Raw genomic sequence first — 57,039 nt, forward strand, 5'->3', positions numbered from 1 at the left:
GACTCCTCGCCCGGTCGCTCGCCCTGCTGTCCGCAGCCGGCGAGCAGCAGGCTGCCGGCCGCTGCGGCGAGGACGCCCCGACGGGTGAGCACGGAGGAGTCGAATGCCGCTGTCGCCATTGGAGCCGCCTTCCCAACCCCGGCGAACATCCGCCGCCGGCTGGTCCGCCGGGTATGCTCCCGGCCGGCCGCGTCCGGCGTCAAATTATCCGGGTGTGGGCAGGAACACGCGGGTGGGGTGGGACGGGACTCCGATCAGGACCGGTAGCCCGCGGACCGGTACTCGTACTCCCGGTCGTCGTCGCGGTCGCCGGTGTCCCGGCTGAAGTCCCAGCCGCCGGCCGCCTCCCGGCCGGGGCGACCGCCGACGGCGAAGCCGCCGATCTCCTGGCCGCGACGCCAGCCCCGGAAGTAGCCGGTGGTGTTCTCGGCGAGGCTGGCCGCGTTGCGGACGATCCGGAGTGGACGCTCCTCGCGCAGCGGCGAGCCCGGCACCAGGTTGGCCTGCGGGACACGCTTGGGCAGGCCGGCCTTGGTCTCCGAGCCCACCGACGGGCGGGCCGCCTGCTCGGCCGCCTGCCAACCGGTGTCCGCGGTGGTCGACCAGTCCAGGTCAGCCTCGTCGCCGTGCCCGACGAACCAGGCGGACTTCGCCTGCGCGAAGATCAGCAGGTCGCCGTCTCCCTCGTCGGAGACCGGCGGCGGCCGGTGCTCCTTCGGCGCGGGACGCCGCTCGAGCGGTGGGGGCACCTCGGCGCGGGGCGCCGGGCGGTTCTGCCGGTTGGCGTCCGGCCGGTCGACCAGCCGCAGCGGCGGCGCGTCCAACCCGGGGTCGGTCGGCGGGTTCAGCTGGTCACGCAGCGCCCGGTCGGCCAGCGGCGGCGGCTCCACGAGCCGCAGCATCGGCGGCTCCTGCGGCAGGTCGTCGGCGAGCCACGGCGGGGTGACCCGGCCCGGGTCGCTCGGTGCGTCCACGCCCCGCCCGTAGGGGTAGGCCGGCGCCTCCGTGGCCCGGTCGTCCTGATCCTCGCCGGTGTTGACCAGCGGCCAGTTGGCCCGGGAGCCCGGGGGAGCGGTCTCCTGGCCGGGGCGGGGTGTCGGCACGGGGATGGTCAGGTCGGTGGCGCTGAAGCCGCCGGTCGGCGGCTCCTGGTGGGTGGTCTTGGGCCGGGGCGGGATGACGGTGCGCTGCCGCTCGGCCCGGGCCTTGTTGATGGCCGCGGTGGTCAGCGTCGGGCGGAACGGCTCCCCGGCATCGGCCGGCGGCACGGTGCCGCGCTGCGCCGGGGCGATCGGGGTGATCCCGGGCGGCGGCGGGGGCGGGGCGGAGATCGGCCGGTTGGTCGGTCCGTCCACGCGCGACGGCAGTGGGGCGCCGGTCGGCTCGGGGCGGGCGGGCGGCGGGGAGGCCGGCCGGCCCAGCGAGGCGGCCGGGGCGACGGGCGCCGGGGCGACGGGCGGCGGGGCGACGGGCGGCGGCGTGACCGGAGCCGGGGCCACCGGCGGCGGGCCGAGCGGCCGCGGTGAGGGCGGGGCGGCCGGACCGGCCGGCTCGGGACGGCTGCGCCGACCCACCAGCCCGGAGACCGGCTCGGGACGGCTGCGTCGCGCGGCCTGCTCCGCGACGGGCTCGGGCTCGGCGGGGCGCACCGGGCGCAGCCCGGCGGCGGCCGACGGGACCAGCTCCTCGACCTGTTCGCCGCGGCGTGCGGCGGCGCGGCGGCCCGGCGCGGGAGCGGGCGTGGTGACCCGGGCGCTGAGCGCGCCGACCAGCGCGTCGCAGCCGGCGTCGCAGGCTCGGACGGAGGCGACGGCCTGCCGCACGGTCTCGGCGACGGCGGTGGTGAGCGCCCGGTTGACGGCGGCCCGCCGGGGCGTCTCGGAGATGGCGACCCGCAGCGCGGTCACCGCGTCGTTGATGGTGTCCGCGTCGGCGACACCCTCGGCGGCCAGGTGGGCGGCGACGGCGTCCGCCGCCACGGCGACCTCGCGGCCCCGGGCCACCGTGCCGGCGAGCATGCCCGGCTCGGGCAGCGCGTCGAGGATGGCCAGGGAGACCGGCTCGGCCGGGTCCGGATAGGCGCGCAGCGCGGCCGGGTAGAGCTCGCGGAGCACCTCGCGCAGCGCCACCGCGGCGGAGTGCCGGCCGCTGGCCAGTGCCGCGTGCGCGGCGAGGACCTGCTTGTAGTTGGCGAGGTCGCGTGGCGCCGGGAGGGTCACCGCGGAGAGCGCGCCGGCCTGGAGCGCACGGGCCAGCCCGACCGCACGACGCTCGGCCGGCGGGGACTGCATCTCCTCCAGCGAGTCGTCGTCCGCGAAGCGCTCGGCGAAGTCGTCGACCGAGTCGTCGTCCGCAATCGCCAGCGGCCGACCCGCCGCGCTGAGCAGCGAGGTGACCGTGTGGTCGTCGCTGTCGGCCGCGATGGCCGCACCGCTCGGCCCGCCCGACCGCTCCACGAGCAGCGCGACCAGTTGGGCGTAGCCAGCCGGGTCGTCACCGATCTCACAGACATGCAGCAGACGGCCTGCGTCGTCGACCACAGCGGACGTCAGCGTCGATTCGACCGAAGCCGACCGGTCGGCCGAATCCGCCGAGGCCAGACCGCAGTACACGCGCACGAGCGCCACGGCGTCGTCCTCCTCCCGGGACACAGGTCTTGCTCTGCCAGAGACTGATGCTCCCCGCTCCGGGTCAGTCGCGCCAGTCCACAACAGCAGAGATCTTGCCGACAATGGTGCGCCAACCCAAACTTGCGGTTTGTGCCCCGATTTTCTTCAGCCGGCGCCGGCCCAGGAATCCACCGATTCCGCCGTTGACAGAACTGCGCAGCGCCTCGTCCAGGTCATCCAGGCTGGAGCCTGCGGAGAGCATGTCGAGCACCGCCGGTAGCCGCAGCGCGTACGCCAGGTCACGGGCGACCTCGCCGGCTTCGATCAGCAGCGTCGGGTCCCACGCGTCGTGGCCGCCGCGGAGGTTCTCCACTACCAGGTCGAGCTCGTAGGTGTCCTCGTCCAGCGGGGCGATGTCGGCGGGTTCAACCCGTTCGGACAGTTCATTCCAGCTGTCCAGTTGAGACAGGTCGTTCGGCGCACCGGAACGGATGAAACTGACCAGCGACTCCGGGGTCTTGAACAGCAGCAGCTTGCCGCGGTGGGTGAGGAAGACGGGCACCTCCTCGTCACCCGCGGCGTCCGCCTCGTCCTCGTCCTCGTCCGCCTCGTCCTCGTCGGCGGCCTCGGTGGCCTCGTCGGCGGCCTCGTCGGCGGCCGCCTCGGCCTTGCCGCGGCGGCGGCGCCCGGCCCGCTTCTCGGCGTCGGCGTCCTCGTCCTCCTCGGCGGCGAGGGCGGCGAACTCCTCGTCGAGGATCACCACCTCCTCGTCGTCCTCGGTCTCGACGACCTGGCGACGGGCCAGGAAGGGGTCGTCCTCGTCGCGCTCGGCGACGTCGGTCGGGGTCAGCTCGCGCGCCGGCCGGTACGCCCGCAGCGTGAAGCCGGTGCCGGCGGGCAGGGCGATCTCCACCGGGTCGATCCGCAGCTCGTCCCAGAGCGCGCGGTCCGCCGCCGGGCGGTCGACCTCGACCTCGTCTGCTGCGGTCGACGCGGTGGTGTCGTCGAGCTCGGGCTCGTCGGCGTCGGGCCGTTGGGGCGACTGGCGGGCCACGCTGACCTCCGTGTGCTTTCGGGTTGCCCACCCGGCGACGGTCGGCCGCCGAGTGACTCTGGGCACATACCCTAGTGGGCGTCCCGCCGTCGCCGGGAGCCGCACCCCGGTGGCGTCCCGACCCGCGGACAAGTAGCCTTGCTACGCATGAAGGCCCAGGCGCTGCACGGACACCTCGATGCGCTGCTGCTCGCGGTGCTGGAGCAGGGCGCGCTGCACGGTTACGCGATCATCGAGGCGCTCCGGGCCCGCAGCGGCGGCACCCTGGACCTGCCCACCGGCACCATCTATCCGGCGCTGCGCCGCCTGGAGCGGGCCGGCTACGTGGCCAGCGCCTGGAGCACCGTCAACGGCCGGGAGCGGCGCACCTACGAGCTCACCGACGCCGGCGGCCGGGCGCTCGCCGGGGAGCGCGCGGGATGGCGCGAGTTCAGGGCCACGGTCGGCCGCTTCCTCGGCACCGACGAACCGCCGCCCACCCCGGCCTGAGCGAGGCCGTGGCGGGACAGCGGGACACCCGCCGCGCACGCGGGGGCCGGCGATCCGGGGGTCAGCCGGCGAGCCGCGGGCCGCGGGCGCTCAGCAGCCAGTAGCGGGCCGCCCGGGCCAGCGCGAACCAGGCGGCGCCGAGGAGCACCGCCCCGATGATCATCGGGGGCCAGGTGAGCGCCGCGTCCCAAAGGTGGACCGACCAGCCGAACAGCGCCACGCCGGCCCCCGCGCCGACCGCCAGCCCGCCGGTCAGCCCGAAGCCCACCGCGCGGGCCAGCCGGGGCAACCGTGGTGTGGCGTACCGGGCGGCGAGCAGGTTGAGCAGCAGCCCGACCAGCGCCAGCCCGGCGACCACGGCCCAGATGCCGTTGACCGAGGCGGAGAGGAGCAGGTAGGCCTCCGGCGGGCGCGGGCCGTCGCTCCAGCTCGCCCCCCGCCAGGTCAGGTCGCCGCCGACCATGAGCACCGCGGCCACCGCCAGCGCCCGCAGGGCCAGCCCACGCAGCGCGCCGGCGGCCAGCTCGGCCTGGTAGCCGGGCGCGAGCTGAGCCGGGCTGCCGAAGTCGGCCACCGCCCGCCGCTCGGCCTCCGCCACCGGCAGGCCCCCCTCGCGGTACGCCTCGACGGCGTCCTCCAGCGCGTGCCGCGCCTCGGTCAGCAGGTCCGCCTTGAGCCGGGCCGGCCCGTGCAGCTGCCCGGCCAGCTCGCGCAGCCGCTCGTCGACGCGGATCTCCTCGTACCCCCGCATGGCACCACCCTGCCACCGCACCGGGCCGGCCGCGTCGGGGAAAATCCCGGAAAGCGGCTCAGGGGGCCAGGGCCAGGTAGCCGCGCTCGGCCGCCTCCTGGAGCAGCCACTGCTCCCGGTACCAGCCCGGCCGGGCCACCAGCTCCTCGTGCCGGCCGCGCTGCACCACCCGGCCCGCGTCGAGCACCACGATCTCGTCCAGCCCGGCGAGGCCGCTGAGCCGGTGGCTGATCAGCAGCACCGAATGCCCGGCCGGGGTGGCGGCCAGCGTCGAGGCGAGCACCGCGTCCGCGGCCGCCGGGTCGAGCCCCTCGGTCGGCTCGTCGAGCACCAGCACCGGCGGGCCGGCCAGCAGCGCCCGGGCCAGCGCGAGCCGCTGCCGCTGCCCGCCGGAGAGCTGCCCGCCCTGCTCGCCGACCACGGTGTCCCAGCCGTCGGGCTGGGCGCGTACCCAGTCCAGCAGGCCGGCGGCCCGGGTGGCGGCGGTCAGCTCCGCCTCGTCGGCGCGGGGCCGCCCGAGCAGCAGGTTCTCCCGGACCGTGGCGTGGAAGACGTACGCCTCGGCGAGCAGGCCGCCGACCATCCGGGGCAGTTCCTCGTCCGCCAGGTCGGACACGTCCACGCCGTCCACGGTGACCCGGCCGGTGTCGGGGCGTACCGCGCCGGTGAGCGCGGCGGCCAGCGTGCTCTTACCGGCGCCGCTCGGCCCGACCACGGCCACCCGCCGGCCGGCGGGCAGGTCCAGGTCGACCGCGGCCAGGGCGGGCGCCGCCCCCTCCCGGTAGCGGACGGTCACGCCCGCGAACCGGACGTCGTGCCCGCCGGACGCCGGTCCGGCGGGTGCGGTGGGCGCCGGTTCCCCGGCCTCGGTGAGCAGGTCGGCCACCCGGGCCAGGCCGGCGCGGAGCTGGGTGCGCTGCCGGGCCGCCCCGACCAGCGCGAGGGACACCTCGACTGCGGCCAGCGTGCCCACCGCCAGGACACCGACGAGCACCCCGCCGACGCCCGCGCGCAGGGCCACGACCACCACGGCGGCGGCGGTGAGCCCGCCGACGAGCACCCCGGCCGCGTCCACCGCGAAGCCGGTCGCGGCCAGCCGGCGCTCCAGCCGGGCCAGGCGACCGGCCCGGGTCTCGGCGGCGGCCAGGGCCGTGCCGGTCGCGCCGAAGGCGGCCAGGTCGGCGGCGCCGTGGGTCAGGTCGACCGCGTCCACCGCGAGCGCGCCGCGCAGCGGGGCCACCTCGTCGGCGGCCCGCCGGGTCAGCCCGGCGGCCAGCACGGGCAGCGCGACCCCGGCCACCAGCAGCCCGGCGGCGAGCACGCCCGCGGCCGGCAGCGAGATGAGCGCGGCGCTCCCGACGGCCAGCACGCTCACCAGCGCGGCCGCCGCGCCCGGCACCAGCACCCGCAGCAGCAGGTCCTGCACCGCCTCCACGTCGGAGACCAGCCGGCTCAGCGCGTCGCCGGTGCGCTGGGCGGCGGCGTCGCGCCGGGCCACCAGGGTGGCGAAGACCCGGGCCCGGACGTCGGTGATCATGCGCAGCACGGCGTCGTGCCCGGCCAGCCGCTCGGTGTAGCGGAACACGCCCCGGCTCACCGCGAGCGCGCGCACGGCGACGATCGCCACGGTCAGCCGGTCCAGCGGCGGCCGGCCCGCGGCGCTCATCAGCAGCCAGGTGGCGGTGGCCATGAGGGCCAGCCCGGCGAACTCGGTGGCCGCGGCGAGCAGCCCGGCGCCCAGCAGGCGGCCCAGGTAGGGCCGGGCCAGCCGCAGCACCGCCCGCTCGGGTCCGTCGGTCATGGCGTCACCTTCCCGGCCGGTACGCGACTCAGCTCGGTGACCCGGCCGTCCTCGACGCGGAGGATCCGGTCGGCGTCGGTCAGCAGCGCGGGCCGGTGCGCGACCAGCAGCGCGGTACGCCCGGCGACCAGCCGCCGGGTGGCCGCGAGCACGACGGCCTCGCTGGCGCTGTCCAGGCGGGCGGTCGGTTCGTCGAGGAGCACGAGCGGGGCGTCCCGGAGGAACGCCCGGGCCAGCGCGACCCGCTGCCGCTGCCCGCTGGACAGGCCGTGCCCGCGCTCGCCGAGCGTGGTGCCGAGCCCGTCGGGCAGGGCGGCGACCACCTCGTCCAGCGCGGCGTCGGTGACCGCGCCGGCCAGCGCGGCGTCCGGGGTGTCGGGGGCACCCAGGCGGATGTTGTCGGCCAGCGAGCCGGCGAAGAGGTGGGCCCGCTGCGGCACCCAGGCCAGCTCCCGCCGCCACGCGTCGAGGTCGACCCCGGCGAGGTCCACCCCGTCGACGGTGACCCGGCCGGCGGTCGGGGTGACGAAGCCGAGCAGCAGGTTGAGCAGGGTGGTCTTGCCCGCCCCGCTGGGCCCGATGACGGCGATCCGCTCGCCGGGGCGGATGGTGAGCGTGACGTCCCGCAGGGCCGTGGTCCGCTCGTACGCGACGGTCACGCCCTCGAAGCGGATCTCGCCCCGGCCGTCCGGCGCCGGCCCGGCGGCTCCCGGTGCGGCGGCCTCCGGCGTCGCGGAGAGGGTGAGCGCCTCGTCCAGCGCGGTGAGCCCCTCCATGCTGGCGTGGAACCGGCTGCCCGCGGCCCGCAGTGGCAGGTAGGCCTCCGGGGTGAGCAGCAGCACCAGCAGCGCGGTGGAGAGGGTGATCCCGCCGCCGAGCAGCCGGATGCCGACCGGCACGGCGACCAGCGCCACCGACAGGGTGGCGACCAGTTCGAGGACCAGCGCGGACAGGAAGGCGATCCGCAGGGTCTTCATGGTGGCCTGGCGGTGCCCGTCGGCCATCCGGCGCACGACGTCGACCTGGGCCCGGGCCCGGCCGAACGCGCGCAGCGTGGGCAGCCCGGCCACCATGTCGAGGAAGTGCCCGCCGAGCAGCGACAGCCGCCGCCACTGCCGCTCGGTGGCGGCCTGCGCCTGCCAGCCGAGCAGCGCACCGAAGACCGGGATGAGCGGGATGGTCAGCGCGATGATCAGCGCGGAGCTCCAGTCGGCGAGCACGATCCGGGCCAGCACGGCCAGCGGCACGGTCACGCTCAGCACGAGCTGCGGCAGGTAGCCGGTGAAGTACGGGTCGAGCGCGTCCAGGCCGCGCCCGGCCAGGGTGGCGAGCTGCCCGGCCCGCCGGCCGGCGACCCAGGTGGGGCCGTGCCGGCCGACCGCGCGCAGCAGGTCGGCCCGGAGCGCCGCCTTGACCGTGGCCGCCGCCCGGGCCGCCACGGTGCCCTGCGCCCAGCTCACCAGCGCGCGGGCCGCGACCGCCGCCCCGAAACCGGCCAGCGCCGGCCGGTGCAGCCGCCCGTCGATCGCGGTGGCCAGCAGGGTGGCCAGTGCGGTGGCCTGCGCGACCACCAGCAGGGCGGTCAGCCCGCCGAGCACCGCGAGCACGGCGAGGTCGCGCCGGGCCGCGGGGACCCGGCGCAGCAGCCGCGGGTCGAACGGGCGGCGGTTCACCAGTACACCGGTGCCCTGCCGTCGGTCCGTCCCCGGAACACCCACCAGCACATTGCCTGAAAGCCTAGTAGGGCCGGAACGAGCGGCAGCGCCAGCCAGCCCAGCAGCGCCAGCGTCGGCCCGCTCGCGGCCGCGTCCGCCACGGTCAGCACCGCCGCGTCGGTCAGCTGCGGCGCGGCCGCCGGGTCGACGGTGGAGACCAGCACCCGGGGCCAGAGCGCCGCGCCGACCAGCGGCACCGGCAGGGCCAGCGCCACGCTGGTCGCGGCGAAGGCCAGCCCGGCCCGGCCCCGGCGCAGCGCCGCGCGGGCCGCCAGCAGGGCCGCCACCAGCGCCAATGGCAGGAGTACGGCGACCGCCGGGCGGGCCACCGCGGCGCGTACCCGATCGGAGAGCAGGCCCAGGGCGGTGGCGGTGGCGACCGCGGTGAGCGCCGCCGGCATCAGGCCCCGGGCCAGCCGGGCGACCGACGGCACGTCGGCGGCCGGCAGCCGCAGCGTGAGGAAGGTCGCACCGTGTACGGCGACCAGCGCGAGCAGCGCCAGCGCGGCGGCGGCCACGAACGGGGTGAACAGGTGACCGACCCCGGCGGCGTGCCCGTCGCCGGCCGGCGGCACGCCCTGGAGCAGCCCGCCGAGCACTGCTCCCCAGCCGAGCGCGGCGAGCACGCTGCCGGCCACCACCACCCGGTCCCAGAAGGCGCGGGCCGTCCCGCCGCGCGGCCGGCTGCGCAACTGCACCCCGGCCGTCACGAGCACCACCCCGGTGAGCGCCCCGAGCACGGCCGGATAGAGGCCGGTGAGCAGCTCGCCCTCCAGGGTGGGGAACGCGCCGAACAGGATGCCGACCGCGGCCACCAGCCAGACCTCGTTGCCGAGGAAGAACGGCCCCACCGCGTTCAGCGCGGCCCGACGGGCCCCGGGCGTGGCGCCCCGGGCCAGCAGCAGCCCGACGCCGTAGTCGTAGCCGCCGAGCACGAGGTAGGTGGCGAAGAAGAGGCCGAGCAGGGCGTACCAGGCGAGTTCCACGGCGGGCTCCCTCAGGCGAACACGGGGTGGGGGTGGTGGTCGGCGTCCGGCGCGGGCGGGCGGCCGAGCGCGGGGTCGTGCGCGCCCCGGGCGGCGTGCCGGACCAGCAGCACCCAGTTGGTGACGGCGAGGGTGCCGAGCAGCAGGGTGAAGCCGATGAGCGAGGTGAGCATCAGCCCGGGGCTCACCGGTGAGACGGCCTGGCCGGTCGGCAGCAGCCCGTACGCCACCCAGGGCTGGCGCCCCACCTCGCGGGCGATCCAGCCGAGGATCACCGCGACGAACGGCAGCGGCACGGCGAGGAGCACCAGCCAGAGCGGGAACTTCAGCCGGATGATCCAGTCCCGCCACAGCAGCGGCAGCAGGAACCAGGCGCAGCCCAGGGTGAAGCCGATGAGGATCATGAAGCCGAGGCCGACGCTGGACAGCGCCGGCGGGGTGTAGTCGCCGGGGCCGAACCGCGCCGTCCACTCGGCGACCAGCGCGTCGCGGTCGGCGCCGCCGCCGAACTTGGTCGGTTGGAGTTTCCCGACCGGGCCGAACTGCGCGAACCCGAAGCCCTGCAGCGTGGTCACCGCGAGCGCCGCGGTGATCAGGCCGATCCGCAGCGACTTCCGGAAGAGCGCGTAGTCCGGGGTGCGCCGGAGCAGGTGCCCGGCGCTGACCGCGGCCATCAGCATCCCGCCGGTGACGAGGCCGGCCGAGACCACGTGGCCGAAGGCGAAGCCGAGGGTGGGGTTGGTGAGCAGCGCGCCGAAGTCGGTGAGGTGGGCGACGCCGTCGCGCACCTCGTAGCCGACCGGGTGCTGGAGCCACGCGTTGGCCACCATGATCCAGAACGCCGAGGCGTACGCGGTGAGCGCGACCCCCCAGAGCAGCGCCAGGTGGACGCCGCGCCGCAGCCGGTGCCAGCCGAAGATCCACATGCCGAGGAACGTGGACTCCAGGAAGAAGGCGACAAGCGTCTCGATGGCCAGCGGCGCACCGAACACGTTGCCCACGTAGCGCGACAGGCCGCTCCAGTTCAGCCCGAACTGGAATTCCATGACGATCCCGGTGGCGATCCCCAGCACGTAGTTGATCACGTAGAGCTGGCCCCAGAAGCGGGTCAGCCGCTCGTACATCGGCTTGCCGGTGACGAAGCCGGCGGTCTGGAGGCCGACCAGCAGGGTGACCAGGCCCAGGGTGACCACCACGAACAGAAAGTGGATCGAGGTGGTCGTGGCGAACTGCAGGCGGGCGAGGAGCAGGGGATCCATGGCCGTCCTCCCACTAGTTGACTCGCTTGTCATAGCGAGCCTACACGTAGGCTCGCTACCTATGAGGTCCGGTGGCGGCCCGGAGTCGGGTTCCCGTCGGTCAGCTCAGGAAGAGGGAGATCGGCAGGGCGACCAGCATGGTCGCGACGGACAGCGCCGTGGCCCCGAGCACGCGCGGCGGCCGGTCGGCCACCATGAGCCGCTGCACCCGCACGTCGAGATCCCGGTCGCCCAGGCCCAGCGTGCCGGCCGGGGTGACCCGGTGCCCGGCGGCGGCGAACCGGCGCAGCGCCCCCGCCAGGGGCGCGCCGGCGTGCAGCTCCCGGGCCTTGTCGTCGGCGCGCATCTCGACCAGCAGCGCCACCCGCTCGTGCGCGTCGCGCACCCAGCGGAACCAGGGCAGCGCCCGACACAGCGCCGTGAACGGCAGCAGCACCAGGTCGTGCCGCTCCTGGGCGTGCGCCCGCTCGTGGGTGAGCACCGCCGCCAGCTCGGCGCGGTCGAGCAGACTGAGCGTGCCGGCGCTGACCACCACCCGCGGCTTCACCCCGGGCAGGCAGTACGCGGCCGCGCTCGGGTGGTCGAGCACCAGCGCGCCGGGCACCGTGGGATCCCGCCGGGCGACCAGGCTGAGCAGCTCCCGGTGCCGGCGCTGGGCGCGCACCGTGCCGTGGATGCTGCGCACGGTCGTGGTGAGCAGCACCGCGCCGATGCCGAAACCGACCCCGACCAGGCCGAGGTGCAGCGCGCCCAGCCCGGCCGGCAGCGTGCCGTGGGCCAGGTCGTCGACGAGGGTCAGCAGCGCGCTCCCGGTCGGCAGCTCGTACGCGCTCACGCCGAGTGCCATGGGCAGCCCCATGGCGGAGAGGCCGAGTGCCAGCCCGACCGCCTGCCAGCAGACGATCGCCACCCGCGGGGCCTGCCAGGTCCACCGCGCGGCGGCCAGGACCTGCGCGGTCAGCCAGCAGGCCAGGATGGTCGCGGCGAAGTGCAGGGCGTACGCCACGGCGGCCGCCCTACCGGTCCGTCGCCTCGTCGAGCGCCGGCCCGCCGGCCCGCGGGTCCTCGACCCGGTCGGTCAGCCCCGCCTCGGCGCTGAGCGCCGCGCGCAGCACCTCCGCCTCGGTGCCGGTGACCGAGCGGGCGAAGCGCACCAGCGCGGCGTCCCGGCTGCCGCCGAGGTCGAGGGCATCGAGCATGAGCTGGGCGATGTGCGCCTCGCGGGTGGCGGCGGGCCGGTAACGCCAGGCCCGCCCCTCCCGCTCGCGCTGCACCATGCCCTTGCCGGCCAACCGGTCGAGCACGGTCATCACCGTCGTGTAGGCCAGCTCACGCCCGTCGAGGGCGTCGGCGACCTCGCGTACGGTCACGCCGTCCGACGTGCCGGGGACCGAGTCCCACAGCACGTCCATCACCGCACGTTCCAGATCACCGAGCCGAGTCACCCCGTAATCCTACCCCGCGTAGTAGAAGGCGTTCACACGCCCTTCGGGTGCCAGACGGTCTTCGTCTCCAGCAGCGTGGTCATCCGGGTGATGCCCGGGTCGGCGTACCAGTCGTTGTCGGCGGGGGCCGGCCGGAGCACCCGCTTGAGGTTCTCCGCGGCCTTGACCTCCAGCTCGGCGGCCAGGTCGGCGTCGGCGACCCCGGTCAGGTCGATGGCGTTGACGTCCATGTGCGCGGCCAGCGTCGGCACGGTCTCCGACAGCCGGCCGGTGAGGATGTTCACCACCCCGCCCGGCAGGTCGGAGGTGGCCAGCACCTCGGCCAGGGTCACGGCCGCCAGCGGCGCCGACGGGGAGGCGGCCACCACCACGGTGTTGCCGGTGACGACCGCCGGGGCGATCACGCTGACCAGGCCGAGCAGCGCCGGGGACTCCGGGGCCACCACGGCCACCACGCCGGTCGGCTCGGGCGCGGACAGGTTGAAGTACGGCCCGGCCACCGGGTTCGCCCCGCCGTAGACCTGGGGGAGCTTGTCGGACCAGCCGGCGTACCAGACCCAGCGGTCGATGGCCGCGTCGACCTCGGCGGCGGACGCGCCCAGGGCGACGAACTGGTCCCGCCGGCCCTCCAGCATCTCGGCGACCCGGTAGAGGATCTGACCGCGGTTGTACGCGGTCGCCCCGGCCCAGCCCTTCACGGCCGCCCGGGCGGCGAGCACGGCGTCCCGCGCGTCCTTGCGGGAGGCCAGCGACACGTTGGAGTCCTGCACGAGATACGACCGTCCCGACTCGCTACGGGGGAACTTCCCGCCGATGAAGAGCTTGTACGTCTTGCGTACCGCGACCCGCTCAGACATTGAGGTACGCCTCCAGCCCGTGCCGGCCGCCCTCGCGGCCGTAGCCCGACTCCTTGTAGCCGCCGAACGGCGAGGTGGGGTCGAACTTGTTGAACGTGTTGGCCCAGACCACGCCGGCGCGCAGCCGGTCGGCCATCCACAGGATCCGGGAGCCCTTGTCGGTCCAGATCCCGGCGGACAGCCCGTACGGCGTGTTGTTGGCCTTCTCCACGGCCTCGGCCGGGGTGCGGAAGGTCAGCACGGACAGCACCGGGCCGAAGATCTCCTCGCGGGCGATCCGGTGCGCCTGGGTGACCCCGGTGAAGATGGTCGGCGCGAACCAGAAGCCGCGGTCCGGCAGCTCGCACGGCGGCGACCAGCGCTCGGCGCCCTCGGCGGCGCCGGCCTCCGACAGCTCCCGGATGCGGGCCAGCTGGGCGGACGAGTTGATCGCGCCGATGTCGGTGTTCTTGTCCAGCGGGTCACCGACCCGGAGCTGGGCCATCCGCCGCTTCAGCGACTCCAGCACCCGGTCGGCGACGTTCTCCTGGACCAGCAGCCGGGAGCCGGCACAGCAGACGTGCCCCTGGTTGAAGAAGATGCCGTTGACGATGCCCTCGACGGCCTGGTCGATGGGGGCGTCGTCGAAGACGATGTTGGCGGCCTTGCCGCCCAGCTCCAGGGTGAGCTTCTTGCGGGTGCCGGCGACCGAGCGGGCGATGGCCTTACCGACCTCGGTGGAACCGGTGAAGGCGACCTTGTCCACGCCCGGGTGCTCGACCAGGGCCCGGCCGGTCTCGCCGGCGCCGGTGACGATGTTGACCACGCCGGCCGGCAGGTCGGCCTGCTGGCAGATCTCGGCGAAGAGCAGCGCGGTCAGCGGGGTGGTCTCGGCCGGCTTGAGCACCACCGTGTTGCCGGCCGCGAGCGCCGGGGCGATCTTCCAGGCCAGCATCAGCAGCGGGAAATTCCACGGGATGACCTGCGCCGCCACGCCCAGCGGGCGCGGGTTCGCGCCGAAGCCGGCGTGTTCCAGCTTGTCCGCCCAGCCGGCGTAGTAGAAGAAGTACGCGGCGACCAGGGGCACGTCGACGTCGCGGGACTCCTTGATCGGCTTGCCGTTGTCCAGCGACTCCAGCACGGCCAGCTCGCGGGAGCGCTCCTGGATGATCCGCGCGATGCGGAACAGGTACTTGGCCCGGTCCCGGCCCGGCATCGGACCCCAGACCCGCTCGTACGCCTCCCGCGCGGCGCGGACCGCGCGGTCCACGTCCTCGCTGCCGGCCTCGGCGATCTCGGCCAGCACCTCCTCCGAGGCCGGGTTGATCGACTTGAAGCTGCCGCCGTCGGTCGGGTCGACGAACTTGCCGTCGACGAAGAGCCCGTACGAGGGCTTGATGTCCACCACCGAGCGCGACTCGGGGGCGGGTGCGTATTCGAACATCGCGCTCAGTCCAGGGTGAAGTAGTCGGGGCCGGCGTAGACGCCGGTCGTCAGCTTGGTGCGCTGCATGAGCAGGTCGTTGAGGAGGCTGGACGCCCCGAACCGGAACCAGTCCGGGTCCAGCCAGTCCGGGCCGACGGTCTCGTTGACCATGACCAGGTACTTGATCGCGTCCTTGGTCGTCTTGATGCCGCCGGCCGGCTTCACGCCGACCTGGCGCCCGGTGGCGGCGCGGAAGTCCCGGACCGCCTCCAGCATGACCAGGGTCACCGGCGGGGTTGCCGCGACCGGCACCTTGCCGGTGGAGGTCTTGATGAAGTCCCCGCCGGCCAGCATGGCCAGCCAGGAGGCGCGGCGCACGTTGTCGTAGGTGGCCAGCTCGCCGGTCTCCAGGATCACCTTGAGGTGGGCGTCCCCGCAGGCCTCCTTGGTGGCCACGATCTCGTCGTAGACCTCGGAGTAGCGGCCGGCCAGGAACGCGCCCCGGTTGATCACCATGTCGATCTCGTCCGCGCCGGCCGCGACGGCCGCCCGGGTGTCGGCGAGCTTGACCTCCAGCGGGGCCTGGCCGGACGGGAAGGCGGTCGCCACGCTGGCCAGGTGCACGCCGGACCCGCGCAGCACCTCGGCCACGTACGGGACCATGGCCGGGTAGACGCAGACCGCGCCGACATGCGGGCAGGACGGGTCGGCCGGGTCGGGACGCAGCGCCTTGGCGGCGAGCGCCCGGACCTTGCCGGGGGTGTCGGCCCCTTCGAGGGTGGTCAGGTCGACCATCCGGATCGCCAGGTCGATGGCCTGGGCCTTCGCGGTGGTCTTGATGGAGCGGGTGCCGAGCTGTGCCGCCCGCTGCTCCGCGCCGACCTGGTCCACGCCGGGCAGGCCGTGCAGGAAGGTCCGCAGAGCGGTCTCGGATCGTCCCAGCTCGGAAAGGTCCGACCGGGCCGACGTCGCTGTCGCCGTCATGCCCCGAATACTACGCACCCGCGCGTCGAGTGATCTTGGTCACGGCGGGCCCGCGGCACGTGAGCCCGGTCGCTGGTCCGCCCGCACCCGCGATGCGCCCGCCCCGCGACCGGTAGGTTGAGCGATCGTGGACGTACACGTCATTGACCACCCGCTCGCCCAGGCGCGGCTGACCGCCATGCGGGACGCCCGGACCGACTCCGCGTCGTTCCGGGCCGCGCTGCACGAACTCACCACCATGCTGGTGTACGAGGCCGCGCGCTCGTTCCCCGTCGAGAAGTACCCGGTGCAGACCCCGGTCACCGGCACCGAGGGCACCCGGCTGGCGAACCCGCCGCTGCTCGTGCCGGTGCTGCGGGCCGGTCTCGGCATGGCCGACGCCGCGCTCGGCCTGCTCCCCGAGTCGTCGATGGGCTTCGTCGGCCTGGCCCGCGACGAAAAGACGTACGAGCCGCGCGCGTACATGGAGTCGCTGCCCCGGGACCTCGCCGGCCTGCCGGTGCTGGTGCTCGACCCGATGCTCGCCACCGGCGGCTCGCTGGAGCACTGCTGCCAGCTGCTCGCCGACCGCGGCTGCACCGACATCACCGTGCTCTGCGTGCTGGCCGCGCCGGCCGGCATCGAGCGGCTGGAGCGGTCCGGGCTGCCGTTGCGCCTGGTCACCGCGTCGATCGACGAGGGCCTCAACGACCGGATGTTCATCGTCCCGGGCCTCGGCGACGCCGGGGACCGCCAGTTCGGCGGCATGCCCCGCTTCTAACTCCTTCCCGACGGGCCCACCGCCCCGGCCCGAACCGGGGCGGTGCCCGTACGACGTTCTCCGGCCCGCCGCCGCCCACCGGTAACGATCCGCCCCGCCGCTGACACATACCTGGTGTCCCTGTCAGGAACTCCGGTCGGGAGAGCGATCAGATGAAACCCGTGGGTGAGCGGGCTGAGGCCTGGTTCACCAGCGTCTACGCCCGGCACTACCCGGCCATCGTCAGGTACGGGCTGCGGCGGCTTCCGGACGCCGACGCGGCCGCCGAACTCGCCCAGGACGTGTTCATCGTCGCGTGGCGGCGGCGGAGCGAGGTCCCCGAAAACCCCCTCCCGTGGCTCTACTCCGTCGCCCGCCACACGGTGGCGAACCGGTGGCGGCACGGGCGCGGCGCTCCCACCCTGCTCCCGCTTGCCGCGGCGGATCACATCCCTGCGGGGCTCGTTGAGCCCGACGCCGTGGCGCCGGTGCTCGACCTGCGCCGGGCACTGGCCGGATTGCCCGAGGCCGACCAGGAGATCCTCCGGCTGATCGGTTGGGAGGACCTCAGCGTCGCGGACGCGGCCGTCGCCCTGGGGTGTACCCGGTCCGCCGCCGCGGTCCGGCTGTTCCGAGCCCGGCGTCGACTGCGTTCCGCCCTGGCCGACCGCCCGCCGCTGCGCGAACCCCGGTCGGCGTCCGCCCATGTCTAAGAGGAGCAGCATGCACACGCAGCAGCAGGTCCGAAACCTCCTGGGCCCGGCCGACCCGGCGCGTGGCGTCGTCGTGCCGTCGGCGCTGGTTTCCGCGCACGACCTGATCGTCCAGGCGGAGACCAACGCGCTTCCTCCCGCCGCGCCGGCCCGCCGGCTCACCAGCCGTCGTGTCGTCCTGACCGGCGCCGTCGTCGCGGCGGGTGCAGTCGCCACTGCCGGCCTGGTGCCAGTCCTCCGGCGTGGCCCGGCGCCCACCGGATCGAGGCCGCCGCAGCCGGTGGACGGGGTGGTGCTCCAACCGGTGGCTTACGAGATCGCCACCGACGCCGAACCGGCCGGGCCGCACCTGCGGGCGCTCGCCCGACGGATCGCGGACGCCCCCTCCGACCGGGAGGGCGGCCGGTACGCCTTCCACCGCGTCAAGTCCTGGGGCGGCATGATCCAGGAGTCGCCGGAGGGATACGTGGCCAGTTTCGTGGAGGAACGCCGAAGCTGGGCGACGCCCGACGGTCGCCGGTGGTCGGACTCGACGGTGTTGGACATGGAGTTCCCGGACACAGCGTCCCGGGACTACTGGACGAAGCAGCTGTCCGGGCCCGCCCTCGGTCGGTCGACCCCGCCGCCCGCAGGGCCCGTCGAGGAACCGCGGGATCCAGACGGGGGCCGGGGGTTGCCCACCGAACGGGCCGCGCTCGCCCACCTGCTCCGGACCGAACAGCCGGCGGGCGACGTAGCCAAGGCCGTGTACGACCTGTACGTCCGGCACCTGGTCCCACGGCGGAGTCGCGTCGATGTCCTGACCATCCTGGCCGGCAAGCCCGGTTTCGCATGGCGCGGGCGGGTCGTCGACCGTGCGGGGCGCTGGGGCCTGGCCGTCACCGCCGACCTCACCCCACCGGCGGACCGGCCGCAGAATCCGCAGCGGGCGCAGATGTTGCTGGTCTTCAATCCCACCACCGGCGAGCTGCTCGCCCACGAGTACCTTGAGCTGGCTCCCCGGCACCGCGTGCTGCACTACGGACTGCTGCTCCAGGCCAGCCGCACGGATACGCTCGGCTGACCGGCACGAGGATGCGTTCCGGCGTGGACCGGGGCGTGCATCCCGCCCACGCCGACGGCGGCACGCCATCGACGGGGAGTTCGTGCGCGGGATGCGCGTACCCGCTAGCGTCTGCGGCCATGACTGGTGTTGCGCTCGCCGAAGAGCTGCTGCTCCTCGCCTATGACGACGAAACCGGCAAGGCGACCATGCCGCGGATCAGCCTGGACCTGGGCATGGCCGCCGCGGTGCTGGTCGAGCTGGCCCTGGCCGGCCGGATCGCGTACGCCGACGGGAACCTGGCGGTGCTCGACCCGGCGCCGACCGGGGAGCCGATCGCCGACGAGGTCCTCGCCCGGATCGCCGCCGACACCCCGCACACCCCGTCGTCGTGGGTGCAGCGGCTGCGGCACGGCCTGCGCGACCGGATCCTCGGCGACCTCTGCGGCCGGGGCGTGGTCCGGGACATCGACGAGACCGAGCTGGGCTTCATCCACGTGCACCGTTACCCGGTCGCGGACGCCTCGGTGGAGGCCGACATCCGTCAGCGGCTGGCCGAGGCGCTGACGGTCGGGCAGCTCCCCGACGAGCGGACCGCCGCGCTCGCCACCCTGGTCGCGGTGCTGCGGATGGAGCCGGCGCTGGGCCTGACCGGCTCTGCCGCTGACGAGGCCGGCAAGCGCCTGGAGGAGATCGCCACGGGCGCCGGCTTCTCCGGCACGGTGAGCCTCGACGACAGCGTCGTCCGCCCCTCGGTGAGCCTGGTGATCGCCGCCCTCGCCCAGGCGATCGACGCCGCCCTAGGCAAACGCCCGTAAGGAAGGGCCCCCTATTAACGCCTGCGGTAGAGCAGGGGCCCCTTCTTAACGCCGAGTGTTAACAAGGGGCCCCTGCTTACGGCTGGCTAGAGGCCGAGGGCCGTGGCGATCTCGGTGCGGAGGGCCGTTACCGCCGTTTGGGCGCGGTGGCGGGCCGTCCCGACGTCGCCGTCCGTCACCGGCTCCACCACCTCCAGGTACGCCTTGAGCTTCGGCTCGGTGCCGGAGGGGCGGATCACCACGCGGGCGGCGTCGGTGCGCAGGATCACCACGTCCGCCTCGGGCAGCAGGTCGGACGCCTCGGTGACCGGGTGCCCGAGCAGGGCGGTCGGCGTGGCCGCCCGGATGCGGGCCATCGCGTCGGCGATCAGCCGCAGGTCCTCGACCCGGGCCGAGAGCTGGTCGGTGTGGTGCACGCCGAACTCGGCGGCCAGCTCGTCCAGCCGGTCGGTCAGCGTCCGGCCCTCGGCCTTGAGGCCCGCGGCCAGCTCCGCGACGGTCAGCGCGGCCGTGATGCCGTCCTTGTCCCGGACGTGCTCCGGCGCGACGCAGTAGCCGAGCGCCTCCTCGTAGCCGAAGACCAGCGGCTGCCGGCCGCCCCCGGCCCGGACGATCCACTTGAACCCGGTCAGCGTCTCGTCGTAGGGCAGGCCCCGCGCCGCGGCCATGGCCCGGAGCAGGGTGGAGGAGACGATCGTGGTGGCGTACAGGCCGGTCACGCCGCGCCGCATCAGGTGGTCGGCGAGCAGCGCGCCCACCTCGTCGCCGCGCAGCATCCGCCAGGTCCCGTCCGCCGGCACGGCCACCGCGCAGCGGTCCGCGTCCGGGTCGTTGGCGATGGCGATGTCCGCGCCGGTGCTGCCGGCCAGCGCGACCAGCTTGTCCACCGCGCCCGGCTCCTCCGGGTTGGGGAAGTGGACCGTCGGGAAGGCCGGGTCCGGTTCGGCCTGCTCGGGCACCACGCCGGGCGTCGCGAAACCGGCGTGCGCGAACGCGGCGGTCAGCACCGCGGCGCCCACCCCGTGCAGCGGCGTGTACGCCACCTTGAGGTCCCGCGGGCCGGCCGGGTCGACCACCGCGGCGGCCCGCTCCACGTACGCGGCGACCAGGTCGTCGCCGAGCACCTGGCCGGCCGGGCCGAGCGGCACCCCGGCCAGCGGGCCGACCGCCCGGATGGCCGCCTCGATGCCGGCGTCGGCCGGCGGCACGATCTGCGCGCCCGCGCCCAGCTCCCCGCCGAGCTGCGCGCCCAGGTAGACCTTGTAGCCGTTGTCCTGCGGCGGGTTGTGGCTGGCCGTGACCATCACGCCGGCCACCGCGCCGAGGTGCCGTACCGCGAAGGCGAGCACCGGGGTGGGCAGCGGGCGGGGCAGCAGCAGCGCCGGGCGACCCGCGCCGGTGGCCACCTGGGCGGTGCGCTCGGCGAAGGCCCGCGAGCCGCGCCGGGCGTCGTACCCGATCACCAGGGGGCCCTCGCCGCCCTGGTCGGCGAGCCAGCCGATCAGCCCGGCCGCGGCCTGGGTGACCACCGCGAGGTTCATCCCGTTCGGGCCGGCCCGCAGCGGGCCGCGCAGCCCGGCGGTGCCGAAGGTCAGCGGGCCGGCGAACCGGTCGGCCAGCTCGGGCGCGCTGCCCGGCAGCCCGGCGAGGACGGCGCGCAGCTCGTCCTGGTCGGCCGGGTCGGGGTCGTCGTCGAGCCAGCGCTCGGCCCGGGTGCGAAGGTCGTCAAGGTCAGTGGTGTCCGCCGCCATTGCCTCATGAAAGCATGGCGGCGGATCACCACCGGCCGTCGGCCTCGACTCAGTTGGCTCCGGTGAGCTGGAACGACTGCGCCATCGCCTCGAAGATCGGCTTGCTCGCGGCGAAGTCGGCCTCGTTGGCGGTCAGGTAGAACGAGTAGACCTTGCCGTCCTGCACCACGCCGCGCCACATGCCGTGTCGCTTCGCGTCGCCGTCGCCGCAGGTGTATTCGAACCCGGCGGCCGGCTTGCCGGCGAGGGTCGACTCGCTCATCTCCAGCTGCTCGTAGGGCTTGGCGCAGGACTTGCTCTTGTCCCGGAGGTTGCGGGAGGCGAACTCGGCCCAGCTGACCGAGGTGCCGCTCCAGTCCTCGGCGAGGATGCGCACCTTGCGGCCCTCGACGCTCGGGTCGACGAAGTCGACGAAGACGCCGCCGGTCTTGCGGTCCCAGCCCTTCGGGACCTGCACGTTGACGCCCTTGACCGACTGCGCCTGCATCTCGACCGGGGGAGCCTCGGCCGTCGTGCTGGGCAGCGCGCCCACGATCGGCGGGGGCGCGTCGTCGCCGCCGCTGGTCAGCGCGATCACGCCGACCAGGAGCAGCACGGCCACGCCGCCGGCGGCGGCGAGCTGCACCTTGCGCGGCCAGCTCCTGACCCGGCCGAGGAGCTGGCCGCCGACACCCTTGGCCCGGCCGAGCGCGCCGCCGTGGGCCGGCGCGCCGCCCGGGGCCGTCGTCCACGGCTGGCCGGTGCCGGGCACCGACCACTGGTTGCCGCCGTAGACCGGCTGGGTGGCGTCGGCGCCCCGGCCGTAGACCGGCTGGGTGGCATCCGGGTGGCCGGGCACCCGCTGGGTGGCGTCCGGGCCGGCGGCGTGGCCGAGCCGCTGGGTGGCGTCGGGCGAGATGCGCTGGGTGGCCTCCGGTGCCGCGCCGGACGCGGACATCGCCCCGGTCGGGGTGTGCAGCGGGCCGGCCAGCGCGTCGGCGCTGGTCTCGTCGAGCGCGGCGGCGCCGGCCGCCGCGGAGTCCGGCCGCTCGCCGCGGCGCAGGGCGGCGAGCCGGTCGGTCAGCGACTCGCCGGGCCCGATCATCGCCCGGCCGCCGATCTGGCCGCCCGGCTTCGGCTCGGGCGTGATGATCGCCGGCGGGGTCGACGGACGCTGCACCGGCACCACGGCGTACGGGTCGGTGACCGAGTTGACCGCCGTGGCGGTGCTGGTCAGCGGGCCGGCCAGCAGCTCGCGCAGCATGCCGCGGGCGGTGTGCACGTCCAGCCGGCGGGCCGGGTCCTTCTCCAGCAGGCCCATGAGCACGCGGGTCAGCGGGCCGCTGCGCTGCGGGGTGGCCGGCGGGTCCTCGACCACCGCGTGCATGGTCTCGATCGGGTCGCCCTTGTCGAACGGCGGACGCCCCTCGACTGCGGTGTAGAGCGTCACACCCAGCGAGAAGAGGTCGCTGGGCGGGCCGAACTCCTGGCCCATGGCCCGCTCGGGGGAGATGAAGTGCGGCGAGCCGAGCACCATGCCGGGTGTGGTGAGCTGCACGTCGGTGGGCATCCGGGCCACGCCGAAGTCGGTCAGCACGCACCGGCCGTCGGTGCAGATCAGCACGTTGGCCGGCTTGACGTCCCGGTGCAGCACGCCGATGGCGTGCGCCACCTCCAGCGCGCCGAGCAGGGCGATGCCGATCTTGGCGACGGCGCGGGGGGCGACCGGCCCGTCCTCGATCACCATGTCGGCCAGGCTGCGGGCGTCCAGCAGCTCCATGACGATCCACGGGCGGCCACCCTCGGTGACCACGTCGTAGACCTGGACCACGGCGGGGTGCTGGATCGCGGCGGCCGCGCGGGCCTCGCGGAGGGTCCGCTCGTACAGTGCGTCGCGGTCGCTGGGGGCGAGCCCCGGCGGGAGGACGACCTCCTTCACCGCCACGTCGCGGCGCAGCAGCGTGTCTGTCGCGCGCCAGACCGTGCCCATGCCGCCGTTGCCGACCGGCGAGCGCAGCGAGTAGCGGCCACCGATGGTGGTGCCGGGTGCTGCGCGTCCAGTGGGGGGACTGGCGGGTCCGCCGCTCCACGTCGGGATCTGAGTCACAGAAAAGCCACCGGGGGATATCGAGGGGGCTGGGACACAACCCCACTATCTTGCTGGTTCCGACGCCCGATGCGAAACCCGACGCGGCGGACGTTTACCTACTCGACGGTATGTGGCCAGCTACTCACCTCCGGTCGCTGCGCGCCGCCGCGGTGTGCGGTATCCCTCACCCAACGAACGGCGGCCGCGTCCTACCATCCGGTAATGAGCGAAGCGCGGTCAAGCGAGTCGGGTTTCCCGATCAAGGGCGTCTACACGGCGGCCGACCTTCCGGAGGACCTGGACTCCCGGCTGGGCGGCCCGGGCGAATACCCGTACACCCGCGGGGTCTACCCGACGATGTACACGTCGCGACCGTGGACCATGCGGCAGTACGCGGGCTTCGGCACGGCCACGGAGAGCAATGCCCGCTACCACCAGCTGCTGCGCGCCGGCACCATGGGCCTCTCCGTCGCCTTCGACCTCCCGACCCAGATGGGGTACGACTCGGACGACCCGATCGCGCACGGCGAGGTGGGCAAGGTCGGGGTCGCCATCGACTCCATCGAGGACATGCGGACGCTCTTCGACGGCATCCCGCTGGACAAGGTCTCGACCTCGATGACCATCAACGCGCCCGGCTCGGTGCTGCTCCTGCTCTACCAGCTCGTGGCGGAGGAGTCCGGGGTGCCGGGCTCGGCGCTCAACGGCACCATCCAGAACGACATCCTCAAGGAGTACATCGCCCGGGGCACGTACATCTTCCCGCCGAAGCCGTCGCTACGGCTGGTGGCCGACACCTTCGCCTACTGCCGGGCCGAGGTGCCGAAGTGGAACACGATTTCCATCTCCGGCTACCACATGGCCGAGGCCGGCGCATCGCCCGCGCAGGAGATCGCCTTCACTCTGGCCAACGGGGTGGAGTACGTCCGCGCGGCGCTCGCCGCCGGGCTGGCCGTGGACGACTTCGCGCCCCGGCTGTCGTTCTTCTTCGTGGCGCGCACCACGCTGCTGGAGGAGGTCGCCAAGTTCCGGGCGGCCCGGCGCATCTGGGCCCGGCTCATGCGCGACGAGTTCGGGGCGAAGAACCCGAAGTCCATGATGCTGCGGTTCCACACCCAGACCGCAGGCGTGCAGCTCACCGCCCAGCAGCCGGAGGTGAACCTGGTCCGGGTGGCGGTGCAGGGCCTCGGCGCGGTGCTCGGCGGCACCCAGTCGCTGCACACCAACAGTTTCGACGAGGCGATCGCGCTGCCCACCGAGAAGGCGGCCCGGCTGGCGCTGCGCACCCAGCAGGTGCTGGCGTACGAGACGGACCTGACCGCCACCGTCGACCCGTTTGCCGGGTCGTACGTGGTGGAGGCGATGACCGCCGAGCTGGAGACGGCCGCCGACGAGCTGATGCAGCGGGTCTTCGACCACGGTTCGGCGGTGGACGCCATCGAGGCGGGCTTCCAGAAGCGGGAGATCGAGCAGTCCGCGTACCGGATCGCCCAGGAGATCGACTCGGGTGAGCGGGTGGTGGTCGGGCTCAACCGGTTCCGGATCGACGAGGAGGAGCCGTACGAGCCGCTGCGGGTCGACCCGACGATCGAGGTCGGCCAGGCGGAGCGGCTGGCCAAGCTGCGCGCCCAGCGGGACTCCGGTGCCGTCGAGCGCGGGCTGGCCGAGCTGCGCGCCGCGGCCGAGGGCGACGCCAACGTGCTCTACCCGATGCGGGAGGCGCTGCGCGCCCGGGCCACCGTGGGTGAGGTGTGCGGGACGCTGCGCGACGTGTGGGGGATCCACCGGCCGAGCGACCGGTTCTAAGCCGACTACGACGACGACGGCGGTCCGGCCGGCACTCCGCGCGGGGTGCCGGCCGGGCCGCCGTCGCGTTTCCGACCGCGCTGACCTGGGCGAACGGTGTGCGGCGGCGTACAGTCGGTGGTCTCCCCGCACGCGGCGGGGGCGGCGACGGCTCGGTGCGGACCCTCCCCGGGCGGCGCCGCCCGGGCGCCGCTCCCGGAGCCGTCGGGCAGCGTGGCCGGAGCCGGCGCGCGTGTGCGGATCGGGATTGCGGGTAACCCGGTCGGGTGAACGGGACGGACAGTCTGTGCGGTCGCACTCCGGGCCGACATGTCACCATCAGGAGTCGTCCGACAGCCGACCGTTGTCGCGCAATTGTCCGAGCGGCAGTTAATTGTCGCGACTAATGCGACAATTCGGAACGACGGCCAGCGTTTTGGTGACCGTTGAATCGGTTACGCGTTGTAGGAGGTGGGGGGCAGATGACGGCGTTCGACCGCGATCTACCTGCTGTCCCGCAGATATTTGAGCCCTCCCACCAGGGCATTCGTGACGCTGCGCGGTCCGACCGCTACGCGAAAGATGTTGCGCAGCGTCACCGCCGGAGGTCTAGGCTGTCTGCTGTTCTCCCCGATGATCCATCCATCTCTAGTGATCGAGAATTCGACGTGACGAGTGCGTTGACGCTGCCGTCCGGCAGCCCGCTGGCGTCGTCCTGGCCGGAGGCGCCGACCGGGTCCCAGCCCCTGCCCCTGGAGCTCGACCATCTGCTCGCGCTGCGCGTACCCGGCCTCATCGCCACCCGCCGTCACATCCACTCCCACCCGGAGCTGTCGGGCGAGGAGTTCGAGACGGCCGCCCTCGTGCACCGGGAGCTCTCCCTCGCCGGGCTGAAGCCGCGCCTGCTGCCGAAGGGCAACGGCGTCATCTGCGACATCGACGGGCGCCCGGACGGCCCGGTCATCGCGCTCCGCGCCGACATCGACGCGCTGCCGTTGAGCGACCCGAAGGATGTGCCGTACCGGTCCACCGTGGACGGGGTCTGCCACGCCTGCGGGCACGACGTGCACACCACCGTGATGCTCGGCGTGGGCATGCTGCTCGCCCAGCTCGCCGACCTCGGCCAGCTCGACGGCCGGGTGCGGCTCATCTTCCAGCCGGCCGAGGAGATCCTGCCCTGTGGCTCGCTGGAGGTCATCGAGGCCGGCGGCCTGGACGACGTGGTGCAGATCTTCGCGGTGCACTGCGACCCGAACCTGCCGGTCGGCAAGGTCGGCCTGCGGGTCGGCCCGATCACCGCCGCCGCCGACAACGTCACCGTCCGGCTGACCGGCCCCGGTGGGCACACCGCCCGCCCGCACCTGACCGTCGACCTGGTCGACGCGCTCGGCCGGCTGGTCACCGAGGTGCCGACCCTGGTCAGCCGCCGGGTGCCGGCCAACAGCGGGCTGCTGCTGGTGTTCGGCCACGCCTCGGCCGGCACCCGCTACAACGTCATCCCCTCCGAGGCCTGCGCCGCCGGCACCCTGCGAGTGATGGACCGGGACACCTGGGACCAGGCCCCGAAGATCGTGGCTCAGGTGGTGCGGGACGTCCTCGCCCCCACCGGCGCCACCGTCGACCTGGAGTACCTGCGCGGCCGCCCGCCGGTCACCAACGACGCCCGGGCCATCGGCGTGTTCACCGCCGCCACCGCGGCCGCGCTCGGGCCGGAGGGCATCGCGGAGACCCCGCAGAGCATGGGCGGCGAGGACTTCTCCTGGTACCTGGAGCACGTGCCCGGCGCGCTCGCCCGCCTCGGCGTCGGCCGGAACGGGCCCAACGTGGACCTGCACCGGGCCTCGTTCGACGTGGACGAGCGCGCCATCCCGGTCGGGGTACGCCTCATGGTCCAGACCGCGCTGCGGGCACTGGCGGCGGCCCGCTAGGGACCGGACCGTCCGGCAGCGCCGGGCCGCCCGGCGGCGTACGGCGACCGCGCCGGCGGGCCAGGGCCAGCACGAGCGCCACCGGCACGCCGATCGCCACCGCGAACGGCAGCACCGCGCCCAGCACGGTGAGCGCCACCCGCAGCGAGCCCAGGAACGCCGACCAGCCGCCCCGCAGCCCGGCCAGGAAGCCGAGGTCCTCCTCGTCCCCGACGGCCGGGGCGTCCGGACCGACGAAGGTCACCGTGATGGTGGAGAGCGCCGTCAGGTCGGCGAGCCGCCGCTTCTTCGCCTCCAGCGAGGCCAGGTCCGCCTCCCGGCGACCCACCTCGTTCTCCAGCGTGACCAGGTCGTTGATCGAGGTGGCCCGCGCCAGCAGCCGCCGGGCGCTGTCCACCCGGGCGCGCTGGGTGGCGATCCGGGCGTCCAGGTCCACGGTCTCCTCGGTGACGTCCTCGGTCCGCACCTCGCGCCGCTCCTGCTCGCCGAGCCGGACGAGCGCCTCCAGCACGGTCGCGAACCGGTCCGCCGGCACCCGCAGGGTCAGCTCGGCCCGGGCGTCCGCCGCGTCGCTGTTGCGCTGGTCGCCGCCGACGAAGCCACCGGCCGCCGTCACCGCCGTGCTCGCCTCGCGGGCCGCCCGCTCCACGTCCTCCACCCGCACCTGGAGCGTTCCGGTGTAGATGATCGCCCGCTGGTCGACCCGCAGGTCCGCGCCGCCCGCACCGGGCTGCGCCTTCTCGGGCGCGGCCTGGTCCCGGGCCGCCGCGTCCCCGTCCGCCGAGTCCCCGCCCGTGGCCGCCTGCGGCTGCCCGGCCGAGCCCGCGGTGTCGTTCGTCCCGCCGTCCGCGCTGCACGCACCCGCGCCCAGCACCAGCAGCAGCCCGGCCGCCGCGAGCGCCCGGCCCCGGCGGCGGCTGTCCCGTATCCTCATGTCCGCGCTCCGATCCTTCGACGGCCCCGCTGCGGGACCGATACGTCGGACGCGACGCGACACCGCGCCGGTTCCGGCAGACTGCGCTGAGGACATCACGATTCGATAATCGAGGAGTCACGATGCAGGTCACCAAGTACGCCCACTCCTGCCTCAAGCTGGAGCACGACGGGGGAGTGCTGGTCGTGGACCCCGGAGTCTTCAGCGGCGCAGAGGCGCTGGACGCGGCGGACGCGGTGCTGATCACCCACGAGCACCCGGACCATGTGGACGTCGAGGCGCTGACCCGGGCGCTGGACCGGCGGCCCGCCCGGGTGTATGGCCCGGCCTCCCTCGCCGGGGTGCTCGGCGACGCCGCCGAGGCGCTGACCGTGGTCACGCCCGGCGAGACGTTCACCGCGGCCGGGGTGGCGGTCCGCGCGTACGGCGGGCAGCACGCGGTCATCCACCCGGACATCCCCGTCGTCCAGAACGTCGGCTACGTGTTCAACGACGTCGTCTACCACCCGGGCGACGCGCTCGTCGTCCCCGACGACGTCCAGGTGGACACCCTCTTCGCCCCGATCCACGCGCCCTGGTCGAAGTTCTCCGAGGTGGTCGACTTCATCCGGGCGGTCGCACCGCGGCGGGCCTTCGCGCTGCACGACGCGCTGCTCAACGCCAACGGCTTCGGCGTGCTCGACCGCCAGTACACCGCGCTGTCGAAGACCGAGTACCGGCGCCTGGAACCGGGCACCCGGATCGACGCCTGAGCGGGCATGGCCGGTCCACCCCCCGACCTGGTCCAGCGGCTCTACGCGACGCCGCCGGACCGGTTCGTCGCGGCCCGGGACGCCGCGGTCGCCGAGGCGCGCCGGGCCGGCGACCCGAAGGGCGCCCGGGAGATCGGCAAGCTGCGCCGGCCCACGGTCGCCGCCTGGCTGGTCAACCTGCTCGCGATCCGCCGTCCGGAGCTGGTCGCCGACCTGGCGCAGCTCGCCGAGTCGCTCCGCTCGGCGCAGCGGGACCTGCGCGGCGGCAAGCTCCGCGAGCTTTCCGCGCAGCGCCGGGCCGTCGTGGGCGCGCTCGTCGCCGAGGTACGCAAGCTGGCCGCCGCCGAGCCGGCCGCCCCGCCGGTCGGGAAGCTGCCGCTCGGCGAGGTCGAGGCGACGTTGAACGCCGCGCTCTCCGACACCGAGGTGGCCGAGCAGGTACGCGCCGGGCGGCTGCTGCGGTCCACCCACTACGCCGGGTTCGGCGAGGTGCCCCGGCCGCAGCTGCGGCTGGTCACCGGGGGCGGCGAGGAGGAACCCGCCGTACCCGACCGGGCGGCCGAGCGCGCCGAGAGCCGGAAGGCGCGCGACCAGCGGGCCGCCGAGCGGGCGGCCCGGGCCGAGCGGGCGAAGCGCCGCCGGGCCGTGGAACGGGAGCTGGCCAGGGCCCGCGACGACCAGGAGCGGGCCGAGGCGGAGCTGACCGGGGCCACCGACGCGGAACGCGACGGCGTGGCGACGCTGGACCGGATCGAGACCGAACTGGCCGAGCTGGAACGCCGCCGGGCCGTCGCCGAGCAGGAGCTGAGCCGGGCCAAGCTGGCGCGGCGCGGCGCGGAACGGTCGCTCACCGCCGCCCGCCGGCGCACCGGTGAGGTGGAGGCCGCGTTGGAGGCGCTGGACGCCGAAGAGGGGGATGCCGCGGAGGGTGGCGACGAGGCAGACTGATCGTGATGGATGACCACGGTGGACGGACGGTGGGGTGCCGCCGATGACCCCGGAGCAGGTCGCCGCCGCCAGCAAGCCGCTGGTGCTGGAGCTCGGGGAGGCGTTCTCCCGCTGCCCGTCGACGCTGCGCCGGGCCCGGCTGCTGGGCATCTCCGGCTGGGCGTTCTACATCACCGGCCGGGCCGGCGCGCTCGGCGACGTCCGCGCCGAGACGGTCGCCGCCGCGCTCGGCTTCATCGCGCCGGAGGCGGTCGCCGACGGCTGGGACGCCGCCGTGCGCACCGTGCCGCCGCTGGAGGTCGCGGGCGCGAACCTGGCCGAGTGCTGCCGCTGGGGCGGCACCAAGCTGGGCGACGCCCCGGAAGCCGCCCGCCTCGCCGCGCTGCTGCGCCAGGTGGTCGACGCGGCGGACGGCAGCGGCATGCCGCTGTTCGCCGCCTGGCGGGCCATGCCGGTCGACGCCGCCACGCCGGGCGCCCGGGCGGCCGTCGCGCTGCTGCTGCTCCGCGAGCACTTCGCCGGGGCGTACCTGCTGGCGGTGCGGGCCGCCGGGATGACACCGCTGGAGGCGGTGCTGGCCGGCCCGGAGGGGGACGCCGGGGCCTCGGCGTGCGGCTGGTCGCCGCCGTACCCGCCGGTGGGGCCGCTGGTGCGGCGGCGGCTCTGGGCCGAGGCGGTGACCGACCGGCTGGTGTCCCCGGCGTTCCGGGCGCTGGGCCCCGGCGAGGGCGCGGAACTGCTCAACCTGCTCACCGCCGCGCGACTGCACGTCCGCGGCGGATAAATGGCAAGCGCGGCCGCCGGGGCGGCTGTCAGGATCTGCCGCGTGACGCTCCCCGCCGGCTGGACCGCCCGCCGCCCCACCCTCGACGACGTGCCCGCGATCCTGGCGGTGGTGCACGCCGCCGACACCTTCGCCGTCGGCTACCCCGACTTCGACGCCGAGGACGTCCGGGACGCCCTGACCGCGCCCTTCGTCGAACCGGCCCGGGACTCCTGGCTGGTCACCGACCCGGACGGCACCGCGGTGGCCTGGGCGATCCTGAGCAACCCCACCGGGGTGGGCCGGGAGTTCGTCGAGGTCTACGTCGACCCGGACCGCGGCGGGGACCTGCGCGCCCCGCTGCTGGCCCGGCTGCTCGACCGGGTCGCCGAGCGGGCCGCCGAGCGCGGCCTGCCCGCGCTCACCGCCCGGACCGCCGTCTTCGCGCCGGAGACCCGCTGGGCGGAGGAGCTTGCCGAGGCCGGTTTCACCCGGCTCAAGCGGTACATCCGGATGACCCGGTCGCTGGCCGACCTGCCCGCCGAGCCGGCGCCCCCGGCCGGGGTGACCGTCCGGCCGCTGCATGTCGACGACGACGCCGACCTGCGGCTGTTCCACCGGATCTTCGACACCGCGTTCCGGGACACCCCCGACTACGAGCCGGTCGGCTTCGACCAGTGGCGCGAGCAGCTCCCGTCGTACGGCAAGGTGTGGGACGAATGGTTCCTGGCCGAGGTCGACGGTGAGCCGGCCGGCGCCCTCCAGTCCTCCGACCAGGCGCTCGACCAGGACATGGGCTGGGTCCGGACGCTGTCCGTGCTGCCCGCGTACCGGCGGCGCGGGGTGGGGGCGGCGCTGCTGCGCCGGGCCTTCGCCGCCTACGCGGCCAAGGGCCGGGCGGGGGCCGGTCTCGGCGTCGACCTGGCCAACCCGACCGCCCCGGTCACCCTCTACCGCTCGGTCGGGCTGACCGAGGGGCGCTGGACCGACATGTACGAGCGGAGCGTCCCCGCGGCGGGTGTGTGATAGGCGACCCGCCGCGGGGTCGCCGCCCGGCCCGGGAGCCGGCCGGAGCAGACTGGAGAGGTGGGAGACGCGCTACGCGGACGCGGTGCCGGTGGGGCGGGACCGCAGCTCGGTGACGTAGTCGTCCGGCGCGCCCGCCTTCTCCGCCGCGTTCGCGATCTCCGACAGGTACCACGACGTCGGCAGGCCGCCCTCGTACCCGTCGAAGACGTAGACCCAGGCGGTCACGTCCCCGTCCAGCGTCGAGACCCGCACGGTCAGCTTCCGGTACGTCCCGGAGGTCACACCCTCGATCTCGTCGAGCTGGGCCGCGTCGTACGGGTGGATGTCGTAGAGCGCCACGAAGACCCGGTCGCCCGGCGACTCGACCACTGTGCTGACCGAGCCCTCCCAGCCGATGACGTCCTCGCCCGCGAAGGTGAGCCGCCACCCCTCCAGCCAGCCGGTGCCCACCATCGGCGAATGCGGACAGTAGGCACGCATGCGGGCGGGGTCCAGGTTTGAGCCGTAAGCGGCGTAAAGACGCACGGCGATGACGATAGCCCGGCCGACGGGTGGGGGAGAATACGACGGTGCGTGTCGAGCGCGACGGGATAAGAAAGTCACTGTGAGCATTGATCGGGGGCGAGCGCGGTGAGCGCGAGGAGTGCAGCGGAGCGGAGCCCCGCAGTCGCGAACGAAAGGATGGCTCCGTGAGCCAGATCGTGATCATCGGCGGAGGGCCGGCCGGCTACGAGGCGGCGCTGGTCGCCGCCCAGCTGGACGCTGATGTCACCGTGGTCGAGGCGGACGGGGCCGGCGGCGCCTGCGTGCTCTCCGACTGCGTGCCGTCCAAGACGTTCATCGCCAGCTCCGAGGTGGTCACCGGCTACCGGGACACCGAGGAGTTCGGGGTGCACTCCGACGGGCTGGAGGCGGTCACGGTCGACGCCCGGACCGTGCACGAGCGGGTCAAGCGGCTCGCCCTGGCCCAGTCCGCCGACATCCACGCCAAGCTGGTGAAGGCCGGCGTCGAGTTCGTCGCCGGCTCCGCCCGGCTCGGCGAGGACACCCTCGGTCACACCCACCGGGTGATCGTCACCCCGGCCGACGGCGGCGCGGAATACTCGATCGCCGCCACCACCGTGCTGATCGCCACCGGCTCCACCCCGCGCCAGCTCCCCACCGCCGTGCCCGACGGCGAGCGCATCCTGACCTGGCGCCAGGTGTACGACCTGCCCGAACTGCCCGAGCACCTCATCGTGGTGGGCTCCGGCGTGACCGGCGCCGAGTTCGCCAGCGCCTACCTGGCCATGGGGGTCCAGGTCACCCTGGTCTCCAGCCGGGACCGGGTCATGCCGCACGAGGACGCCGACGCCGCCTCGGCGATCGAGCGGGTGTTCCGGAACCGGGGCATGACCATCCTGAACAACTCCCGGGCCGAGGCGGTCCGCCGGATCGGCGACGGCGTCGAGGTGACGCTCGCCGACGGCCGGGTGGTCGCCGGCTCGCACGCGCTGATCGCGGTCGGCTCGATCCCCAACACCGCCGACCTGGGCCTCGCCGAGTACGGCGTCGAGCTGGCCCGGGGCGGCTACGTCACGGTCGACCGGGTCTCCCGGACCAACGTCCCCGGCATCTACGCGGCCGGCGACTGCACGGGGGTGCTGCTGCTGGCCAGCGTGGCCGCCATGCAGGGCCGGATCGCCATGTGGCACGCGCTCGGCGAGGCGGTCCGGCCGCTGCGGCTGCGTACCGTCGCGGCGAACGTCTTCACCGACCCGGAGCTGGCCACCGTCGGCGTCTCGCAGGACGAGGTCGACGCCGGCAAGGTCCCGGCCCGCCAGGTGATGCTGCCGCTCTCCGGCAACGCCCGGGCGAAGATGGCCGACCTGGCCGACGGCTTCGTGAAGCTCTTCTGCCGGCCAGCCAGCGGCCAGGTGATCGGCGGGGTGGTGGTCGCGCCGAAGGCCAGCGAGCTGATCCTGCCGATCACCATGGCGGTGGAGAACAACCTCACCGTCAACGAGCTGGCCCAGACCATCACCATCTACCCGAGCCTGTCCGGCTCGATCACCGAGGCCGCCCGCCAGCTCATGCTCCACGAGCTGGAGTGAGCTCACGGTCCTGCGCAGGCGCCGCCAGCTCGGCGAGGTGGGGGTGTTCCCGGAGTCGGGGCACCGCCACCTCGCCGATCTGGTGGCGGAGCAGGGTGCCGGCGACCACCGCGAGCAGGGCGACCTCGGCGAGGATGAGCAGGCGCTCGGCGAGGCCGATCAGCACCCGGTCACCGGGGTAGGCGGACCAGACCATCGCCGCGGCCAGCACGAGACTGGTCAGGACGAGCCCGCGCACCCACCCGGCGGCCCGCCCGCCGAGCCGCCGGGCGAGCAGCCAACCGGCGACGGGCAGGGCCAGGAAGGCCACCACCGAGGCGTACCGGTGCACGTAGGCGGCGGCGTCCATGGGCAGCCCGGGCTCGTTGGTGGGCACCACGGCGGCGGCCATCAGGCCGGCCGACCAGGCCACCAGCAGCGCCCCCGCGAGCGGGCCGGCGCCGGCCCGGCGTAGCGCCGGCAGGAGGATGATCGTGGCCGCCGCGAGCACCGCCATGGCCGCGTCGATGACGCCGCCCCGGTCGGAGACGGCGAAGTCGCTGACGGTCAGCGACCAGGGGTTCAGGTTGTCGTTCACCTCGAGGTGACCGACGACGGCGAGCACCGCCGCCAGGGCGATCCCGCCGAGGGCCAGCAGACCACTGCTCCGGGTTCCAGACATGCCTCAGCCTGTCGCCGAAACCGCCCGAAACGGATCCGGGGCCACCACCCACTTCGATCCCGGGGTCGCCCCCTAGATGTATCCGATCGGCGATGCCGCAGGTGGTGGACTCAGGGCGATGGCTGGAGCTCGTTCCGGTGCCGGGTCGTCTCGGCGTCACGGAGGGCTCGGGTGGTGACCCGGGAGGCGAGCGGGAGCGCGGCGAGCGCGAGTCCGAGGGCCGCCGCGACGAAGGTGGCGCGGATCCCCAGGCCGCGTCCGAGCAGGCCGCCCGCGAGGGCACCGAGGGGGACCACACCCAGGACGATCAGGCGGTAGGCGGCGGTGACGCGGCCGAGGAGTTCGTCGGGGACCGCCGCCTGGCGCAGGGTGCTCACGACGATCTGGTTCAGCGAGGTGGCCACGGCGGCGCAGAACATGCCGGCGAGGGCGAGGGGTGTGTGGTGGCCCAGGCCGAGGATGGCGTAGCTGGCGGCCGGGGTGAGTGCGGCGAGCCAGGTGGTGGGGCCGCCACCGATGCGGGGCACGACGTGTTCGGCGAGCAGTGAGCCGACGATCGCACCGGCGGCGGGAACGGCGACGAACAGGCCGTAGCGCGACATGGGCAGCTGGTACGGGCCGGTGATCAGCAGGACGAGCACCCCGCCCGTGGCCGAGCCAAAGAAGTTGATCGCCGCCGAGATGAACGCGACCCGGCGCAGCAGGTCATGGCGCCAGAAGTGGGCCCATCCGGAGCGGATGTCCTGGGTGATGGTGGTCGGGGTCGCGCGGCGGCGCTCCTGTTCCTCGCCGGTGGGGCGCAGCGCGGGCAGCAGCAGAGCTGCCAGACCGGCCAGGGCGAACGCGGCCGCGCCGGTGTAGAAGGCCGCTGCTGCCGCCAGCGCGAACAACGCCGCGCCAGCCGGCGGACCGATGAAGGTGTTGATGACCGACTGGGTCGCGAACAACCGGCCGTTGGCGCGTTCGAGCTGCTCGCGGGGCAGGAGACGGGGCGGGATGGTCAGGGCGGCGTTGTCGACCATCGTCTCGGCGCAACCGGCCAGGAACACCGCGGCGTAGAGCAGTGCGACGTGGCGCCATCCGTTGGTCAGGGCCACGGCGAGCAGCGCGAAGCCGGCCGCGCGCAGCCAGTTGCCGGCGGTGAGGATCCGGCGTCGGTCCACCCGGTCGGCCAGCGCGCCGGCGGGAAGGGTGGCGATCAGCCAGGGCAGGAACTGCACCACCGTCATGCCGGCCACCACGAGCGGGTCACGGGTCAGCGTGGCGACGAGCAGCGGCGCCGCGGCCTGCAGCAGCCCGTCGGCGAGGTTCGAGGACGCTTGGGACGCCCACAGTGCGGCGAACGGTCCGCGTGGGGCGGCGGCAGGCACGATCGGTCTCCCGGTGGTGTTCTCATGGGTGATTGGCTGATTGGGGATGAGCATGCCAGGGGGGCGGTCTCACATGCAATACTGCCTTCAGCCATGAGAGGAGCTGCTGGTGAGGTTCGGCCACATCGCGGGCGACCGCATGCTCGACCTGGTGAACACCGTTGCCTGGCGCCTCGGCGGGCGCGAACGCATCGAGCACCTGAGGACCTTCTCCGACGTCGTCGACTGGTGCGTCGAGTCCGACCTGATCAGCCAAGAGGAGGCCGTGGCCCTGCGCGATCTCGCCGGCCGGGACGACGCCCGGGCCGAGCGGGAGCGGCGACAGGTCATCGAGGCGCGCGAGAGGGCCTACGCGGCTCTCTTCGAGGATGACCCCGAGGCCGCCGCGGGCCTCGCCGACATGTACCGGGCGGCGATAGCCGCGGCCGACCTGGCCCGCGCGGGCGACCGCTGGCAGTGGCGGGACCGGGAAACCGACCTCCGCCTGCCCCGCGACCGCATCGTCCGCGGGCTCGTGGCGCTCACCCAGCGCGACGACCTCGACCGCCTCCACCAGTGCGAGGACGTCAAGTGCGGCTGGGTCTATCTCGACACGTCACCGCGGCGGAACCGCCGATGGTGCAACACGAAGGACTGCGGCGACCGCAACCGCGCCCGCGCCTACTACGCCCGGCAGAAGGCGAAGACCCCCCGGCCCTGATTCATTCGATCATCAGGACGCGGCCGTCGGTTCCTCGACCGTCACCGCGGCCTCGGTGCGGGAGTGGCGGGCGCTGATCACCGTCATGGCCCAGCCCGCCGCCGCGAACCCGGCCGCCGCCGCCCCGCCGATCAGCAGCAGCCGCCACGCCGACTCGGTCAGCGCGGCGCCGCCGAGGTGACCCACCATCGTCCCGTACGCGGCCCAGCAGATGGCCGCGGCCGCCTCGTAGAGGACGAAGAGGCGGTAGGGGTAGCGGCTGCGCCCCGCCGAGAAGCAGGCCGCCATCCTGCCCCCGGGCACGAACCGGCAGAGCAGGATCACCAGCGGTCCCGGTTCGCGCAGCCCACGGGTGACGCGGGAGGCGGCCCGCCGGGCCCGTCCCGGGGTGGCGTGTTTCGGCTCGCGACGGGTCGGGGCGGTCCGCCCGAGCAGATAGCAGGCGAGGTCGCCGGCGAAGACGCCGAGCGCGCCGACCGCGATGGTCAGCGGCAGGCTGAGCCCGCCGTAGACGGTCAGTGCCCCGCTGGTGATCATGACGACCTGGGTCGGCACCACCGGCACGAAGGCGTCGGCGATCAGCAGCGTGAGCAGCACCGCGTACGCCCAGGTGGGCGACGCGACGTCAGAGATGAGTTCGGCCACGACCGCCACCTCGCCGGAGTTCCCCGTTGTACCGCACCGAGCCTGACGCCGTGTCCCGCGCCACCGCGAGCAGCCCTGCCCGGCGGTGACGGCCGACACCCGCAGGCCACTGGTGTTCAACGATGCGGCGACGCCGAATGTGACGACCCGCCGGGGTGCCGCCGAGCGCCGGTGCGGGCGGCGGATCGCCGATCCGCGGCGTACCGTTGTCCGCGCGCGGCTCCGGAGGCGTCGGGTCCCCCGTTCCCGACGGCCGGACCGCCGCGGGTCGCCGGCAGGTCCCGTGCCGGCGACCCGCCCCCACCGCACCGGCTCCGGGTGCGTCGCGAAATCCAGGTGCGTCCGCGGATTCTCCGCGCGTACCGTCGCCGCATGCGCAGCGCGGTGGTGACCACGACGCCGGGAATCCCCGGCGCGCCGCACTGACGTTTCCGTCGACGAGGCCCCGGGGCGATCCGCTCCGGGGCCTCGCGGCGTTCCGGGTCTGTTCGCCTCCGGGTCGTACCCGATCAAGGAGAGCGACATGATCGACCACCGCAGGCTCGGCCGGGACCTGGAGCTGTTCGTCTCGGACCCGCTGGCCGGCGCCGGGCTGCCGATCTGGCTGCCGGCCGGGGCCGCCGCCCGGCACGCCGTCGAGGAGTACGTGCGGGAGTTGGAGCGCCGGGCCGGCTACCGGCACGTCTACTCGCCGCCGCTGGGCAAACGGGAGCTGTTCGAGCTGTCCGGTCACCTCGGCTACTTCGCCGACGACATGTTCCCGCCCCTGCGGTTGAGCGCCGACGACGAGTTCGTGCTGCGCCCCGCGCTCTGCCCGCACCACGCGCTGGTCTTCCGCGCCCGGGGTCGCTCCTACCGGGAGCTGCCGCTGCGGATCGCGGAGATCGGCGGGATGTACCGGGCGGAGCGCTCCGGGGTGCTGGGCGGGCTGTCCCGGGTGCGGGCCATCTCGCTCAACGACGCCCACAACTTCTGCGCCCTGGAGCAGGTGGGCGACGAGGTGCGCGAGATCCTCCGGCTGATCCGGGAGGCGCACGCGGCGCTCGGCGTCCGGCCGGCCGGGTTCCGGCTGTCGCTGCGCGGGCCGGGGGAGAAGTACGTGGGCGACGACGCCGACTGGGCGCGGGCCGAGGAGCTGCTCCGCGCCGCGCTCGACGGGGTCGACCACCACGAGGGCCCGGGCGAGGCCGCCTTCTACGGCCCGAAGATCGATATTCAGGTCGTGGACGCGGCCGGCCGGGAGTCGACCATCTCCACCGTCCAGCTCGACTTCGACAAGCCGGAGCGGTTCGACCTGTCGTACACCGACGCGGGCGGGCGCCGGAAGCGACCGGTCATGGTGCACCGGAGCCTGGTCGGCAGCATGGAGCGGCTCTTCGCGTACCTCATCGAGGTGCACGCGGGCGCCTTCCCGGCCTGGTACGCCCCGGTGCAGCTGGTGCTGCTGCCGGTGGACGACGGGCAGTCCGGCGCGGCCGTCGACCTGTGCCGCCGGGCCGAGGCGGCCGGGCTGCGCGCCGAGGTCGACCTGGCCGGCTCGCTGGGCGCCCGGATCCGTGACGCGGCCCGCCGGAAGGTCCCGTACGTCGGGGTGATCGGTCCCCGGGAGGCGGCCGAGGGCGGGGTCTCGCTGCGCCTGCGTGACGGGCGCGGGCTCGACCCGATGCCGGCGGCCGACACGCTGGCGCTGGTCGGCGGCGTGGTGGCCGCCCGCTCGGCCGACCTGCTCCCGCCGGCCTGACCGCCGACGGGTCGCTCCGGCCGGGTCGCCCCTCGTGGCGTCCACGTCAGCGCCCGGCCGGCGCGGCCGCCGGCTTTCCGGGTGGTCCGCCGCCGGGTCGTCCGGGTGGTCCGCCGCCGGGCCGTCCGGGCGGTCCGCCGGCCGGCAGCGGCGCGGCAGCCTCCTCGTCGACCACCGCCGCGCGGAACTGCGACCGGTACAGCTGGGCGTAGGGGCCGTTCGCGGCGACCAGTTCGTCGTGCGTGCCCTGCTCGACGATCCGGCCCTGGTCCATCATGAGGATCAGGTCGGCGTCGCGGATGGTGGAGAGCCGGTGCGCGATGACGAAGCTGGTCCGCTCGGTGCGCAGCGCCGCCATGGCCCGCTGGAGCAGCACCTCGGTGCGGGTGTCGACCGAGCTGGTCGCCTCGTCGAGGATGAGCAGCGACGGCTCGGCGAGGAACGCCCGGGCGATGGTGATGAGCTGCTTCTCACCGGCGCTGACGTTGCTGCCCTCCTCGTCGATCACGGTGTCGTAGCCGTCGGGGAGGCTGCGCACGAACCGGTCCACGAAGGTGGCCCGGGACGCGGCCAGGATCTCCTCCTCGGTGGCGGTCGGCCGCCCGTACGCGATGTTGTCCCGGATCGTGCCGCCGAAGAGCCAGGTGTCCTGGAGCACCATGCCGATCCGGCCGCGCAGCTCGTCCCGGCGCAGGGAGCTGATGTCCACCCCGTCCAGCGTGATCCGGCCGGCGTCCAGCTCGTAGAACCGCATGATCAGGTTGACCAGCGTGGTCTTGCCGGCGCCGGTCGGGCCGACGATGGCCACCGTGTGACCGGGCTCGGCCACCAGCGAGAGGTCGTCGATCAGCGGCTTGTCCGGGTCGTACCGGAAGGAGACGTGCTCGAACTCGACCCGGCCGGTGACCCGGGGCGGCGCGGGCCGGTCCGGTGCCTGCTCCTCGGCGTCGAGCACCTCGAAGACCCGCTCGGACGAGGCCACCCCGGACTGGAGCAGGTTGGCCATCGACGCGATCTGGGTGAGCGGCTGGGTGAACTGCCGCGAGTACTGGATGAACGCCTGCACGTCGCCCAGGCTCATCGAACCGGAGGCCACCCGGAGCCCGCCGACCACGGCGATCGCCACGTAGCTGAGGTTTCCCACGAACATCATCGCCGGCATGATGATCCCGGAGATGAACTGGGCCCCGAAGCTGGCCCGGAACAGCTCCTCGTTCTTGGCCGCGAAGGCGGCCTGCGCCTCGCGCTGCCGCCCGAAGACCTTGACCAGCTCGTGGCCGGTGTACGTCTCCTCGATCAGGCCGTTCAGCTCGCCGGTGTGCCGCCACTGGGCGATGAACCGGCGCTGCGACCGCTTGGCGATCTGCTGGGTGACCACCACCGACAGCGGCACCGCCACCAGGGCGACGAGGGCCAGCAGCGGCGAGATCCAGACCATCATGGCCAGCACGCCGACCACGGTGAGCAGCGCGCTGAGCAGCTGGCTGAGCGTCTGCGACAGGGTCTGCGAGATGTTGTCGATGTCGTTGGTGACCCGGCTCAGCAGCTCGCCGCGGGGCTGCTTGTCGAAGTAGGGCAGCGGCAGCCGGTTGAGCTTCTCCTCCACCTCGGCGCGCAGCCGCAGCACGGTGCGCTGCACCACCCCGTTGAGCAGCCAACCCTGCCACCACATCAGCAGGCTGGCGCCCAGGTAGAGGGCGAGCGCCAGGGTGATGGTGCGGGCCAACGCCGGGAAGTCGATGCCCGCTCCGGGCACGACGTCCATCCGGGCCAGCATGTCGGCGAAGTTGTCGTTGCCGGCGGCCCGGGCCGCCGCCACCGCCTGCTCCTGGGTGGTGCCGGCGGGAATCTGGCGACCCACCACCCCGGCGAAGATGAGGTCGGTGGCGTGCCCGAGGATTTTCGGCCCGATCACGCTCGCCCCGACGCTGGCCACCGCCAGGGTGATGATCGCGGTCAGCGAGAACCGGTGCGGCCGGAGGCGGCCCAGCAACCGGCGGGCGGACGGCCCGAAGTTCATCGACTTCTCCGCCGGCATGGCGGCGCCCATCCACGGCGGACCGCCGCCGCCGCGCCGGGCGGCCGCCGCGGGCAGCCGCTGCGGCGGCCCCCCGTCGGCCTTCGCCTCCGGCGCCGGCTTCTGCCCGGGTACGGGGGTCACGCGGTCACCTCCGCGGTCTGCTGGGACGCCACGATCTCGGCGTACGTCGGGCAGGTCACCAGCAGGTCGTCATGTCGTCCCATCCCGACGACGCCCCCGTCCTCGAGCACGATGATCTGGTCGGCGTCGACGATCGTGGACACGCGCTGCGCCACGATCACCACCACCGCGTCCGCGGTGACCGGCCTCAGCGCGGCCCGCAGCCGGGCGTCCGTGCCGAGGTCGAGCGCGGAGAAGGAGTCGTCGAAGAGGTAGATCTCCGGCTGGCGGACCAGCGCGCGGGCGATCGCGAGCCGTTGTCGCTGGCCGCCGGAGACGTTGGTGCCGCCCTGCGCGATCGGCGCCTCCAGGCCGCCCGGCATCTCCGCGACGAAGTCGCGGGCCTGGGCGATCTCCAGCGCCGACCACAGTTCGGCGTCGGTCGCGTCCGGGTTGCCGTAGCGGAGGTTGCTCGCGACGGTGCCGCTGAACAGGTACGGCCGCTGCGGCACCAGCCCGATCCGGCGCCACACCTCGTCGGGCTCCAGCAGCCGCACGTCCACCCCGTCGACCAGCACGGCACCGGCGGTCGGGTCGACCAGCCGGGGAATCAGGGTGAGCAGGGTCGTCTTGCCGGCTCCGGTGGAGCCGATGATGGCCGTGGTCCGGCCGGGGCGGGCCTGGAACGAGATGTCGTGCAGCACCGGCGCGCTCGCCCCGGGGTACTGGAAGGCGACCCGGCGGAACTCCAGCTCGGCGCGGCGGGTCATGGCGATCATCGGTTCGACCGGCGGCACCACCGACGAGTCGGTGTCCAGCACCTCGACGATCCGTTCGGCGCAGACCGCCGCGCGGGGCACCATCATCAGCATGAAGGTGGCCATCATGACGGCCATGAGGATCTGCATCAGGTACTGCAGGAAGGCGGTGAGCGCGCCGACCTGGATCTGACCGGAGTCCACCCGTTCCGCGCCGAACCACAGCACCGCGACGCTGGAGACGTTCAGCACCAGCATGACCACCGGGAAGATCAGGGCCTGGAGCCGGCCGATCCGCAGGGCGGTCGCGGTGAGGTCGGTGTTCGCCACCCGGAAGCGCTCGGTCTCGTACGGCTCGCGGACGAAGGCCCGGACCACCCGGATGCCGGTGATCTGCTCGCGCAGCACCCGGTTGACCGTGTCGATCCGTGTCTGCATGAGCCGGAAGCCCGGGACCATCCGCCGGGTGATCAGGCCGAGCGTGATCGCCAGGACCGGCACGCAGACCAGCATCAGCCAGGAGAGCCCCACGTCCTCCTGGAGCGCCATCACCACGCCGCCGACGCTCATGATCGGCGCGGCGACCAGCATGGTGCAGCTCATCAACACCAGCATCTGCACCTGCTGGACGTCGTTGGTGTTCCGGGTGATCAGCGAGGGCGCCCCGAACCGGGCCACCTCGCGGGCCGAGAAGCTGTTGACGTGCGCGAAGATGCCGGCCCGGACGTCCCGGCCGAAACCCATGGCGGTCTTCGCGCCCAGGTAGACGGCGACGATCGAGCAGGCGATCTGGAGCAGGCTGACGAGCAGCATCCAGCCGCCCGTACGCATGATCTGGTCGGTGTCGCCGAGGGCCACGCCCCGGTCGATGATGTCGGCGTTGAGGCTCGGCAGGTAGAGCGACGCCATCGTGCCGACGAACTGGAAGGCCACCACCGCGGCCAGCAACCGCCGGTACGGGCGCAGGTGGGTACGGAGCAGGCGGATCAGCACGGACGGCTCCCCGATGGGTCTTCGGTGTCGGACTCGCTGTTCCGGTTCAACCGGCGAAGGTCCCCATCGGACATGCTCGTGATGATTTCCGTGAGGAACTCCCGGATCACCGCCTGCTTCGCCGGGTCCGCGTCGACCGAGGTCAGCGGCCGGTTGCTGTGGATCAGGTCGATGATGGCGAGGGCGTGCTCTCGGCCCTTGTCGGTCAGGCTGAGCTGCACGCTGCGCCGGTCGTCGGGGTCCCGCCGCCGGGCCACGAAGTCGTCGCGCTCCAGGGTGTCGACGATGCCGGTGAGGGTGGCCGGCCGGACGAAGCACCGCTCCGCCATCTCCCGGTGGCTGCTGTCGCCGGCCCGCAGCAGGACGAGCAGCACCCGCATGCCGGCGGAGGTGAGCCCGTGGTGTTCCGCGAGGTAGCGGCCCCAGTGCTGCTCGACGATGTGCCCGGCGATCGAGACGAGCCGGCCGAGCGGCGCGTGCTGGAGCGCGTCGGGGAAGCGGACGAGCGGTCCCATGTTCACGGGCGTCAGGTTAGCCCCCGAACCATCAGGCCCCAAACTATTTACGCCGTCAGCCGAACACCGCCAGGGCGGCGGCGAAGAGTGCCTGGAGCGCCGTCGGGGGTGCCGAGCCATCTTGTCAATGGCAAGTTAGAGTGGTGTCCATGAGCCAGTCCCGCGCGTACCACCACGGCGACCTGCGCCGCGCCCTGCTCGACGCGGCGGTGGAGGTGATGGCCGAGTCCGGCCCGACCGCGCTGAGCCTTCGCGACCTGGCCCGCCGGGCCGGCGTCTCGCACGCCGCGCCCGCCCACCACTTCGGCGACAAGGCCGGGCTGCTCACGGCGCTCGCCGCGCAGGGCTTCGAGCTGCTGGCCGAGGCGCTGCGCGACGCCGGCGACGACCTCATCGACACCGGTGTGGCGTACGTGGGGTTCGCGGTCCGGCGCCGGGCGCACTTCGAGGTGATGTTCCGCCCCGACCTCTACCGGGCCGACGACCCCGAGGTGGTAGCCGCCCGGACCCGGGCCGGCGAGCTGCTGCGCTCCGGCGTGGCCCGGCGCACCGGCCGGGGGCCGGACGTCGACGCGCTGGCGGCCTGGTCGATCGTGCACGGCTTCGCCACGCTCTGGCTCTCCGGCGCCCTGCCGCCCCGGGTCGGCCCGGACCCGGAGGCCGCCGCCCGCACCGTGATCAGCCGGCTCTTCCCCTGACGGGGCCGGGCCCCTCGGCGCGGGACCCGGCCCCCGGGATCACCAGCTCGTCGGCAGCGGCATGCCCTCGGTGTAGCCGGCGGTGCTCTGCACGCCCACCAGGGCCCGCTCGTGGAACTCCTCCAGGTTGCGCGCGCCCGCGTAGGTGAACGCGCTACGCACCCCGGAGATGATCTCGTCGATCAGGTCCTCGACGCCCGGCCGGGCCGGGTCCAGGTACATCCGGGCCGAGGAGATGCCCTCCTCGAAGATCGCCTTCCGGGCCCGGTCGAACGCGCTGTCCTCGGCGGTCCGGGCGCTCACCGCGCGCGCCGAGGCCATGCCGAAGCTCTCCTTGTAGCGCCGGCCGTCGGCGTCGGTGTAGAGGTCGCCGGGGGACTCGTAGGTGCCGGCGAACCAGGAGCCGATCATGACGTTCGAGGCGCCGGCCGCGAGCGCCAGCGCCACGTCCCGCGGGTGACGGACGCCGCCGTCGGCCCACACGTGCCGGCCCAGGGAGCGGGCCGCCGCGGCGCAGTCGAGCACCGCGGAGAACTGTGGGCGGCCCACGCCGGTCATCATCCGGGTGGTGCACATGGCGCCCGGCCCGACGCCGACCTTGATGATGTCGGCGCCCGCCTCGACCAGGTCGCGTACGCCGTCCGCCGTGACCACGTTGCCCGCCGCCACCGGAACCCCGGGGTCGAGCTTGCGGACCATCCGCAGCGCCGAGATCATCCGCTCCTGGTGCCCGTGCGCGGTGTCCACCACGAGGGTGTCCACCCCGGCCTCCAGCAGGGCGGCCGCCTTGCCGGTCACGTCGCCGTTGATGCCCACCGCCGCGGCGACGCGCAGCCGGCCCCGGTCGTCCACGGCCGGCTTGTAGAGCGTGGCGCGCAGCGCGCCCGACCGGGTCAGCACCCCGACCAGGCGACCCTCGGCGTCCACCACCGGGGCGAGCCGCCGCCGGCCCGCCGAGAGCCGGTCGAAGCCGGTGCGCGGGTCCGCGTCCGCCGGCACGGTGTGCAGATCGGTCGACATCACGTGCCGGAGCTGGGCGAAGCGGTCCACCCCGACCGTGTCCGCCTCGGTGACCACGCCCAGCGGGCGGCCGGCCTCGTCCACCACGACCACGGCGCCGTGGGACCGCTTCGGCAGCAGGTGGATGGCGTCGCCGACGGTGTCCGTGGGGCCGAGCGTGATCGCGGTGTCGTGCACCAGGTGCCGCTGCTTGACCCAGGCGACGACGTTCGCCACCACCTCGATCGGGATGTCCTGCGGGATGACCGCGATGGCACCGCGCCGGGCCACCGTCTCGGCCATCCGCCGGCCGGCCACCGCGGTCATGTTCGACACGACCAGCGGGATGGTGGTGCCCGTGCCGTCGGCCGCGGCCAGGTCGACGTCGAGCCGGGAGCCCACCTCGGAACGGTTGGGCGCCATGAAGACGTCGTTGTAGGTCAGGTCGTGCGCGGGAACCGCGCCATGAAGGAACCGCACCCGGCCATCATTCCTGCTCGCGGTCGGTCCCGCCGCCGCTGGTGGCCCAAACCACCCCGGCCGGCGGGACCGCCACCCGCCGTCAGGAGATGGTGCAGATGGCCGCGCCGGCCGTGATCACCGCGCCGACCTCGGCGGACAGGCCGCTGACCGTGCCGGCCTTGTGGGCGTGCAGGGGCTGCTCCATCTTCATGGCCTCCAGGACCACCACCAGGTCGCCCTCGGCCACGGTGTCCCCGTCCGCCACGGCGATCTTGACGATGGTGCCCTGCATGGGCGAGGTGAGCGCGTCGCCGCCGACCGCGGCGCCGGCCTTGGCGCCGCCGCCCCGGCGGGCCGGCTTCTTCCCGGTGGGCGCGGCGGTCGCCGTACCCGCGCCGAGGCCGGCCGGGAGGCTGACCTCCAGCCGCTTGCCGCCCACCTCGACCACGACGGTCTCGCGCTCGGCCGGGCCCTCGACGGCGCCGGCGGGAGCGGTGAAGGCCGGGACCGTGTTGTGCCACTCCGTCTCGATCCACCGGGTGTGCACGGTGAACGGCTCGGCCGCGAACGCCTCGTCGCGGACCACCAGGCGGTGGAAGGGCAGCGCGGTGGCCATGCCCTCGACGACCATCTCGTCCAGCGCGCGGCGGGCCCGCTCCAGCGCCTCGGTGCGGGTCTCGCCGATGATGATCACCTTGGCCAGCAGCGAGTCGAAGTTGCCGCCGATCACGTCGCCGGCCGAGACGCCGGTGTCCACCCGCACACCCGGGCCGGTGGGCAGCCGCAGCGCCGTGATGGTGCCCGGGGCCGGCAGGAAGTTGCGGCCCGGGTCCTCGCCGTTGATCCGGAACTCGATGGCGTGCCCGCGCGGCGTCGGGTCCTCGGTGAACCGCAGCTTCTCGCCGTCGGCGATGCGGAACTGCTCACGGACCAGGTCGATGCCGGCGGTCTCCTCGGTCACCGGGTGCTCCACCTGGAGCCGGGTGTTGACCTCCAGGAAGGAGATGATGCCGTCGGCGCCGACCAGGTATTCCACCGTGCCGGCGCCGTGGTAGCCGGCCTCCCGGCAGATCGCCTTGGCGCTGTCGTGGATCTGCCGGCGCTGGGCCTCGGTGAGGAACGGCGCCGGGGCCTCCTCGACCAGCTTCTGGTGCCGGCGCTGGAGCGAGCAGTCGCGGGTGCCCACCACGATCACGTTGCCGTGCTGGTCGGCCAGGACCTGCGCCTCGACGTGGCGGGGCTGGTCCAGGTAGCGCTCGACGAAGCACTCGCCCCGGCCGAACGCGGCGACCGCCTCGCGGGTGGCCGACTCGAACAGGTGCGGGATCTCCTCCATGGTGCGGGCCACCTTGAGGCCGCGCCCGCCGCCGCCGAAGGCCGCCTTGATGGCGACCGGCAGGCCGTGGTCGACGGCGAAGGCCATCACCTCGTCGGCGTTGCCGACCGGGTCCGGGGTGCCGGGGACCAGGGGCGCGCCGGCCCGCTGGGCGATGTGCCGGGCGGTCACCTTGTCGCCCAGGTCGCGGATCGCCTGCGGGGTGGGGCCGATCCAGGTCAGCCCGGCGTCGATGACGGCCTGGGCGAAGTCGGCGTTCTCGGAGAGGAAGCCGTAGCCGGGGTGCACCGCGTCGGCGCCGGCCGTGGCGGCCACGTGGATCAGCTTGTCGATCCGCAGGTAGCTGTCGGCCGCCGTGTCGCCGCCCAGGGCGTACGCCTCGTCGGCGAGGGTGGCGTGCAGGGCGTCCCGGTCGGAGTCCGCGTAGACGGCGACGCTCGCCAGGCCGGCGTCGCGGCAGGCGCGGATGACGCGGACGGCGATCTCGCCGCGGTTGGCGATGAGTACCTTGCGCACCTTGGTGGCTCCTCCCGAGGTCGTTGCCGGGAGTGTATCGGCCGGGGGATTCGGCCCTAACGATCGCTCAGTGTGGGATGCCGCACTGTAGTCAAATTTGGCTATTACGCTTGTCCGGTGTCGGCAACACGGATGATGATTCTGGGCCTGGTGCGGTGGATGCAGCCGGTGCACGGCTACGACGTACGCCGCGAGCTGCTGAGCTGGAGCGCGGACAAGTGGGCCAACGTGCAACCCGGTTCGATCTACCACGCCCTGCGCAAGCTCACCGACGAGGGCCTGCTCCGGACCGTCTCCGTCGAGCAGGTCGGCGCCCGCCCCGCCCGCACCACCTACGAGGTGACGCCGAAGGGGGACGAGGAGTTCGAGACCCTGCTGCGGGCGCAGTGGTGGCAACTCAACGAACCGCCCGACCCGTTCGTGGCGGCCTTCTCGTTCCTGCCGGCCATGCCGCGCGACGAGGCGGCGGCGGCGCTGCGCAACCGGGCGAACCTCATCCGCGCCGGCGTCGAGTCGATGCGCGCCTCGCTGGACTCGGACTGGGTGCGCAACCGCAAGCCGGTGCACGTCGGCTGGATGTTCGAGCTCTGGCTGGCGCGGGCCGAGGCCGACATGGCCTGGTGCGAGCGGATCGCCGAGCGGATCGAGTCCGGAGTGTCGTACCTGCCTGCTGGGCTGGAGCAGGCCGAGGGATGGTCCGGCTGGACGGCCGGCGCTCCTGACGCGGAATAATCAACGTTGACCACAAGAGTTATATCGCGTTAGTCTCTGCGCGAGCCGTGGGGAAGCCGTGCGTCCTCCTCGCGGACCATCGGCGGCCGGTCGTGTCCGGCCCGGAGGACCAGGAGCAGACATGATCGAGACCAGGGGGCTGCGGAAGTCGTTCCGCTCCCGCGCGGGTCGCGAGACGAAGACCGTGGACGCGGTCCGTGGCGTCAACCTCGAGGTGGCCGAGGGGGAGATCTTCGGTTTCCTCGGCCCCAACGGCGCCGGCAAGACCACCACCCTGCGGATGCTCGCCACCCTCATCGAGCCGGACGGCGGCGAGGCCACCATCGCGGGCGCCGACCTGCGCAAGGACCCGGCCGAGGTGCGCCGGCGCATCGGCTACGTGGCCCAGGGCGGCAGCACCTGGGACGAGTCCACCGCCCGGGAAGAGCTGGTGCTGCACGCCCGGCTCTACGGCATCGGCAAGGCCGACGCGCACCGCCGCGCCACCCGCGCCCTGGACGCCTTCCAGCTCAGCGAGTACGCCGACCGCAAGTGCAAGACCTACTCCGGCGGCCAGCGCCGGCGGGTCGAGATCGCGCTCGGCATCATCCACGAACCGAAGATCGTCTTCCTGGACGAGCCGACCACCGGCCTCGACCCGCAGAGCCGGGCGCACATGTGGGACGAGATCCGCCGGCTGCGCAGCGAGGGCATGACCGTCTTCATCACGACGCACTACCTCGACGAGGCCGACGCGCTCTGCGACCGGATCGCGATCATGGATCACGGCGAGGTGGTCGCGGAGGGCACCCCGGCCGAGCTGAAGCGCGAGATCTCCGGCGAGGTGGTGCTGGTCGGCCTCGACGCCGCCACCACACCGCACGCCGCCGAACTGCTCGACACCGAGGCGTACGTCAGCAAGCTGGAGACCGCCGACGAGGGCGGCCTGCGCCTCTACGTCGAGGAGGGCGCCACCGCCATCCCGCAGGTGCTGCGCCGCCTCGACCACGCCGGGCTGGAGCTGCGCTCGATCGAGCTGCACCGCCCCAGCCTCGACGACGTCTTCCTCACCAAGACCGGCCGCTCGCTGCGCGAGTCCTGAGCATCGGGAGCACTGTCATGAAACTCGCCCGCGACACCTGGCTGATCTTCCAGCGGCAGATCCAGCTGCTGCTGCGCAACCCCGTGTGGGTCTTCGTCGGCGTCTTCCAGCCGGTGATGTACCTGCTGCTCTTCGCCCCGCTGCTCAAGCCGGCGCTCAACGCGCCGACCCAGGCCGCCGCGTACAAGATCTTCGTGCCCGGCCTGCTCGTGCTGCTGGCCATCTTCGGTGGCCTGTTCCAGGGCTTCGGCCTGATCGCCGAGCTGCGCGCCGGGGTCATCGAGCGGTCCCGGGTCACCCCGGTCAGCCGCCTCGCCCTGCTGCTCGGCCGCTCGCTGCGGGACGTGGTCTCGCTGGTCGCGCAGGCGGTCATCATCACCCTGCTGGCGCTCCTGTTCGACCTGCGCGTCTTCATCGGCTACCTGCTGCTCGCGTACCTGATGCTGGCCCTCATCGCGCTCATGACCTCGGCCGTCTCCTACGGCGTCGCACTCAAGGTCAAGAGCGAGGACGCGCTGGCCCCCCTCATGAACACCGTGGCCCAGCCGGTGCTGCTGCTCTCCGGCATCCTGCTGCCGCTGACCTTCGCCCCCGGTTGGCTCCAGGGCGTCGCCAAGTGGAACCCGTTCTCCTGGTCGGTCGACGGCGTCCGGGCGCTCTTCGCCGGTGACCTGAGCAACGACAAGGTCTGGCAGGGCCTCACGATCGTCGCGGTGCTCGCCGTCGCGGGCGTGTTCTGGGCGGCGCGGCAGTTCGCGCGCAGCGTCCGCTGACCCGACGAGAGCTGCCTCTCACCTGGGCGGGGTGCCGGCCGGCCGCAAGTACCGTAAGGCCGGTGCCCCGCCTCACCCGTGACCGGACGACCTGGCTGACCTACGCCCAACTGGGACTGTGGGGCTTCTTCCTCTACGGGTTCGGTCCGATCGTCCCGCTGCTCCGCGACGAGCAGGGCACCAGCGCCGCCGTCGCCGGCCTGCACAGCACCGGGATCGCCGTCGGAGCGCTGGCCGGCGGGGCGCTCTTCGCGCCCGCCGCCCGCCGCCTCGGCCGCGGCCCGGCCATCTGGCTCGGCCTCGCCGGCGTGGCCGCCGGCGTCACCGCCCTCGGCCTGCTCCACCCGCTGCCCGCCACCATCGCCGCCGTCGCGGTGATCGCCACCTTCGGCATGATGGTGATCAGCGGAGTCAGCGTCGTGATCACCGCCCACCACGGGTCCGCCGCACCCGCCGCGCTCACCGAGGCCAACGCCGCCTGCGCCGGCATGGGCATCCTCGCGCCGCTGGTCATCGGCGCGACCGTGGACGCCGGCCTCGGCTGGCGGCCGGCGATGGCCGCCGAGGTCGGGCTGATCACCCTGGTCGCCCTCGCCGCCCTGACCTTCCGGGTACGCCTGCCGAAAACCGCCCCCGCTACCGCGGCTGCCGCCAACCCGTCCACCTCGCCGCCCGCTCCCTCCGCGCGGCCGATCTTGGACACTTACCGTTCGCCGCGAACGGAAACTGTCCAAGATCCCGCCCGTGGGGCGCCTGGGCCCGCCGTTTCGGGGCGGCTGCCGCGGGCCTACTGGATCGCGTGGGTGCTCATGTCGGTCACCGGGTCGATCGAGGTCTGCCTGTCGCTCTGGACCGCGGACGTGCTCCGTACCCACGCCGGCCTCGACGCCGGCGGAGCGTCGGCGGCCGTCGCGGCGATCGTCTGCGGCATGTTCGCCGGTCGGCTGGCCGGTGGCCGGCTCGCGCTGCGCTGGCCGCCGGTGCCGCTGCTGCTCGCCGCGCTGGGCGTCTCCCTGGCCGGGTTCGCGCTGTTCTGGTCCGCCCCGGTCGGCTGGCTGGCCGTGACCGGCCTGGTCGTGCTCGGGCTGGGCAACGCCCTGCACTACCCCCTGGCGATCTCCATCGCCCTCGCCGCCGCCGGACCGGCCGCGGACAAGGCGGCCGGCTGGGCGTCGTACTCGATGGGAGTGGGCTTCGGGATCGCCCCCGTCGCGCTCGGCTGGGTGGCCGACGGCGTCGGCCCGCACCTGGCCTTCCTGCTCCTGCCCGGCTTCATCGCCGCCGCCATGCTGCTCACCGTGCGCCTCGGCCGCGCCCTGCGCGTGCCCTCACCCGCCGACGACCGCACCCCGGCCCCCGCCGCGACCTCTTGATCGACTCCAGCTCGGCGACGTGGCGGTGTCCGAGCCTGCTGGACACCGCCACGTCGGCGTGCTGGTTCAGAGCACCCGGGCCAGGGTCACGCCGTCGGCGATGGGGAGCATGACGACCTCGACACGGACGTCGGCGAGGATCTCGTCGTTGAAGGCGGCGATCGCCCGGTCGTCGGCGTTCTGCGGGGCGAGCACCCGCCCGCCGCGCAGCGTGTTGTCCACCGCGATCACCGCACCCGGACGCATCCGGGGCACCAGTTCGTCCCAGTAGACCGGGTAGCCGACCTTGTCGGCGTCGATGAACGCGAAGTCCAGGTAGCGCTCCTGCGGCAACTCCCGGAGGGTGTCCCGGGCCGGACCGATCCGCAGCTCGATCCGGTCCTGCACACCCGCGCGGGTCCAGTACCGCCGGGCCACGCCGGTGTACTCCTCGGAGATGTCGAAGCAGGTCAGGCGACCGCCCTCGGCGAGGCCCCGGGCGATGGCCAGCGAGGACAGCCCGGTGAACGTGCCCACCTCCACCGCCTGCCGGACACCGAGCAGCCGGGTCAGGAAGGTCAGGAACGCGGCCTGCTCCGGCGCGACCTGCATGTCCGCCTGGGCGGGAAGGGCGGTGCGGGTCTCCTCGGCCAGCTCCCGGACGATCTCGTCGGGGGCGGATCCGTGCGCCACGAGGTACGCGTGGAGTTCCGGGGTCAGCGGCAACGGCTTCGTGCTCATGGTCGGACGTTAGCCGAGATGTTCGATTTCCTGGCCCCCCGGCGCGACCTTCGTCCACAGGTCGGTGATGTTCAGGCCCAACTCGGCGAGGAGACCGCGCAGCAGCGGCAGGGAGAGCCCCACCACCGTGCCCGGGTCGCCCTCGATGCCGGTCAGGAACGCCCCACCCAGCCCGTCGATGGTGAACGCCCCGGCCACAGCCAGCGGCTCACCCGTCGCCACGTACGCGGCGACCTCCGCATCGCTGATGTCGGCGAAGTGCACAGTGGTCGAGGCGACCCCCTCCGCGCGCGCCTCGTGCACCGCGTCGAGCAGGCAGTGGCCCGTGTGCAGCACCCCGCTGCGCCCGCGCATCCGCTGCCACCGCCGGGTAGCGTCCGCCGCGTCCGCCGGCTTGCCCAGAATCTCCCCGTCGAACGCCAGCACCGAGTCGCAGCCGAGCACCAGCGTCCGCTCGTCCGCGTCGGGGCGCAGCCGGCCCCGCACCGCCTGCGCCTTCAGCCGGGCCAGCTCCAGGCACAGATCCTCGGCGCGGTCGCTGACCACCTGCGACTCGTCGACGCCGCTGACCAGCACGTCGGGCTCGATCCCGGCGGCCTGGAGCAACTTGCGGCGGGCGGGACTCTGCGAGGCGAGCACGAGGCGCAGCGGAACGGAGGTCGACATCCCACCGACGCTACCGGCTGATCCGCGGCGGCGGGTCGTCACCACGTCGGCGGCGGCGCCAGACCAGGTAACCACCGCCGGCCGCCAGCAGCACGCCCAGCGTCACCAGGCCGCGGGCGGTGGAGTTGCCGTCGTTCTCCTCCTCGGCCGCGGTCGCCGGGGGCGCGGTGACCGACGGCGTTTCGAAACCGAGTGGGGGGACGTCGGCGGTGAGGGCGGCGACCAGGTCTATGACGCCGAAGCCGTACTCGTCGTCGCGGCCTGGTGGACCCTTGTCGATCGCGGTGGCAGTCAGGCGGTGGGCGACCTCTTGCGCGGGGAGGTTGGGGTACTTGGAACGGATCAGTGCAGCGGCACCGGCCACGATGGCAGTGGCACTTGAGGTGCCGGTTCCCTTCGAGTACTTGCCTCCGTAGCTGGTGCTGTAGATGTCGACGGCAGGAGCTACGAGGTCGACCTCAGGACCCGAGACTGAAACGGTTGCGTGCTCGCCTAGACGATTAGTGCCTCCAACTGCAATGACTCCCTGCTCCGTGGCGGGATAGCCGACGTAGGAGTCCTCAGGCGCATTTCCCGCAGCCGCAACCAACACTACATCCGCGGATATAGCAGCCTTGACTGCTTGGATCAGCTCAGGGCTTGATCCTCCGCTGCTGGGCACGCAGAGCACATCGGCGCCGTTTGCGACTGCATAGTTTATGGCGGCTGCCAGATCATCTGCTGCCCCCATATTGTCGGCCCCAGACGATTGGATCGGTAGAATTTCAGCTTTGGGGGCAATTCCCAGAGCACCCGTTCCATCGCTCTGGCCATGCGCGGCGATTAGACCAGCCATGCTCGTTCCATGGCTGTTTGCATCCCTGCGTCCGTCACCAGACTCGCCAGGGATAGTCGTTGTGCCGACCAGCAAGTTCTTCCGGAGGTCTGGGTGTGGATCGACTCCGGTATCGGCGACGGCTACTACCACGCCCTCGCCTCGGCTTATCTGGTTCGCCTCGCTCACTTTCAGGTAACCGAGGTGCCATTGGTCGTCCCGGATGCGTGCAGCCGCACCAGGGCTGGCCCCACTAATAATGGGAAGATTGAGCGAGGCTGTGCCGGAAAGTATCAGCGTTCCGATTGCAAGAGTAAGTCCTGCTCTCACCGGTCGAAGCCAATTGCCGGACCGGGATTGATTGGGCCATCCTCCTCGGGCGGCAACATCACTGGGCTAACACCCTGCTCCGTCTCCCAGGGATTGTTGGGGTCCCAGGTTCTAGTGTCCTCCGCCTCTCTTTCACACCGACGGTTCGGGTTGTGGCTACCGCCTGCCGGAGGGGAGCCACCGATCGGGAAAGGGCCATTCGCTCCGTTGAATTGCGCGGCCCGTCTGCCACCCGGCCTGGAACCGGCGGCGCCGCTTGGCGCAGTGCCGGCACCGCCTCCGCCGATGACGCCGCCAATCGGGTTGATGCGGCGTGGGGACCCCGAGCCGATTGGTTGGCTAATGCCCCCACCAGGTAGACCTCCGATCATGCCGCTGGGCGGCAACGGCCGAGAGGTGCCTGGCTGCGTCAAGCGAGGAGACGCGTTTTGTGGCTCATTTATTCGAAGGTTGGGCGGGGCGGTCGGACCTTCGATGCGAGCCGGAGGAGTTCTTCCGATGCCCGTGGTTGGAGGAAAGGCGGATTGTGAAGCAGCGCCAGGTGTCGGGCCCGGCGATGCAGTGCTGGGCAGGCTTGACTGAGGCGGTGCCGGAGCAAGCCCCGGGCCAGCCCCGCCTAGTACTGGCCCGGCCCCTACCGCTGGGGGGTTCGGGGGCGTCACGGGCGAGGCTGCCGGACTAGAAGCCGTTGCAGGCCGCGTGGGAGAGAGGTTGCCTCCCGACGATGCGACAGGCATAGGGATGACCGGAGGGATCAGAGGCGGGGCTTCGCGGTACACATCTGGGTCGTTCGTCTGGCGGCCTGGTCGAATTGGTGCTGGTGGGCGTTGGAGCATCACTTGGGCTTGTTGGAGTTCGCCGCTCAACCCCGTCATCAGGCCGCGCGCCCGCACGTTCAGCTGCTCAAGGTCCGCGTCCGTCACCGGGGGCTTCTCCGGCAGCCTGCTCCCCGCCACGGCCTTCGGGTCGGCGAGCACCGCCTCGTACGCCTGCTTCTGTCGCACCTTCTCCGCGTACTCGTCGAAGAGCGGCTTGAGCTCGGCGCGGGTGCTGCCGATGGCGCGGGTGGCGGCGGCGAGCGCGTCGTAGTTCGCGGCGGCGGCGTCGTGGGTGCGCTGCACCTGGTCGATGAGCTGGTCGAGTTCGCCGAGGTACGCGCGCGCGGCGGCGTTGGTTTCCGGCGGCCACGCCTCGGCGAGCCCGCGCCGGTATTCTCGCAACCGGCTGACGTGGGCCAGGGCGAGGTCGCAGACCTTGCGCCAGCCGGCGACCTGCTTCCACTGGCCGGTGGTGTCCTGGTCCTGGAGGCACGCCCACATGCTGAGCACGTCCATGAGGCGCCAGTCGGTGAGCCCGGAGGTGCGCCCGCTGCCCCGTTCGATCACGGCAGGACCACCCGGCCCTGGTCGGTTGCCGTGGGATCGGTCAGCGGCGGCACCGGGCGGGCGGTCGTCGCGGACGGGGTGGCCAACGCCCGTTCCACGTCGGTGACCCGGGCCGAGGAGAAGGCGTCCGAGTCGCCGTAGGTCGTCGCGATGTGGCCGGCGGCGCCGGCGAGCCGGCCGGTGGCCGGGGCCAGGTCCCAGACCATGGTGACGGTGGCCTTCTGGGTCTCGTGGTGGGCCTGGAGGAACTGGACCAGCTCGATGAACGCGTCGGCCGGGTTGGGGACCGGGGCCTTCATGTCGTCGGCGATGTACGACAGGTGGGGCGCGTAGTTGCGGGTGACCTCGTCCTGGAGCCGGTCGGCGAACTCGCGCATCCGTCGGATGTCGGCTTCGATGCCGCCGTAGTCACGCAGCCAGCCGGCCGGCTGGTTGTCCTCCGGGATCATCGACCCTCCCTGCCCGTCACCGCACGGTTTCCCTGAGTGAGGTTAATCGCTCGGCGCGGATCCCGGCAGTCCTGATGCGGGGCTGCGTACCCGGGAAGGTCAGCGGGGGAGGCCGGAGGCGCGCCACGCGCCGGGGCCGGCGGCCGGCGTGGCGCCGGCCGGGCGGGCGCTGCGCGCCCACTGCGACACCGTGGTCGGTGCGGGGGCCGCGGCCGGTCGGGCCCGCACCACGATCGCGCCGACCAGGGCGGCCAGTTCCTCGGCGGTGGGCACGCCGCGGACGATCCGGAACAGCGGCTCTTCGGCAGACATGCCGACAGGGTACGCGTCCAGAACTTGACCTTCACCGCACAGTGGCGTGCCGCCGGTGTACGAGTCCGGGCTGCCGGGTACGGTTTCCGGGATGTCTAGCGCGCTTCCCCAACTCGTCGCCGACCGGTACCGGCTCATCTCGCCGCTCGGCCAGGGCGGCATGGGTCGGGTGTGGAAGGCGCGCGACGAGGTACTGCACCGCGACGTGGCGATCAAGGAACTCGTCCCGCCGCCCAGCCTCACCCCGGAGGAGCGCCGCGAGATGCGGGAACGCTCGTTGCGGGAGGCCCGGGCCATCGCCCGGCTCAACAACGTCAACGTGGTCCGCATCTTCGACGTGCTGCGCACCGACGGCGATCCGTGGATCGTCATGGAATACGTGCCGTCGAAGTCGTTGCAGGACGCCATCGCCGAGGACGGCCCGGTGTCGGCGGCGAAGGCCGTCGAGATCGGTCTGGGGGTGCTGGGCGCGCTGAAGGCCGCGCACAAGGCCGGCATCATGCACCGCGACGTGAAGCCGGGCAACGTGCTGCTCGGCGACGACGGGCGTGTGGTGCTCACCGACTTCGGCCTGGCCACCATCCCGGGCGACCCGAACGTCACCCGCACCGGCATGGTGCTGGGCTCGCCCGCGTACATCGCGCCGGAACGGGCCAAGGACGGCACGGCGGGCCCGGAGGCCGACCTGTGGTCGCTGGGCGCCACGCTCTACGCGGCCGTGGAGGGCAAGTCGCCGTACGCCCGGCCGTCGGCGATCGCCACCCTCGCCGCGCTCGCCACCGAGCCGCTGCCGCCGCCGAAGAACGCCGGGCCGCTGAAGCCGGTGCTCCAGGGCCTGCTGCGCAAGGACCCGGAGGAGCGGATCACCGCCGAGATCGCGGAGCGCATGCTGCGCAAGGCCGCGGGGCGACGGGCCAAGGGCATCCCGCTGCTGGACGGCGTACGCCGGCCGGGGCCGAACGGCCCCCGCGGGCCGCGCCCGCCGCTGGTGCCGGCGCCGCGTCCGGCCGACGAGCAGGCCGAGCGGCCGGCGCCGCCGGCCCCGCGCAAGCCCGACGAGGGTACGTCCGCGGCTGCCGTCGCCGGTGCCGCGGCGGTGGCCGACGCCACGGCGAAGGTGCCGGCCGGCTCCGACGCCGCGCCGACCGCCAAGGTGGCCCCGCCGGTCGCCGAGCCGACCACCAAGCTCGACGACCCGCCGCCGGTCGACGTGACCCGGGTGGACGGTGCCGATCCGGCGCTCGACGAGACGCGGCTGGACGGCGAACCGGTGGTGGCGCCGCCGGCTCCGCCGAAGAACCCGACCTCCGTGCTGGCCGAGCCGGTCAGCCCGGCGCCGTCGGCGGGTCGGGCGGTGGTGGTCCCGGGCACGAAGCCGGAGCGCAACCGGCGCAACCTGCTGATCGGGGCGCTGGTCCTGGTGCTGCTGGTCGGCCTCGCGGTGGCCGTGCCGCTGCTCAACCGCGGTGACGATGACCGGGACGGTGGTGGCCAGCAGGCCGCCGCCACCTCGCCGGCGGCGGCTCCGCCCGGGCCGGGGACCAGCGCCGCGCCGACCTCGGCCGCGCCGAGCAGCGCCGCGCCCAGCCCCACCCCGTCCGCGACTCCCTCGGCGTCGGCGTCCGCCGGCGCCCTGCCCGCCGGTTGGCACTACTACAAGGGCTCGAACGGCTTCCAGGTGCCGATCCCCAACGGCTGGCAGGCCCGGCCCGGCAACCGGCAGGTCGTCCTCTACGAGGTCGGCGGGGCCCGCCGCGTGCTCTTCATCCAGTGGACCGACTCGCCCAAGAAGGACGCGTACGCGGACTGGCAGGCCCAGGAGTCGAGCCGGCGGAACTACGTCGACAACTACAAGTTGGTCGGGATCACCCGCTGCGACGGCTACTACCGCACCTGCGCCGACTGGGACTGGTTGGAGACGCGCAACGGCGGCACCCGCTTCCACGTGCGCAACCGGGGCGTGGCCACGGCCAGCAACCGGGGCTACGCCCTGCGCTGGGAGGTCCCGGCGAACGCCTGGGAGGCCAACCTGGCCGGCTGGGAGATCATCACCAAGGGCTTCAAGCCCGACCGGTCGAACTGACCCGGTAATCCCGCCGTTGCGAAACTGACTCGCATGGCCTTCCGTCCTCGGGGGTATTGAGACCCTCGAC

General features: G+C 73.7%; 49 protein-coding genes and 1 pseudogene (1 of these 50 running past the window's edge). 20 read left to right on the plus strand and 30 right to left on the minus strand.

Annotated elements, in window-relative coordinates; translation table 11 throughout:
- The 3 genes from ABZS80_RS00565 to ABZS80_RS00575 all read right to left on the minus strand — a co-directional run.
- A protein-coding gene (locus ABZS80_RS00565) for an ABC transporter substrate-binding protein (RefSeq protein WP_355053762.1) crosses the window boundary here: on the minus strand, positions 1-119 show its start. Its footprint begins 1,105 nt before the window's first position; the window shows 119 of its 1,224 coding nt (coding positions 1-119); its start codon is at positions 117-119; the stop codon falls past the left edge of the window.
- Positions 120-254: 135 nt separating this feature from the next.
- Positions 255-2,651 carry a transposase gene (locus tag ABZS80_RS00570; protein ID WP_355053763.1) on the minus strand — a complete coding sequence of 799 codons (2,397 nt, stop codon included), beginning with the start codon at positions 2,649-2,651 and terminating at the stop codon, positions 255-257.
- 40 nt (positions 2,652-2,691) lie between these two features.
- Positions 2,692-3,663: a DNA primase gene (locus ABZS80_RS00575; RefSeq protein ID WP_355053764.1), complete on the minus strand. Its 972-nt coding sequence runs from the start codon at positions 3,661-3,663 to the stop codon at positions 2,692-2,694.
- 147 nt (positions 3,664-3,810) lie between these two features.
- On the opposite strand from ABZS80_RS00575, the gene ABZS80_RS00580 reads away from it, so the two are divergent.
- Positions 3,811-4,152 (plus strand): helix-turn-helix transcriptional regulator, encoded by a 342-nt coding sequence (locus tag ABZS80_RS00580; protein WP_355053765.1) that lies wholly within the window; start codon positions 3,811-3,813, stop codon positions 4,150-4,152.
- Between the two features lie 61 nt (positions 4,153-4,213).
- Here ABZS80_RS00580 and ABZS80_RS00585 read toward each other — a convergent pair whose 3' ends face one another.
- The 10 genes and pseudogenes from ABZS80_RS00585 to deoC form a co-directional block, all read right to left on the minus strand.
- Positions 4,214-4,903: a permease prefix domain 1-containing protein gene (locus ABZS80_RS00585; protein WP_355053766.1), complete on the minus strand. Its 690-nt coding sequence runs from the start codon at positions 4,901-4,903 to the stop codon at positions 4,214-4,216.
- Between the two features lie 58 nt (positions 4,904-4,961).
- Positions 4,962-6,680, minus strand: a pseudogene (gene cydC, locus ABZS80_RS00590) (thiol reductant ABC exporter subunit CydC); the annotation flags it as partial.
- A gap of 20 nt (positions 6,681-6,700) precedes the next feature.
- The gene (gene cydD, locus ABZS80_RS00595) at positions 6,701-8,377 is read right to left on the minus strand and encodes a thiol reductant ABC exporter subunit CydD (RefSeq protein ID WP_355053767.1); all 1,677 of its coding nucleotides are present in this window, start codon (positions 8,375-8,377) and stop codon (positions 6,701-6,703) included.
- Positions 8,374-9,405: a cytochrome d ubiquinol oxidase subunit II gene (locus tag ABZS80_RS00600; RefSeq protein ID WP_355053768.1), complete on the minus strand. Its 1,032-nt coding sequence runs from the start codon at positions 9,403-9,405 to the stop codon at positions 8,374-8,376. Before ABZS80_RS00600 ends, cydD begins: the two co-directional genes overlap by 4 nt.
- 11 nt (positions 9,406-9,416) lie before the next feature.
- A complete protein-coding gene (locus ABZS80_RS00605; RefSeq protein WP_355053769.1) occupies positions 9,417-10,664 on the minus strand; it encodes a cytochrome ubiquinol oxidase subunit I in 1,248 nt (415 codons plus the stop codon).
- A gap of 100 nt (positions 10,665-10,764) precedes the next feature.
- Entirely contained in the window at positions 10,765-11,670 is a 906-nt protein-coding gene (locus tag ABZS80_RS00610; protein WP_355053770.1) for a M48 family metalloprotease, read from the minus strand.
- 10 nt (positions 11,671-11,680) lie between these two features.
- Positions 11,681-12,109, minus strand: coding sequence for a BlaI/MecI/CopY family transcriptional regulator (locus ABZS80_RS00615; RefSeq protein WP_151462224.1), 429 nt, complete (start codon positions 12,107-12,109; stop codon positions 11,681-11,683).
- Positions 12,110-12,141: 32 nt separating this feature from the next.
- Entirely contained in the window at positions 12,142-12,966 is an 825-nt protein-coding gene (locus tag ABZS80_RS00620; RefSeq protein ID WP_355053771.1) for an aldehyde dehydrogenase family protein, read from the minus strand.
- Positions 12,959-14,389 carry an aldehyde dehydrogenase family protein gene (locus ABZS80_RS00625; protein WP_355053772.1) on the minus strand — a complete coding sequence of 477 codons (1,431 nt, stop codon included), beginning with the start codon at positions 14,387-14,389 and terminating at the stop codon, positions 12,959-12,961. The genes ABZS80_RS00620 and ABZS80_RS00625 overlap by 8 nt, the downstream gene beginning before the upstream one ends.
- 5 nt (positions 14,390-14,394) lie before the next feature.
- Positions 14,395-15,354 (minus strand): deoxyribose-phosphate aldolase, encoded by a 960-nt coding sequence (gene deoC, locus ABZS80_RS00630; protein ID WP_355053773.1) that lies wholly within the window; start codon positions 15,352-15,354, stop codon positions 14,395-14,397.
- Positions 15,355-15,481: 127 nt separating this feature from the next.
- Between deoC and upp the strand changes: the two genes are divergently transcribed.
- From upp to ABZS80_RS00650, 4 genes are all read left to right on the plus strand, one after another.
- Positions 15,482-16,114, plus strand: coding sequence for a uracil phosphoribosyltransferase (upp, locus tag ABZS80_RS00635; protein ID WP_151462220.1), 633 nt, complete (start codon positions 15,482-15,484; stop codon positions 16,112-16,114).
- 152 nt (positions 16,115-16,266) lie between these two features.
- Entirely contained in the window at positions 16,267-16,806 is a 540-nt protein-coding gene (locus ABZS80_RS00640) for a sigma-70 family RNA polymerase sigma factor (RefSeq protein WP_355053774.1), read from the plus strand.
- A 10-nt stretch (positions 16,807-16,816) separates the two neighbouring features.
- The gene (locus ABZS80_RS00645; protein WP_355053775.1) at positions 16,817-17,869 is read left to right on the plus strand and encodes a hypothetical protein; all 1,053 of its coding nucleotides are present in this window, start codon (positions 16,817-16,819) and stop codon (positions 17,867-17,869) included.
- Between the two features lie 119 nt (positions 17,870-17,988).
- Positions 17,989-18,666, plus strand: a complete 678-nt coding sequence (locus ABZS80_RS00650; protein ID WP_355053776.1) for a GPP34 family phosphoprotein — start codon at positions 17,989-17,991, stop codon at positions 18,664-18,666.
- A gap of 86 nt (positions 18,667-18,752) precedes the next feature.
- On the opposite strand, the gene ABZS80_RS00655 is transcribed toward ABZS80_RS00650, so the two are convergent.
- Both ABZS80_RS00655 and ABZS80_RS00660 read right to left on the minus strand, forming a co-directional pair.
- A complete protein-coding gene (locus ABZS80_RS00655) occupies positions 18,753-20,417 on the minus strand; it encodes a phospho-sugar mutase (RefSeq protein WP_355053777.1) in 1,665 nt (554 codons plus the stop codon).
- Between the two features lie 49 nt (positions 20,418-20,466).
- The gene (locus tag ABZS80_RS00660; RefSeq protein WP_355053778.1) at positions 20,467-22,503 is read right to left on the minus strand and encodes a serine/threonine-protein kinase; all 2,037 of its coding nucleotides are present in this window, start codon (positions 22,501-22,503) and stop codon (positions 20,467-20,469) included.
- A 204-nt stretch (positions 22,504-22,707) separates the two neighbouring features.
- On the opposite strand from ABZS80_RS00660, the gene ABZS80_RS00665 reads away from it, so the two are divergent.
- Complete coding sequence (locus tag ABZS80_RS00665) at positions 22,708-24,291, plus strand: methylmalonyl-CoA mutase family protein (protein ID WP_355053779.1); 1,584 nt, start codon at positions 22,708-22,710, stop codon at positions 24,289-24,291.
- 647 nt (positions 24,292-24,938) lie between these two features.
- Positions 24,939-26,198, plus strand: coding sequence for an amidohydrolase (locus ABZS80_RS00670; protein ID WP_262287361.1), 1,260 nt, complete (start codon positions 24,939-24,941; stop codon positions 26,196-26,198).
- On the opposite strand, the gene ABZS80_RS00675 is transcribed toward ABZS80_RS00670, so the two are convergent.
- Complete coding sequence (locus tag ABZS80_RS00675; protein ID WP_355053780.1) at positions 26,155-27,132, minus strand: DUF4349 domain-containing protein; 978 nt, start codon at positions 27,130-27,132, stop codon at positions 26,155-26,157. The genes ABZS80_RS00670 and ABZS80_RS00675 overlap by 44 nt on opposite strands.
- Before the next feature lie 122 nt (positions 27,133-27,254).
- On the opposite strand from ABZS80_RS00675, the gene ABZS80_RS00680 reads away from it, so the two are divergent.
- The 4 genes from ABZS80_RS00680 to ABZS80_RS00695 are packed head-to-tail and all read left to right on the plus strand — an operon-like array spanning position 27,255 to position 30,621.
- A complete protein-coding gene (locus ABZS80_RS00680) occupies positions 27,255-27,884 on the plus strand; it encodes an MBL fold metallo-hydrolase (protein WP_355053781.1) in 630 nt (209 codons plus the stop codon).
- Positions 27,885-27,890: 6 nt separating this feature from the next.
- Positions 27,891-28,832 (plus strand): hypothetical protein, encoded by a 942-nt coding sequence (locus ABZS80_RS00685; protein WP_355053782.1) that lies wholly within the window; start codon positions 27,891-27,893, stop codon positions 28,830-28,832.
- A 43-nt stretch (positions 28,833-28,875) separates the two neighbouring features.
- On the plus strand, positions 28,876-29,616 hold the full coding sequence (locus ABZS80_RS00690) for a hypothetical protein (RefSeq protein ID WP_355053783.1): 741 nt from the start codon (positions 28,876-28,878) through the stop codon (positions 29,614-29,616).
- A gap of 42 nt (positions 29,617-29,658) precedes the next feature.
- The gene (locus tag ABZS80_RS00695; RefSeq protein WP_355053784.1) at positions 29,659-30,621 is read left to right on the plus strand and encodes a GNAT family N-acetyltransferase; all 963 of its coding nucleotides are present in this window, start codon (positions 29,659-29,661) and stop codon (positions 30,619-30,621) included.
- A 72-nt stretch (positions 30,622-30,693) separates the two neighbouring features.
- On the opposite strand, the gene ABZS80_RS00700 is transcribed toward ABZS80_RS00695, so the two are convergent.
- Complete coding sequence (locus tag ABZS80_RS00700; RefSeq protein ID WP_091260426.1) at positions 30,694-31,149, minus strand: gamma-glutamylcyclotransferase; 456 nt, start codon at positions 31,147-31,149, stop codon at positions 30,694-30,696.
- A gap of 164 nt (positions 31,150-31,313) precedes the next feature.
- On the opposite strand from ABZS80_RS00700, the gene ABZS80_RS00705 reads away from it, so the two are divergent.
- Complete coding sequence (locus tag ABZS80_RS00705) at positions 31,314-32,717, plus strand: NAD(P)H-quinone dehydrogenase (protein WP_355053785.1); 1,404 nt, start codon at positions 31,314-31,316, stop codon at positions 32,715-32,717.
- On the opposite strand, the gene ABZS80_RS00710 is transcribed toward ABZS80_RS00705, so the two are convergent.
- Both ABZS80_RS00710 and ABZS80_RS00715 read right to left on the minus strand, forming a co-directional pair.
- A complete protein-coding gene (locus ABZS80_RS00710; RefSeq protein WP_355053786.1) occupies positions 32,695-33,378 on the minus strand; it encodes a DUF998 domain-containing protein in 684 nt (227 codons plus the stop codon). The two genes, ABZS80_RS00705 and ABZS80_RS00710, sit on opposite strands and share 23 nt — an antisense overlap.
- A gap of 110 nt (positions 33,379-33,488) precedes the next feature.
- Positions 33,489-34,748 carry an MFS transporter gene (locus ABZS80_RS00715; RefSeq protein ID WP_355053787.1) on the minus strand — a complete coding sequence of 420 codons (1,260 nt, stop codon included), beginning with the start codon at positions 34,746-34,748 and terminating at the stop codon, positions 33,489-33,491.
- A 109-nt stretch (positions 34,749-34,857) separates the two neighbouring features.
- Here ABZS80_RS00715 and ABZS80_RS00720 point away from each other — a divergent pair, with 109 nt between their 5' ends.
- A complete protein-coding gene (locus tag ABZS80_RS00720; protein WP_355053788.1) occupies positions 34,858-35,448 on the plus strand; it encodes a CGNR zinc finger domain-containing protein in 591 nt (196 codons plus the stop codon).
- A gap of 12 nt (positions 35,449-35,460) precedes the next feature.
- Here the strand turns inward: ABZS80_RS00720 and ABZS80_RS00725 are convergent, their stop codons facing one another.
- Positions 35,461-36,093, minus strand: coding sequence for a VTT domain-containing protein (locus tag ABZS80_RS00725; protein ID WP_355053789.1), 633 nt, complete (start codon positions 36,091-36,093; stop codon positions 35,461-35,463).
- A gap of 523 nt (positions 36,094-36,616) precedes the next feature.
- Here ABZS80_RS00725 and thrS point away from each other — a divergent pair.
- Positions 36,617-37,834 (plus strand): threonine--tRNA ligase, encoded by a 1,218-nt coding sequence (thrS, locus tag ABZS80_RS00730; RefSeq protein ID WP_355053790.1) that lies wholly within the window; start codon positions 36,617-36,619, stop codon positions 37,832-37,834.
- A 46-nt stretch (positions 37,835-37,880) separates the two neighbouring features.
- On the opposite strand, the gene ABZS80_RS00735 is transcribed toward thrS, so the two are convergent.
- From ABZS80_RS00735 to ABZS80_RS00745, 3 genes are all read right to left on the minus strand, one after another.
- Positions 37,881-39,884 (minus strand): ABC transporter ATP-binding protein, encoded by a 2,004-nt coding sequence (locus tag ABZS80_RS00735; protein WP_355054179.1) that lies wholly within the window; start codon positions 39,882-39,884, stop codon positions 37,881-37,883.
- Positions 39,885-39,991: 107 nt separating this feature from the next.
- A complete protein-coding gene (locus ABZS80_RS00740) occupies positions 39,992-41,725 on the minus strand; it encodes an ABC transporter ATP-binding protein (RefSeq protein ID WP_355053791.1) in 1,734 nt (577 codons plus the stop codon).
- Positions 41,719-42,240 (minus strand): MarR family winged helix-turn-helix transcriptional regulator, encoded by a 522-nt coding sequence (locus ABZS80_RS00745; RefSeq protein WP_355054180.1) that lies wholly within the window; start codon positions 42,238-42,240, stop codon positions 41,719-41,721. The genes ABZS80_RS00740 and ABZS80_RS00745 overlap by 7 nt, the downstream gene beginning before the upstream one ends.
- 149 nt (positions 42,241-42,389) lie before the next feature.
- On the opposite strand from ABZS80_RS00745, the gene ABZS80_RS00750 reads away from it, so the two are divergent.
- Entirely contained in the window at positions 42,390-42,938 is a 549-nt protein-coding gene (locus ABZS80_RS00750; RefSeq protein WP_355053792.1) for a TetR/AcrR family transcriptional regulator, read from the plus strand.
- A gap of 39 nt (positions 42,939-42,977) precedes the next feature.
- Here ABZS80_RS00750 and ABZS80_RS00755 read toward each other — a convergent pair whose 3' ends face one another.
- Together ABZS80_RS00755 and ABZS80_RS00760 are read right to left on the minus strand one after the other, a co-directional pair.
- The gene (locus ABZS80_RS00755) at positions 42,978-44,417 is read right to left on the minus strand and encodes a GuaB1 family IMP dehydrogenase-related protein (RefSeq protein WP_355053793.1); all 1,440 of its coding nucleotides are present in this window, start codon (positions 44,415-44,417) and stop codon (positions 42,978-42,980) included.
- A gap of 82 nt (positions 44,418-44,499) precedes the next feature.
- Positions 44,500-46,251: a biotin carboxylase N-terminal domain-containing protein gene (locus ABZS80_RS00760; protein WP_355053794.1), complete on the minus strand. Its 1,752-nt coding sequence runs from the start codon at positions 46,249-46,251 to the stop codon at positions 44,500-44,502.
- A gap of 132 nt (positions 46,252-46,383) precedes the next feature.
- Between ABZS80_RS00760 and ABZS80_RS00765 the strand changes: the two genes are divergently transcribed.
- From ABZS80_RS00765 to ABZS80_RS00780, 4 genes are all read left to right on the plus strand, one after another.
- Positions 46,384-46,983 carry a PadR family transcriptional regulator gene (locus tag ABZS80_RS00765; protein WP_355054181.1) on the plus strand — a complete coding sequence of 200 codons (600 nt, stop codon included), beginning with the start codon at positions 46,384-46,386 and terminating at the stop codon, positions 46,981-46,983.
- Between the two features lie 121 nt (positions 46,984-47,104).
- The gene (locus tag ABZS80_RS00770; RefSeq protein WP_355053795.1) at positions 47,105-48,064 is read left to right on the plus strand and encodes an ATP-binding cassette domain-containing protein; all 960 of its coding nucleotides are present in this window, start codon (positions 47,105-47,107) and stop codon (positions 48,062-48,064) included.
- A 17-nt stretch (positions 48,065-48,081) separates the two neighbouring features.
- Positions 48,082-48,837: an ABC transporter permease gene (locus ABZS80_RS00775; RefSeq protein ID WP_151462198.1), complete on the plus strand. Its 756-nt coding sequence runs from the start codon at positions 48,082-48,084 to the stop codon at positions 48,835-48,837.
- Between the two features lie 62 nt (positions 48,838-48,899).
- A complete protein-coding gene (locus ABZS80_RS00780) occupies positions 48,900-50,210 on the plus strand; it encodes an MFS transporter (RefSeq protein WP_355053796.1) in 1,311 nt (436 codons plus the stop codon).
- Between the two features lie 66 nt (positions 50,211-50,276).
- On the opposite strand, the gene ABZS80_RS00785 is transcribed toward ABZS80_RS00780, so the two are convergent.
- The 5 genes from ABZS80_RS00785 to ABZS80_RS00805 form a co-directional block, all read right to left on the minus strand.
- On the minus strand, positions 50,277-50,930 hold the full coding sequence (locus ABZS80_RS00785) for an O-methyltransferase (RefSeq protein ID WP_355053797.1): 654 nt from the start codon (positions 50,928-50,930) through the stop codon (positions 50,277-50,279).
- A gap of 9 nt (positions 50,931-50,939) precedes the next feature.
- Complete coding sequence (locus ABZS80_RS00790; protein WP_151465334.1) at positions 50,940-51,596, minus strand: Maf family protein; 657 nt, start codon at positions 51,594-51,596, stop codon at positions 50,940-50,942.
- Positions 51,597-51,606: 10 nt separating this feature from the next.
- Positions 51,607-52,671, minus strand: coding sequence for a S8 family serine peptidase (locus ABZS80_RS00795; protein ID WP_355054182.1), 1,065 nt, complete (start codon positions 52,669-52,671; stop codon positions 51,607-51,609).
- A 1,450-nt stretch (positions 52,672-54,121) separates the two neighbouring features.
- Entirely contained in the window at positions 54,122-54,574 is a 453-nt protein-coding gene (locus ABZS80_RS00800; RefSeq protein ID WP_355053798.1) for a hypothetical protein, read from the minus strand.
- A gap of 99 nt (positions 54,575-54,673) precedes the next feature.
- Positions 54,674-54,886, minus strand: coding sequence for an acyl-CoA carboxylase subunit epsilon (locus ABZS80_RS00805; protein ID WP_355053799.1), 213 nt, complete (start codon positions 54,884-54,886; stop codon positions 54,674-54,676).
- A 91-nt stretch (positions 54,887-54,977) separates the two neighbouring features.
- Between ABZS80_RS00805 and ABZS80_RS00810 the strand changes: the two genes are divergently transcribed.
- Positions 54,978-56,969 (plus strand): serine/threonine-protein kinase, encoded by a 1,992-nt coding sequence (locus ABZS80_RS00810; RefSeq protein ID WP_355053800.1) that lies wholly within the window; start codon positions 54,978-54,980, stop codon positions 56,967-56,969.
- Positions 56,970-57,039 lie beyond the last annotated feature (70 nt).

The organism is Micromonospora sp. NPDC005305, from assembly GCF_040607315.1.
In the GTDB taxonomy this organism is placed as follows: domain Bacteria; phylum Actinomycetota; class Actinomycetes; order Mycobacteriales; family Micromonosporaceae; genus Micromonospora.

Coding starts and splice junctions, on each gene's coding strand:
- ABZS80_RS00580 (WP_355053765.1), top strand. CDS start 3,811: ATGAAGGCCCAGGCGCTGCACGGACACCTCGATGCGCTGCTGCTCGCG.
- ABZS80_RS00585 (WP_355053766.1), bottom strand. CDS start 4,903: ATGCGGGGGTACGAGGAGATCCGCGTCGACGAGCGGCTGCGCGAGCTG.
- ABZS80_RS00605 (WP_355053769.1), bottom strand. CDS start 10,664: ATGGATCCCCTGCTCCTCGCCCGCCTGCAGTTCGCCACGACCACCTCG.
- ABZS80_RS00620 (WP_355053771.1), bottom strand. CDS start 12,966: ATGTCTGAGCGGGTCGCGGTACGCAAGACGTACAAGCTCTTCATCGGC.
- ABZS80_RS00625 (WP_355053772.1), bottom strand. CDS start 14,389: ATGTTCGAATACGCACCCGCCCCCGAGTCGCGCTCGGTGGTGGACATC.
- deoC (WP_355053773.1), bottom strand. CDS start 15,354: ATGACGGCGACAGCGACGTCGGCCCGGTCGGACCTTTCCGAGCTGGGA.
- ABZS80_RS00640 (WP_355053774.1), top strand. CDS start 16,267: ATGAAACCCGTGGGTGAGCGGGCTGAGGCCTGGTTCACCAGCGTCTAC.
- ABZS80_RS00645 (WP_355053775.1), top strand. CDS start 16,817: ATGCACACGCAGCAGCAGGTCCGAAACCTCCTGGGCCCGGCCGACCCG.
- ABZS80_RS00650 (WP_355053776.1), top strand. CDS start 17,989: ATGACTGGTGTTGCGCTCGCCGAAGAGCTGCTGCTCCTCGCCTATGAC.
- ABZS80_RS00655 (WP_355053777.1), bottom strand. CDS start 20,417: ATGGCGGCGGACACCACTGACCTTGACGACCTTCGCACCCGGGCCGAG.
- ABZS80_RS00665 (WP_355053779.1), top strand. CDS start 22,708: ATGAGCGAAGCGCGGTCAAGCGAGTCGGGTTTCCCGATCAAGGGCGTC.
- ABZS80_RS00675 (WP_355053780.1), bottom strand. CDS start 27,132: ATGAGGATACGGGACAGCCGCCGCCGGGGCCGGGCGCTCGCGGCGGCC.
- ABZS80_RS00680 (WP_355053781.1), top strand. CDS start 27,255: ATGCAGGTCACCAAGTACGCCCACTCCTGCCTCAAGCTGGAGCACGAC.
- ABZS80_RS00685 (WP_355053782.1), top strand. CDS start 27,891: ATGGCCGGTCCACCCCCCGACCTGGTCCAGCGGCTCTACGCGACGCCG.
- ABZS80_RS00690 (WP_355053783.1), top strand. CDS start 28,876: ATGACCCCGGAGCAGGTCGCCGCCGCCAGCAAGCCGCTGGTGCTGGAG.
- ABZS80_RS00710 (WP_355053786.1), bottom strand. CDS start 33,378: ATGTCTGGAACCCGGAGCAGTGGTCTGCTGGCCCTCGGCGGGATCGCC.
- thrS (WP_355053790.1), top strand. CDS start 36,617: ATGATCGACCACCGCAGGCTCGGCCGGGACCTGGAGCTGTTCGTCTCG.
- ABZS80_RS00735 (WP_355054179.1), bottom strand. CDS start 39,884: ATGGGCGCCGCCATGCCGGCGGAGAAGTCGATGAACTTCGGGCCGTCC.
- ABZS80_RS00745 (WP_355054180.1), bottom strand. CDS start 42,240: ATGGGACCGCTCGTCCGCTTCCCCGACGCGCTCCAGCACGCGCCGCTC.
- ABZS80_RS00750 (WP_355053792.1), top strand. CDS start 42,390: ATGAGCCAGTCCCGCGCGTACCACCACGGCGACCTGCGCCGCGCCCTG.
- ABZS80_RS00765 (WP_355054181.1), top strand. CDS start 46,384: ATGATGATTCTGGGCCTGGTGCGGTGGATGCAGCCGGTGCACGGCTAC.
- ABZS80_RS00770 (WP_355053795.1), top strand. CDS start 47,105: ATGATCGAGACCAGGGGGCTGCGGAAGTCGTTCCGCTCCCGCGCGGGT.
- ABZS80_RS00775 (WP_151462198.1), top strand. CDS start 48,082: ATGAAACTCGCCCGCGACACCTGGCTGATCTTCCAGCGGCAGATCCAG.
- ABZS80_RS00785 (WP_355053797.1), bottom strand. CDS start 50,930: ATGAGCACGAAGCCGTTGCCGCTGACCCCGGAACTCCACGCGTACCTC.
- ABZS80_RS00790 (WP_151465334.1), bottom strand. CDS start 51,596: ATGTCGACCTCCGTTCCGCTGCGCCTCGTGCTCGCCTCGCAGAGTCCC.
- ABZS80_RS00800 (WP_355053798.1), bottom strand. CDS start 54,574: ATGATCCCGGAGGACAACCAGCCGGCCGGCTGGCTGCGTGACTACGGC.
- ABZS80_RS00805 (WP_355053799.1), bottom strand. CDS start 54,886: ATGTCTGCCGAAGAGCCGCTGTTCCGGATCGTCCGCGGCGTGCCCACC.
- ABZS80_RS00810 (WP_355053800.1), top strand. CDS start 54,978: ATGTCTAGCGCGCTTCCCCAACTCGTCGCCGACCGGTACCGGCTCATC.